The sequence below is a fragment of the Methanofastidiosum sp. genome, assembly GCA_013178285.1.
Classification (GTDB): Archaea; Methanobacteriota_B; Thermococci; order Methanofastidiosales; family Methanofastidiosaceae; genus Methanofastidiosum.
This window is the reverse complement of the sequence record JABLXD010000028.1, coordinates 1-41,349: the sequence shown is the minus strand read 5'-3', so window position 1 is coordinate 41,349 and position 41,349 is coordinate 1. Positions and strand designations below refer to the sequence as shown.

The 41,349-nt window shown below is 33.1% G+C and carries 47 protein-coding genes; 20 read left to right on the top strand and 27 right to left on the bottom strand.

Annotation, left to right across the window (positions count from 1 at the left end; all coding sequences use genetic code 11):
• On the bottom strand, positions 1–862 hold an 862-nt coding region (locus HPY60_08760), incomplete at its 3' end, for a methionine adenosyltransferase (protein ID NPV51268.1).
• A gap of 149 nt (positions 863–1,011) precedes the next feature.
• Between HPY60_08760 and HPY60_08755 the strand changes: the two genes are divergently transcribed.
• Complete coding sequence (locus HPY60_08755; GenBank protein ID NPV51267.1) at positions 1,012–3,255, top strand: CDC48 family AAA ATPase; 2,244 nt, start codon at positions 1,012–1,014, stop codon at positions 3,253–3,255.
• On the opposite strand, the gene HPY60_08750 is transcribed toward HPY60_08755, so the two are convergent.
• Positions 3,256–4,329, bottom strand: coding sequence for a polyprenyl synthetase family protein (locus tag HPY60_08750; GenBank protein ID NPV51266.1), 1,074 nt, complete (start codon positions 4,327–4,329; stop codon positions 3,256–3,258).
• 107 nt (positions 4,330–4,436) lie between these two features.
• Here HPY60_08750 and HPY60_08745 point away from each other — a divergent pair, with 107 nt between their 5' ends.
• Positions 4,437–5,471 carry a M42 family metallopeptidase gene (locus tag HPY60_08745; protein ID NPV51265.1) on the top strand — a complete coding sequence of 345 codons (1,035 nt, stop codon included), beginning with the start codon at positions 4,437–4,439 and terminating at the stop codon, positions 5,469–5,471.
• Between the two features lie 2 nt (positions 5,472–5,473).
• Here the strand turns inward: HPY60_08745 and HPY60_08740 are convergent, their stop codons facing one another.
• The 5 genes from HPY60_08740 to HPY60_08720 form a co-directional block, all read right to left on the bottom strand.
• A complete protein-coding gene (locus HPY60_08740) occupies positions 5,474–6,217 on the bottom strand; it encodes an ABC transporter permease (GenBank protein ID NPV51264.1) in 744 nt (247 codons plus the stop codon).
• 1 nt (position 6,218) lies between these two features.
• Complete coding sequence (locus HPY60_08735; protein ID NPV51263.1) at positions 6,219–7,187, bottom strand: ATP-binding cassette domain-containing protein; 969 nt, start codon at positions 7,185–7,187, stop codon at positions 6,219–6,221.
• A gap of 94 nt (positions 7,188–7,281) precedes the next feature.
• Positions 7,282–7,659: a MarR family transcriptional regulator gene (locus HPY60_08730; GenBank protein NPV51262.1), complete on the bottom strand. Its 378-nt coding sequence runs from the start codon at positions 7,657–7,659 to the stop codon at positions 7,282–7,284.
• Between the two features lie 88 nt (positions 7,660–7,747).
• Positions 7,748–8,422, bottom strand: a complete 675-nt coding sequence (gene tpiA / locus HPY60_08725) for a triose-phosphate isomerase (GenBank protein NPV51261.1) — start codon at positions 8,420–8,422, stop codon at positions 7,748–7,750.
• Between the two features lie 52 nt (positions 8,423–8,474).
• On the bottom strand, positions 8,475–9,152 hold the full coding sequence (locus HPY60_08720) for a DUF554 domain-containing protein (GenBank protein NPV51260.1): 678 nt from the start codon (positions 9,150–9,152) through the stop codon (positions 8,475–8,477).
• A gap of 247 nt (positions 9,153–9,399) precedes the next feature.
• Between HPY60_08720 and tfe the strand changes: the two genes are divergently transcribed.
• The 5 genes from tfe (at position 9,400) to pssA (ending at position 12,423) form a co-directional block, all read left to right on the top strand.
• Positions 9,400–9,900 (top strand): transcription factor E, encoded by a 501-nt coding sequence (tfe, locus tag HPY60_08715; GenBank protein NPV51259.1) that lies wholly within the window; start codon positions 9,400–9,402, stop codon positions 9,898–9,900.
• An 11-nt stretch (positions 9,901–9,911) separates the two neighbouring features.
• On the top strand, positions 9,912–10,418 hold the full coding sequence (locus HPY60_08710; protein NPV51258.1) for a TIGR00295 family protein: 507 nt from the start codon (positions 9,912–9,914) through the stop codon (positions 10,416–10,418).
• Between the two features lie 88 nt (positions 10,419–10,506).
• A complete protein-coding gene (locus tag HPY60_08705; GenBank protein ID NPV51257.1) occupies positions 10,507–11,214 on the top strand; it encodes an SIMPL domain-containing protein in 708 nt (235 codons plus the stop codon).
• Positions 11,215–11,314: 100 nt separating this feature from the next.
• Positions 11,315–11,758, top strand: a complete 444-nt coding sequence (locus HPY60_08700) for an Lrp/AsnC family transcriptional regulator (GenBank protein ID NPV51256.1) — start codon at positions 11,315–11,317, stop codon at positions 11,756–11,758.
• An 8-nt stretch (positions 11,759–11,766) separates the two neighbouring features.
• Positions 11,767–12,423: a CDP-diacylglycerol--serine O-phosphatidyltransferase gene (gene pssA / locus HPY60_08695; protein NPV51255.1), complete on the top strand. Its 657-nt coding sequence runs from the start codon at positions 11,767–11,769 to the stop codon at positions 12,421–12,423.
• On the opposite strand, the gene HPY60_08690 is transcribed toward pssA, so the two are convergent.
• Genes HPY60_08690 through HPY60_08660 form a run of 7 tightly spaced genes read right to left on the bottom strand, consistent with a single transcriptional unit; the run spans position 12,404 to position 16,637 of the window.
• Positions 12,404–13,453 (bottom strand): mRNA surveillance protein pelota, encoded by a 1,050-nt coding sequence (locus tag HPY60_08690; protein NPV51254.1) that lies wholly within the window; start codon positions 13,451–13,453, stop codon positions 12,404–12,406. The genes pssA and HPY60_08690 overlap by 20 nt on opposite strands.
• A complete protein-coding gene (locus tag HPY60_08685) occupies positions 13,454–13,819 on the bottom strand; it encodes a hypothetical protein (GenBank protein ID NPV51253.1) in 366 nt (121 codons plus the stop codon).
• A 24-nt stretch (positions 13,820–13,843) separates the two neighbouring features.
• Positions 13,844–15,034, bottom strand: coding sequence for a hypothetical protein (locus tag HPY60_08680; protein NPV51252.1), 1,191 nt, complete (start codon positions 15,032–15,034; stop codon positions 13,844–13,846).
• A 23-nt stretch (positions 15,035–15,057) separates the two neighbouring features.
• On the bottom strand, positions 15,058–15,357 hold the full coding sequence (locus HPY60_08675) for a hypothetical protein (GenBank protein NPV51251.1): 300 nt from the start codon (positions 15,355–15,357) through the stop codon (positions 15,058–15,060).
• Between the two features lie 44 nt (positions 15,358–15,401).
• Positions 15,402–15,644: a hypothetical protein gene (locus tag HPY60_08670; protein NPV51250.1), complete on the bottom strand. Its 243-nt coding sequence runs from the start codon at positions 15,642–15,644 to the stop codon at positions 15,402–15,404.
• 39 nt (positions 15,645–15,683) lie between these two features.
• On the bottom strand, positions 15,684–16,241 hold the full coding sequence (locus HPY60_08665; protein NPV51249.1) for an acetate uptake transporter: 558 nt from the start codon (positions 16,239–16,241) through the stop codon (positions 15,684–15,686).
• A 39-nt stretch (positions 16,242–16,280) separates the two neighbouring features.
• A complete protein-coding gene (locus HPY60_08660) occupies positions 16,281–16,637 on the bottom strand; it encodes a response regulator (GenBank protein NPV51248.1) in 357 nt (118 codons plus the stop codon).
• A gap of 94 nt (positions 16,638–16,731) precedes the next feature.
• Between HPY60_08660 and HPY60_08655 the strand changes: the two genes are divergently transcribed.
• Positions 16,732–17,385 (top strand): PHP domain-containing protein, encoded by a 654-nt coding sequence (locus HPY60_08655; protein ID NPV51247.1) that lies wholly within the window; start codon positions 16,732–16,734, stop codon positions 17,383–17,385.
• Here HPY60_08655 and HPY60_08650 read toward each other — a convergent pair.
• A complete protein-coding gene (locus HPY60_08650) occupies positions 17,370–18,272 on the bottom strand; it encodes a UbiA family prenyltransferase (protein ID NPV51246.1) in 903 nt (300 codons plus the stop codon). The two genes, HPY60_08655 and HPY60_08650, sit on opposite strands and share 16 nt — an antisense overlap.
• Before the next feature lie 81 nt (positions 18,273–18,353).
• Entirely contained in the window at positions 18,354–18,614 is a 261-nt protein-coding gene (locus tag HPY60_08645; GenBank protein ID NPV51245.1) for a hypothetical protein, read from the bottom strand.
• Between the two features lie 183 nt (positions 18,615–18,797).
• Between HPY60_08645 and HPY60_08640 the strand changes: the two genes are divergently transcribed.
• The gene (locus HPY60_08640; GenBank protein NPV51244.1) at positions 18,798–20,129 is read left to right on the top strand and encodes a hypothetical protein; all 1,332 of its coding nucleotides are present in this window, start codon (positions 18,798–18,800) and stop codon (positions 20,127–20,129) included.
• Here the strand turns inward: HPY60_08640 and HPY60_08635 are convergent, their stop codons facing one another.
• Positions 20,130–20,711, bottom strand: coding sequence for a hypothetical protein (locus HPY60_08635; GenBank protein NPV51243.1), 582 nt, complete (start codon positions 20,709–20,711; stop codon positions 20,130–20,132).
• Positions 20,712–20,794: 83 nt separating this feature from the next.
• On the opposite strand from HPY60_08635, the gene HPY60_08630 reads away from it, so the two are divergent.
• The 3 genes from HPY60_08630 to HPY60_08620 all read left to right on the top strand — a co-directional run bounded on the left by HPY60_08630 (position 20,795) and on the right by HPY60_08620 (position 26,167).
• Complete coding sequence (locus tag HPY60_08630) at positions 20,795–23,344, top strand: cation-translocating P-type ATPase (GenBank protein NPV51242.1); 2,550 nt, start codon at positions 20,795–20,797, stop codon at positions 23,342–23,344.
• 145 nt (positions 23,345–23,489) lie between these two features.
• Positions 23,490–24,374 carry a hypothetical protein gene (locus HPY60_08625; GenBank protein ID NPV51241.1) on the top strand — a complete coding sequence of 295 codons (885 nt, stop codon included), beginning with the start codon at positions 23,490–23,492 and terminating at the stop codon, positions 24,372–24,374.
• The gene (locus HPY60_08620) at positions 24,371–26,167 is read left to right on the top strand and encodes an AMP-binding protein (GenBank protein ID NPV51240.1); all 1,797 of its coding nucleotides are present in this window, start codon (positions 24,371–24,373) and stop codon (positions 26,165–26,167) included. The genes HPY60_08625 and HPY60_08620 overlap by 4 nt, the downstream gene beginning before the upstream one ends.
• A gap of 1 nt (position 26,168) precedes the next feature.
• On the opposite strand, the gene HPY60_08615 is transcribed toward HPY60_08620, so the two are convergent.
• Positions 26,169–26,513, bottom strand: coding sequence for a hypothetical protein (locus HPY60_08615; protein ID NPV51239.1), 345 nt, complete (start codon positions 26,511–26,513; stop codon positions 26,169–26,171).
• Between the two features lie 103 nt (positions 26,514–26,616).
• Between HPY60_08615 and msrB the strand changes: the two genes are divergently transcribed.
• From msrB to HPY60_08600, 3 genes are read left to right on the top strand one after another with little or no spacing between them, the layout of a single operon-like run.
• Positions 26,617–27,015 carry a peptide-methionine (R)-S-oxide reductase MsrB gene (msrB, locus tag HPY60_08610; GenBank protein ID NPV51238.1) on the top strand — a complete coding sequence of 133 codons (399 nt, stop codon included), beginning with the start codon at positions 26,617–26,619 and terminating at the stop codon, positions 27,013–27,015.
• 8 nt (positions 27,016–27,023) lie between these two features.
• Entirely contained in the window at positions 27,024–27,377 is a 354-nt protein-coding gene (locus HPY60_08605) for a hypothetical protein (protein NPV51237.1), read from the top strand.
• Between the two features lie 5 nt (positions 27,378–27,382).
• The gene (locus HPY60_08600; GenBank protein ID NPV51236.1) at positions 27,383–27,784 is read left to right on the top strand and encodes a hypothetical protein; all 402 of its coding nucleotides are present in this window, start codon (positions 27,383–27,385) and stop codon (positions 27,782–27,784) included.
• Between the two features lie 4 nt (positions 27,785–27,788).
• Here the strand turns inward: HPY60_08600 and HPY60_08595 are convergent, their stop codons facing one another.
• Both HPY60_08595 and HPY60_08590 read right to left on the bottom strand, forming a co-directional pair.
• The gene (locus HPY60_08595) at positions 27,789–28,547 is read right to left on the bottom strand and encodes a rhodanese-like domain-containing protein (GenBank protein ID NPV51235.1); all 759 of its coding nucleotides are present in this window, start codon (positions 28,545–28,547) and stop codon (positions 27,789–27,791) included.
• Positions 28,548–28,551: 4 nt separating this feature from the next.
• Positions 28,552–28,992, bottom strand: coding sequence for a hypothetical protein (locus HPY60_08590; GenBank protein ID NPV51234.1), 441 nt, complete (start codon positions 28,990–28,992; stop codon positions 28,552–28,554).
• 119 nt (positions 28,993–29,111) lie between these two features.
• On the opposite strand from HPY60_08590, the gene HPY60_08585 reads away from it, so the two are divergent.
• The 4 genes from HPY60_08585 (at position 29,112) to HPY60_08570 (ending at position 33,959) form a co-directional block, all read left to right on the top strand.
• Positions 29,112–29,672: a hypothetical protein gene (locus HPY60_08585; protein NPV51233.1), complete on the top strand. Its 561-nt coding sequence runs from the start codon at positions 29,112–29,114 to the stop codon at positions 29,670–29,672.
• Between the two features lie 110 nt (positions 29,673–29,782).
• On the top strand, positions 29,783–31,294 hold the full coding sequence (locus tag HPY60_08580) for an MFS transporter (protein NPV51232.1): 1,512 nt from the start codon (positions 29,783–29,785) through the stop codon (positions 31,292–31,294).
• 43 nt (positions 31,295–31,337) lie between these two features.
• Positions 31,338–32,627 carry a phosphomannomutase/phosphoglucomutase gene (locus HPY60_08575; protein NPV51231.1) on the top strand — a complete coding sequence of 430 codons (1,290 nt, stop codon included), beginning with the start codon at positions 31,338–31,340 and terminating at the stop codon, positions 32,625–32,627.
• A gap of 9 nt (positions 32,628–32,636) precedes the next feature.
• A complete protein-coding gene (locus HPY60_08570; GenBank protein ID NPV51230.1) occupies positions 32,637–33,959 on the top strand; it encodes a glycosyltransferase in 1,323 nt (440 codons plus the stop codon).
• A gap of 27 nt (positions 33,960–33,986) precedes the next feature.
• Here HPY60_08570 and HPY60_08565 read toward each other — a convergent pair whose 3' ends face one another.
• Both HPY60_08565 and HPY60_08560 read right to left on the bottom strand, forming a co-directional pair.
• On the bottom strand, positions 33,987–35,021 hold the full coding sequence (locus HPY60_08565; protein ID NPV51229.1) for a mechanosensitive ion channel: 1,035 nt from the start codon (positions 35,019–35,021) through the stop codon (positions 33,987–33,989).
• Complete coding sequence (locus HPY60_08560) at positions 35,018–35,281, bottom strand: hypothetical protein (GenBank protein ID NPV51228.1); 264 nt, start codon at positions 35,279–35,281, stop codon at positions 35,018–35,020. The genes HPY60_08565 and HPY60_08560 overlap by 4 nt, the downstream gene beginning before the upstream one ends.
• Positions 35,282–35,441: 160 nt before the next feature.
• Here HPY60_08560 and HPY60_08555 point away from each other — a divergent pair, with 160 nt between their 5' ends.
• Positions 35,442–36,422, top strand: coding sequence for an NDP-sugar synthase (locus HPY60_08555; GenBank protein NPV51227.1), 981 nt, complete (start codon positions 35,442–35,444; stop codon positions 36,420–36,422).
• Here HPY60_08555 and HPY60_08550 read toward each other — a convergent pair.
• The 5 genes from HPY60_08550 to HPY60_08530 form a co-directional block, all read right to left on the bottom strand.
• Positions 36,419–38,152: an aldehyde:ferredoxin oxidoreductase gene (locus HPY60_08550; protein NPV51226.1), complete on the bottom strand. Its 1,734-nt coding sequence runs from the start codon at positions 38,150–38,152 to the stop codon at positions 36,419–36,421. The genes HPY60_08555 and HPY60_08550 overlap by 4 nt on opposite strands.
• Positions 38,149–38,505 carry a 4Fe-4S binding protein gene (locus HPY60_08545; protein NPV51225.1) on the bottom strand — a complete coding sequence of 119 codons (357 nt, stop codon included), beginning with the start codon at positions 38,503–38,505 and terminating at the stop codon, positions 38,149–38,151. Before HPY60_08545 ends, HPY60_08550 begins: the two co-directional genes overlap by 4 nt.
• Positions 38,506–38,563: 58 nt before the next feature.
• On the bottom strand, positions 38,564–39,892 hold the full coding sequence (locus HPY60_08540; GenBank protein NPV51224.1) for a hypothetical protein: 1,329 nt from the start codon (positions 39,890–39,892) through the stop codon (positions 38,564–38,566).
• Positions 39,893–39,900: 8 nt separating this feature from the next.
• On the bottom strand, positions 39,901–40,869 hold the full coding sequence (locus HPY60_08535; GenBank protein ID NPV51223.1) for a carbohydrate kinase family protein: 969 nt from the start codon (positions 40,867–40,869) through the stop codon (positions 39,901–39,903).
• Between the two features lie 4 nt (positions 40,870–40,873).
• Positions 40,874–41,349, bottom strand: a 476-nt coding sequence (locus HPY60_08530) for a fructose-bisphosphate aldolase (protein NPV51222.1), incomplete at its 5' end; no start/stop codon positions are given.

The following is a 41,349-nucleotide window of genomic DNA, read 5'->3' as shown; positions in this document are numbered from 1 at the left end:
TAGGCTTGTAAGGTGTGATAAGCCCATTTGCTCTGTTTCCTCTCCCTACTGAACCATCATCACCATTTTCCATTGATGATCCTGTTACTGTAAGGAATGCGCTTCCTCTTTCAACATCATCAGCTGTGTTAATATAGTAATCAACATCGCAACTTCCAAACTTATCTTGAAGAACTTCTTTTATCTGGTCTTTGAATGTTATATATTCTTTAATATTTTCAACGTATTTGTCAACTGTTGCCAATGCAATTGTTATTTTTGTATTATCTTTAATTCTTGCACCCATTACTTTAATATCTCTTCCTATTGCTGGATACTGTTTGTTCATTTTATCAGAGTTGAGGTATGTCTCTACGTCATAGACTAACTGCTCAACTTTAGTAAATGGATAAAAAGAAACACCAAAAGAAGTATCGTTTGACAATGGAATTGAATTTTTTCTACCAAAAACATCTCTTAAATCAGCAGAACCTTCTCCCATGAAGGATTCAATGCCAACTTTCATTTGCCCTCTAAAAAGTTCATGGATATATTTCTCCGTAGCCTCCTTTGCTACTTCATGAATTGGTACTATTTCGTCACCAACTTTTTGAGTGGCCCTACCTGAAAGTATAATAACTGGATCTTCTATTATTTCTCCGCCGGTAAACTTTGAAATTGCCTGTCCACCAACAACTTCTACTTGGTCCGTATTGTGGTGCATTATTGTCCCAAATTTTTTAATATAATACTTCGATAATTCATTGCTTACTTTTTGAGCGATTCCATCTGCAACAGAATCAGGGTGTCCAACACCTTTTCTTTCTACAAGTTCAAATTCGCCTTGTTTAATAACTTTTGGAGAAATGTATATATTCTTCATAATAACCACTATAACATTTGTAAAATTTCAACTTTCGGTAAATTTATAAAACTATCGGGTTCTAACGAAAAAGAATTATAGAATAATATTTTTAACTTAATACCAATACATTTTTAATAGTTTAAGTTTAATCTAAAAAGAGGGATTGTGTGGAACTAGGTGAATCCGAAATAGTCAAACTTAAAGTCGCAAGTGCTAGTCAGCAAGATGTAGGTAGAGGAATAGTTAGAATCGATAAAAGATACCAAGACATGATTGGCATTAAAAGGGGAGACATCATCGAAATTTATGGAAAAAGAAAGACTGCAGCAATAGTAGTTGATGCATATCCGGATGATAAAGATCTTGCTATTATCAGAATGGATGGATTAATCAGAAGGAATGCTAAAGCAAGTATGGGGGAATATGTTGAAGTCAATAAAGTTGATGCCAAAGAAGCAGGAAGAGTTGTTCTAGCCCCAACACAAAAGGGAGTGCAAATGGTTATCCCCGGGAATATTCTCCAAAGAAATATTCTGGGAAGGGCCTTGGTAAAAGGCGACATAATAAGCGTAAATAGCCAATCGAGAATGAAAGAAACTGGAGACCCCCTTTTTGATAAAATGATCGGCAACCTTCTTGAGATGACTCCATTCTCTTTAGGTGAGATGAGATTTATTGTTGTTTCAACTAGTCCACAGGGAATAGTAAGGGTATCAAGTGGTACTGAGATTGAAGTTAGAACCCAATACAGTGAAAGTGAAGAAAATGAAATAGCAGGCATAACTTATGAAGATGTCGGAGGTCTTAAAGATAAGATTCAAATTGTTAGGGAAATAATTGAATTACCTCTAAAACACCCCGAAATCTTTGACAGATTGGGGATAACACCCCCTAAAGGGGTATTGTTATATGGCCCCCCTGGTACGGGAAAAACTTTGATTGCAAAAGCTGTATCCTCAGAATCCCATGCACATTTTAAATCTATAAATGGCCCAGAAATCATGAGTAAGTTTTATGGGCAATCTGAAGAAAATCTTAGAAACATGTTCAAAGATGCAGAGGCAAATGCCCCAGCAATTATTTTTATAGATGAAATTGATGCCATAGCCCCTAAAAGAAGCGAAGTTACTGGTGAAGTTGAGAGGAGAGTTGTTGCGCAGTTACTTGCTCTTATGGACGGATTAAAATCTAGAGAGAAAATTATTGTCATTGCAGCAACAAATAGGATAAATGCAATCGATGAGGCTCTTAGAAGACCCGGCAGGTTTGACAGAGAGATTGAAATTGGCGTCCCGGATAAGAGTGGACGAAAGGAAGTTCTTCAAATACATACAAGGGCAATGCCTTTAACTGATGATGTAGATTTAAATGAACTTGCTTCTAAGACACACGGATTTGTAGGTGCGGATCTTGAAGCATTGTGTAAAGAAGCCGCAATGGCTTCACTTAGGAGATTATTGCCTGATTTGAATCTAGGTGAAACTAGAGTTTCGGAAGAACTTTTAGAAAAAATCAAAGTAACTAAAGATGATTTTGATAATGCCCTTAAGAAGATAGAACCATCTGCAATGAGGGAAGTAATGATAGTTACCCCAAATGTAAGATGGGATAGTGTTGGAGGTCTTGACGAAATTAAAAGAGAATTGATGGAAGCGATAGAATGGCCAATTAAACAGCCAGAAGCTTTTACAGGGATGGGCATAAGACCCCCTAAAGGAATTTTTCTTTACGGACCCCCAGGTTGCGGAAAAACATTATTGGCAAAAGCTGTTGCAGGAGAATCTGAAGCCAACTTTATTTCCATAAAGGGGCCGGAAATCCTAAGTAAGTGGGTTGGGGAAAGTGAGAAAGCTTTGAGGGAGATATTTAGAAAGGCAAGACAAGCAGCCCCAACAGTCATCTTTTTTGATGAAATAGATGCAATTGCCCCAAGAAGGGGTGGGGAAGAAGGAACAAGAGTTTCTGAAAGGCTAGTGAATCAACTTTTAACAGAGCTCGATGGATTAGAAGAGCTGAGCCAAGTAGTTGTAATAGGTGCTACAAATAGGCCCGATATGGTAGACCCTGGATTATTGAGGCCAGGTAGATTTGATAAAATTATATTAGTTCACGCACCTGATATCAAGGCCAGAAGAAAGATATTTGAAATCCACACAAAGAAAATGCCATTAGATAAAGATGTAAACCTGGATGAACTTGCAAAACTTACTGAAGATTATTCTGGTGCCGATATAGAAGCCATTTGTAGGGAAGCCGCAATGACTGCATTAAGAGAGGATATAAATTCTAAAATAGTTACAAAAGAACAGTTCATTGCTTCACTAAAGCAAATATCTGCAAGTTTACCTGAAGAAGTAAGGAGAGAATACGATAAAAGAAAATATGAAAAATTAGGCCATATATATGGCTAATTAAATCTTTCTTTTTATTAGAAACTCAGAGAAAGCCTTTAAGTAGAGTTTGGCTTCACTTTCTTCGAGATCCCTTTCTATTTCTTTCCAAGATTCAAGAACGATTTTATTTGCAGTTTCTCTAGATATCTCAATAGATCCTGTTTCTTTGATTAAATTAATAGCCTCTTCAATAATTTTCTTTTCTTTGGTGTGTGAATTCAAAATTTTGACTAATCTATCCCTTTTTGTTTTTTCTAAAGATAGCAAAGAATAAATTACCGCAAGACTTCTTTTGCCCTCGCTTATATCATTGCCATATGATTTACCAAAAGCCTCTCTTTCTTTTTCAGTTGTAGTTAAATCTAACAGATCATCTTGAATTTGGAATGCAATCCCAATGCTTTCTGCAAATCTTCCAAATCTATCCTCAGTTTCTTCATCTTTTTCTGATAAAGCTACAGCCATCCTGGCCGCCATTCTAGCTAGTGTACCAGTCTTAAACGCAGTCATTTGGAGATATTCTCCAACTTTTGGCTCTTTTTTCAGTAATCCTTTGTGCCATGTTATATCCAAAGCTTGTCCATAGTGAAGATTTCTCATTTCTTCTAGATAAATAGAATAGACCCTCTGAAGTATATCAATTTCTATCTTTCCTTTGTGTTCGTCGACAACTTGAAGGGGTAAGAAATACATTGCATTGCCACAGTTAATCGCTATATCCTCTCCGTACACTTTGTGAAGTGCAGGTTTTCCTCTCCTTAAATCTGCACCATCCTCGATATCATCGATAATTATTGTTCCATTATGTGCAATTTCAGGTATAACTAAAAAATCACTTATCTTCTTCATATCTGCGCCAAGTGCTTCAGATATTAAAAGGAAAAGAACAGGCCTCCACCTTTTTCCCCCATAACTAAGAAATTCCCAGAGGGGTTGGGATATGCCATAATTCAAAGCTTTAAAATCAACTTCATATCTCGATTTTGATTTAAAGTTATTAAGTCCCATTTCCTTAGGGACATATCTCTCTATAGTTTTTTCAATAAAGTTCTTCTTGCTCTCAATGAATTTAATAATATCAATATCAGACATGAACAAAATAATAATATACCTTTTATATCTTTAATGTAAATGCTATATCTAGAGGTAAGGATATTTTTATATCTAAAGCAATAAAGAAACTTCCATAGGTGAGAAATTTGAAAGAGTTATTGAAGAAACTATCAGAAGCACCGGGTGTTTCAGGTCATGAAAGTAAAATAAAGAAGATAATTAATAATGAAGTAAAAGACTATGTTGATGAGATAAAAGAAGATTCAATGGGAAATTTAATCACGATTAAGAAAGGTTCAGACAAGTTTAAAGTCATGATTGCAGCCCACATGGATGAAATAGGTTTTATGGTGAAATATATTGACGATAAAGGATTTATCTCTTTTGAAACAATAGGCGGATTTGATCCAAGAAGCCTTGGCTCTCAAAGGGTCATAATCCATTCTTCAAAGGGCGACTTTATTGGAGTAATAGGAATAAAACCTCCCCACATAACGCCCCAGGAAGAAAAAGATAGGGCATTAAAAGTAGAAGATTTAAGGATAGATCTTGGATTAAACACAAAAGAAGAAGTCGAAAAACTTGGTATAAAACCGGGGGATTCAGTTACTAGGGACATCTCATTTGCAAAACTTGGAAAAGAGAACATTGTAAGTTGCAAATCTTTTGACAATAGAGCAGGGTGTACAGTTCTAATTGAAATCTTGAAAAAAATTAAAAATCCCGATTATTCATTGTATGGAGTATTTACAACTCAAGAAGAAGTTGGGTTAAGGGGGGCTAAAACAGCTGCTTATGGGATTGATATTGATTTTGCGATTATAATTGACTCAACTGTCGGAGGGCCAATACCTAAAACTGAATCAGATAAAGTTACAATCAGCCTTGGAAAAGGCCCATCTATAGATCTCATGGACAGAGGCTTCATATTGAGTGAAAAGGTAAAAGAAATCTTGTTAGAAGCGGCAAATGAATCCGGGGTACAATACCAAACCCATATTTCAAGTGGAAGTACAGATGGGGCGGCTGTACATATAACAAAAGATGGGATACCAACTGCAGTAATTTCAATTCCCTCAAAATATATCCATTCAACTGTCGAAATAGTAGATTTAAATGATTTAGAAAGCACATTGAAGTTAGTAATGAAATCTATAGAAATAGCAAAAAATAAATTATAAATTTATTTTCCTTTTGAGAAAAGATACACTGAGACTGTTGTAGAGATAACTGAGACTAGCATAAGAACCGTCAAATCTAAAAACGCGCCCCTTTCTGTGACTCCAGTCATTACCCACCTCATTATGTCTACTCCATAAGAAAGTGGGTTGATATTAACTATCACGGATAGCCAAGAAGGCAGATTAGATATTGGAAAAATTGCTCCACTTAAAAGAAACATTGGCATTATAATGAAGTTAATTATTAAATTAAATCCTTCAAATGATTCCATTCTTGCAGCGATGATAATCCCAAGGCCCGATATAGTAAATGCTATGAAGAACATCAGCGGTGCTATCATTAAAAATTTAGTCAAAGTCAATTTTATTCCAAGAATTGGTGAGAAAATCAGAATTATCAAACCTTGTATAGTGCTCCTTGAAGCACCACCGATTGACTTTCCAATAGCAATTGATGTCCTGCTAATTGGTGCTACAAGCATTTCTTTTAGAAATCCAAACTGACGATCCCATATAATAGAGATTGCAGAAAACATCGATGAAAATAGAATTGTCATTACTAATATCCCTGGAAACATAAACTGTATATACTGTAAATCCCCAACTTTTCCGAATGCAGCACCTAATCCTGTTCCAAATAGTAAAAGCCAAATCAGTGGCTGAGCTATTGAAGAAACTAATCTAGACCGGTCTCGAATAAATTTTTTAATTTCTCTAAGCCATATGATATAGATCGCATTTAACATGTTATCGCCTTCCATGTGAAACTCTCATTCTGCTTATTCCATCTACAGTTTCTTCTCTTATCTGGCGCCCAGTTAATTTCAAAAAAACGTCATTTAGAGTGGGTTTTCTAACATTAATCGACGTGATTTCATAATTTCTTAAAGCTCTAAATAACTTTGGAACAAAGTTTTCCCCATTTTCTGCGTAAAGGTAAATTGTATCGTCTTTAATCTCTGGATGAATAGAAAAACATGTTTGAATAGCTTCTTTTGCACCTTCATTGTCAGATGTTTTTAGGGTTATCAAGTCACCTTTAAGACTTTTTTTCAAATTGTCTGGGGTATCCAAGGCGATTATTTTGCCGCGATCAATGATTGCTATTCTATTACAGTTCTCAGCTTCTTCCATATAATGAGTGGTCAAAAAAATTGTTATGCCTTTTTTTTCCTGTAATTCCCTAATATGTTCCCATATTTTATTTCTAGTTTGAGGATCAAGCCCGATAGTAGGCTCATCAAGGAAAAGGACTTTAGGATGGTGAAGCAAACCTCTAGCTATTTCGAGCCTTCTTTTCATTCCTCCGGAATAATTTTTTGTAAGTTCATCTTTTTTTTCGTAAAGATCAACCATTTCAAGTAAATCAATCATTCTCTGTTCTCTTGTATCCTTGGGAACATTGTAAGCCATACCATGAAATCTAAGATTTTCTTCACCTGTTAAATCTCCATCTAAAGATGGATCTTGGAATACAATTCCTATGGAATGTCTGACATTGTCTCTGTCATTTGCAACATTGTATCCCGATATTTTGGCATATCCTGATGTGGGTTCAAGAAGGGTACAAAGGATACTTATTGTTGTAGTTTTTCCTGCACCATTAGGCCCCAAAAAGCCAAATATCTCCCCTTCACTCACTTCAAAGGAGATGTTATCCACGGCTATTTTATCACCAAATTTTCTTGAAAGATCTTTAATTTCAATAATACTCATCCAATAAGCCCCCCATAGTGAAAGTTGTATTTACAACTAATTTATAAAAGTATCGTTGGATTTTTTATAGTACTTCAAGAGTTTTTAGTTTTCATTACTTGTCGCCTTTAACTTCTTTGATAAGATTCTGCGCTATTCTTGTTAGAAGCTTTTCAAGTATTTCTTTTTCTTCGTTAGTTAGACCATCAAGCATAATTTTGTCCAATGATGAAAAAATAGTTTTGCGATTATGTATTAATTCTTTTCCTTTCAAAGTAGTATAAACACGATACATTCTTTTATCTTCAACATTTTTTTCTTTTGAAATATATCCGCCTTTTAATAGTTTTTGAAGAGTTCGGGTAGTAGTTGTTTTATCTAGTCTTAACTCTTTAGACAGATCTTCCTGACATATACCTTGATTTTCATAGATACACATCAAAAAATGGAACGGCCCCCTACCTATCTCCGTATCTTTTAGTTCTTCTTTCATATATAGGTGGGAATACCGCATAATCTCTGAAAACCGTTTCCCAATGTTATTTTTTTTCGCGTTAAATCCCCCTAATATTATATAATAATTATTTTATGGCACCTTTAGCAAGATCTTCTAGAACTTCAAGAGGATTTTTTGCTTTGGTAACTCCCGAAGCTAAGAGGACACCTTCTGCACCTAGCTCAATAGCTTTTTTAACATCCTTTCCGTTTTTTACACCGGCTCCGCATAATACTTTAACTTTTGGAGAAATGTCTCTAATTGCCTTGACAGTGTTTTTGACAATATCTGGGTCTGCATCTGTTACAGATATGTCCCCTCCAATCAATTCTGGAGGTTCTACTGCTATAAAAGTTGGATTAAACATTGCAACGGCCTTGCTAACAGCAATGTTATTGGTGCATACAACAGATATCAGCCCCAATTCATTGCATTTATTCACAATTGATTCAATATCTGCTATCCTTAGTCTATTTTCCGAATGATTGATAAGAGTCCCTACGGCCTTAGAGACTTTAATGCTTTCAAGGGTAGTTTTTCCAGTTCCACTTCCAGGTTTTATATTGTCTGCGTGTTGTGAAAATACTTGTATTGATACTTTTTCAGAAATATACGACAAATCAACAAGTTGTGGAGCAATGGCTATATTAACGCCCGTTTTATTTGATACATTTTGACATATTCTTGCAAGTTCTAATCCTTTTGGCCCAGATATTTCATTGTAAATCTTAAAATTAATCAGAATAACTGGTGTTTTCATTTTATCACAATTAACTAAGTTAAGGGTCTGTTTTTATTCTTTTGCATGTTGTTCATACAAGAAAATAACTTAATATAACAACAACTAAAAGGCTCGGGAGCATGTTAACTACTCTAAATTTCTTTATCTCTGCAATGTTCATTCCAAGGCCTAAGAGTAATATTCCTCCAACCGCACTGAGTTCAACAATAAGTGCATCACTTAGATAGTTACTAACGTAATTTGCAAATAAAGTAATGCCTCCTTGATAGATTAAAAGAGGGATAGTAGAAAATAATACTCCAATTCCTAAAGCAGAAGCTAATGCAATTGATGCAACTCCATCTAATACTGATTTTGCAAATAATAAATTTGGAGCATTTCCGAGACCTTCTTCTATTGATCCAAGAATTGCCATCGGACCAATACAATATATCAATGTGGCCGTAATAAATCCTTCAGAAAACTTGTCACTGGAATTTTTAAGTTTATTTTTTAATTTTTCAGTTAAGCTCTCGAGATATTTTTCTATATCTAGGAGTTCTCCGATAACTGAGCCAATAATAAGGCTAAAAGCAACTATCAGAAAATTATTTGTTTTAATCGCCATCGTAATACCAAGTGTAATCGTAAATAATCCTATGACCTGGAATATAATTTTATTAACTTTTTCTGGGAATCGTGATTTGATTAGAATGCCTAAGATACTACCTAAAATAATCGCAATTACATTGACTATAGTCCCTAGCATGAAAAATCAATAAAAATATAGCTTAAAAATCTATCTAATCTCTTTTTGTTACTCTATTTTAAATAAAAATAACATATAAACATCTATAAATCATATTCAAAAAATTATCAATACTAAACTTATAGTCTTGCCGAAAAGTTTAAATACATCTCTTTTTCTCGTAATCAAAAGTCGAAATAGGGGCAAACATTTATATAAAAAAAAAACATAATTAATTATTGCTTTAAATTTTAATCGAAGGGATTTCATGGAATTAGACCAAAGATTGCTATTTGATTTTCTTGAAGAGTTACTTGGTGAAGAAGGTGTTGAAGTTGCTAACATTATTTATGAAAAAGAAGCAACTGATGAGGAAATCTCTAAATTAACTCATTTAAGAATTAATAATGTAAGAAGGGCGTTATATAAGCTGTATGACAACAGACTGGCAACGTACAGAAGAATTAAAGACAAAGAAACTGGTTGGTATATCTATTACTGGAAAATGGACCTTTCTAAAGCGCCAGAGGTAATAGAGAAAAGAGAAAAAGACTATGCTGAGCATCTCGAAGAGTTGTTGCAATATGAACAAGATAATATGTTTTTCGCCTGCAAAAACAACTGTTCTAAAGTTCCTTTCGATGTTGCAGAACAGCTTAATTTCAAATGTAATATCTGTGGGGAAAAATTAGATTTCTTTGATAACTCCGAGATGGTAAAAGAACTTGAAGAAGCATTAGAAAAATTCAAAAAAGTCGAAGATAGTTAAAGATTATCATGATATCTAAAGAAGAAGCAACATCCCTATTAAGATCTGAAGGCTGTTCTGAAAAAATAATAAAACATTGTACAAATGTTTCTATATATGCTAGAGAGATTGCAGAGAAAGCTTCTATTGATTATAATGTTGATTTAGATCTAGTAGAAATTGGTGGACTTTTACACGATATAGGCAGGTCAAAGACAAATGGAATTCATCATGGAATCGTGGGAGCAAATATCTTAAGAGATAAGGGCATAGATGAAAAACTTGCTTTGATATGCGAGAGGCACATTGGATCTGGAATTGACAAATATGATTCAGATAGATATGGATTGCCGCCAAGGAGATATACCCCGGAAACAATAGAAGAAAAGATAGTTTGTCATGCAGATAATTTTTTTATTAATGGAGAGAAAGTATCTTTTGATAAAGTATATGAAAGATTCATAAAAGAGCTTGGAGAAGACCATTCTTCAATTAAAAGATTATTATTACTCCAAAAAGATCTTGAGAAATATCTTTAATTTCAATTAGATATAACTTCAAAATATATTAAACCTTATCATAATCCTTATATAGTTTCTTAAGACTTATTGATTGGAGGCGATATACATGGAACATGATAAAATCTATGGTATCGTAGCAATTATCCTAGCACTAGGGTTGGTGACTGTTGCAGTATTAAAGCCCTTGCCACAAGGGCAATATGATCAGTTGCAAGTAACTGGAACTGCAGTATTAAAAGAAGCGCCAGATCAAGCTACAATATATGTATATATAGAAACAAGAAATGATACAGCACTGCTATCTCAGCAGGAAGCATCAAGAATATTGGCTCAAGTTATACAGGCTTTAGAGAAAGAAGGCATACCGTCTGATAAAATCCAGACCGATTCCTTTAGTATCTATCCAGAGTACTATTATCCAGCAGACAAAGAACCTACTTTGTTAGGTTACAAGGCAGTATATGGATTAAAAGTAATATCTACGGATATATCCAAAGTTGGAAATGTTGTAGATGCGTCCATCAAGGCAGGTGCTAACAGAATTAACAACATTGAATTCGGGTTAAGCGATGCAAAAATGGAAGACGTAAAAGTAAAGGTAATCAAAGAAGCAGTAAAAGTAGCCCAAGTTAAAGCAAATGCAATGGCCGAAGCAGGTAACTTTAGACTTGGAAAGATTACATATATGAACGAGTCTTCATATAATGTAGTTCCATATAACAGAGTTTTCGAAGCAAGCATGAAAAGTGGAACAGTTGTGCCACCCGAAGATGTAGAGATAAGTGCTACAGTTTCACTAACCTATAAGATTTGATTTTTAATTTATTTATTATTTTATTATCTATTTTTTATTTTACTTCTTTTTTTAGTAAAAGCTTTTATATTAATTCTTAGTAATAAATCTGGTGGAGTTTATGGATGAACTAGACAAAAAGATTATATCTGAACTCAATAAAGATTCAAGGCTTTCCTTCAGAGAATTATCAAAAAATCTTAACATTGCGGTGGGGACAATTTCACATAGAGTAAAAAAAATGGAAGAAGATGGGATAATTAAAGGATATATACCCGTTGTTGATCCATCAAAAGCAGGATATGACTTTATCGCAGTTATTAATGTCACGATAAAGAGGGGAAAATTACAAGATGTTGCATCCCTTCTGGATAAATTCAATAATATTGTATCTATTTATAATGTAACAGGAAATTATGATGCAGTTATCATAGCCCGATTCAAGAATAGGGGCCAACTAAATAATTTTGTCAAAGAACTCCAAACTTTTGATAATGTTGATAAAACAAACACTTCACTTGTATTAAACACTATTAAAGAAGACATCCGTGTGAAATTCGATTAAATGATATCATGAACAAAAAAGGTATAATTAATTTTGTTTCTTTGCCAGATATTTTTTCTATTGCAAATGGGACTTTAGGGGTAATTGCATTATATTTTATTCTTATTGGGAATATCTCTATTGCTGCTAGAATAGTTTTTCTGTGTATTTTTTTTGACAGTTTTGATGGTTTTCTGGCTAGGAGGAAAAATAATTCTGCTGATTTTGGTAAAACTCTTGATTCATTGTCCGATATTATTTCTTTTGGTGTCGTTCCTTCATTAATATTCATTAATTATGGCGATAATTCTATAATTGCTTTATTATTAGGAGTCATATATGTTATATTTGGATTATTAAGGCTTTCAAGGTTCAACGCAATTGATTCAAGTGAGTACTACGGGCTCCCCATAACTATCGGAGCAATATTTGTTATTCTACTTTTTTTATCAGAAATACATTTTTACTTATTTTCTGTATTATTACTCTTCACATCTTTTCTTTTTATATCAAGCCTAAAGATACAAAGACCTTCTAAAAACGGGAAATCTTTAGTTTTATCTAGTCTCATATTTGTCATCATTTCTCTAATACCGCACCCATATATAATAATAGTTTCAAGAGCCTTAATAATATTTTTTTCTTCTATTTTTTTAGGATATATCCTTAAATCCCATCAATCCTAAATCTTAAAATTGCCCCTATCCCGCCAATACCTTCCAGTTTTTTACCTGCGTCGTGTTCACTTGAAATCACGTGTATAGTAGCCCTTTGTTCCCTTGATTTCTCAGTTATTTCTTCAAATTCAGTTTTTCTAAGAAATTGATCAACTATAAGAAGTTCATTTATTGCCCCATACTCCAAAGCCTTATCAATTGCATTAAGGCCATAAACCCCTTCATTCTTTATTATTGCTTCAAATAATCTTTCAACGGCATTTGTTTCTAGGGATACTCTAAGGTCTTTTTGGGCTTTTTCTAGAATGCCTCTTTTGATGCATTCATATATCCCCGCTCTGCCACCTGTAGATACATTTTCAGGTATTAGATTGTTTAGCATCTCAGATTTGAATTCTTTCACAAAATTAATGAATTCATCTTTGTAAAATCCTGGACCTGCAATGATTACAGTCTTTAAATTATATTTTTGCATCATCTCTAAAATTTTAGAAGAGGTCTCTGCAAAAAATTCTCTTTTGTCTTTGTCTCTCGAGGATGTTTCGTGTTTTCCTGCAATGCTCTTAGAAACTGATACTGGGAAATCTACCCCATATTGTGCAATTATTCCAAAATCTGCATCGCCTTCTTCTATGCAAACAATCAAAATTTTAGGTGTTAAAGTATCTTTTATGGCCCTTTCTATACGCTCTAATTGGTAGTTTTTCCATTTCTTCGTGATAGTAATTGTTGAATCCTCTTCAATATTAAAGGTGTGGTAGCTCCCTGCCTCTTCTCCTTGAGTTATTACCCCTGTTACTCTAAGCCTCATTACATCTTTTGAGAACTCAATTTTTTCTACCTTTATCTCTAATTTTACCGGAATTCTTTCAAGTTTTTCACTTCTTATTTTGTCTCCTTTCTTCATCTCTTTTCGATAGGTTTTACCGAATAACAAGTCACCGCTTTCTATAATGTGGGACAAATGCCAAAGGTCATCGGCATTATCCACTCTTAGCTTCAATATTCCTTTGTCTAGTTCTCTATGTATTATTTTCATTTAATCTCGTTCTACAGTAATAGTTTCTCCATCCTTTACAAGATCTAGATTTTCTAAAGAACCCTCAATTTTACCAAAAATATTGACTGCACTTGCAGGTCTAATTTCTTTTTCTAAAGATGCAGGAGTTTTTCCAAAGAATATGCAAAAGGCATCCCCTTGTGGCCAAAATGCAAGATCCCCTTTATTTACAATTTCCTTGGGATTTTCATAGTCAACGTGCACAGGGATAGAAAAATAGATTTCTCCGCCCCATCTAAATCCCCTTGCTTTAAGTGGAAGTGATTCATAAATTGCCTTTGAAGTTTCTGATTCATCTAATACTGCCTTAAATTCAAATTTATCTGTTTTAATTCTTATTTGCATAAAGGATAATTATAGAAAGAAGATTTAAAATTTTCCTTTTTTAAATTTGGATTTCTCAAATTTTTTCTTTGGCCTATTATCAAATTTTTTTGTAGGCTGTTTTTCTTTCTTAGGTGGTGCATTCGGATATTTCTTTTCAATTTCTTTAATCCTTTTTAGAAGATCACTTCTTAGTAAGTCTCCAACATAGTCTCCACCTTCGTTATCAACTCTAGCTGCTATAGCAATTTTTGCCGCAAGTGTCCTAGCAATCTTTCCTTTTTGCCACCATGGAGCTTTGCCAATTTCTGGGAATTGCAAGATTATACCGTACTTAGGAGGGTCAGCACCCGTCTTTATATGTCTAAATAGGGCTTTTTCTGCACCCATCAACTGAATAGTAGAAGACGGTTTAACTGATAAGTTTTTTAGACCTCCGGCGTGAGATATTAATTTTGCAGCAATGATTGGTGTTGCAACAGAAGAAGTATTTGGGGCAATTTCATTTACAAGATTTGTAATATAGTTCTCTAAAGATTCTTTCTTAGTGTAAAGTATCTCTATTAAATTTGCAATTTCTTTAATTTGAGACATATCTTCGCCGGATAATTCGACACCTAGAGATCTATCAATTGTGTCATTTGTGATATTTGATTCATAAGATAATAAATTCTTCTTTTCTTGGTAATATGACTTATTCCCTATCTTAAGAATAAATTCAATGAAATGCTTGTTATCTGGGATAGCAGAAACTGATTCTGGGAAGTGTATTGAGTACCATTCTCTAATTCTTTCAAGAAATAGATTAATTGTTTCATCAAATTCATTAAGCGAATAAACTGCATGAATTATCAGTTTATCTTTTTCTCCTAACAAATTTGTGACCTTTATCCTTGCTAACTCCTGAAGAACTGACTTTTGTTTTTTTCGATATTCCTCTTCATGTATTTGCGCCTTTTCTAGAATTTTGGCATAATTCTCCCTAAATAAAATCCCTCCATCGTTAGGAAAAATAAATTGAAATTTTGTCTTATCCTTTAATTCATACTCGGAAGAGAAAGATAAATCCGGGTTTCTTTCCATTATTTTTTTTAATTCAAAAGGAACTTTCCCCTTTTCTAGTTTCATGATTGATTTAACTGAAGGTTTTATGCCTTTAGAAAAAGGTTCAAAGTCATTAATTATTCCCTTATTGTCAAGAAGATAAATGCCATTTAAATTAACACAAATATACATGTAGTCACTGTATCAAAGATATATCATTTTTTTAAATGTTTTTTGGATAATTGCATTCTTGATGGTTTAAAAACACCGAAAACAGCTAAAATAAGGTATAGGTAGACACCTATAAGAAGTCCTGGAACAAAAGATTTAATTTGGCCAATTAGAATGGCATTAGGAATTATATATCTATCAAATAATATAATCAAGATATTTATGCCAAAAAATGTGAGTATTATGAACCAAACTAGTTCATTTGGTTTATCAAATCTATTTAAGATAAAACGACCAAAAAGCAATCCTATTATTAATGAAGGGATTAATATAAAATAATCCATAAAATAAAATAGATATTATAATAATAAAAGTTTCTATTAAATCTTTATCCTGCTCCAGAACATCCGTCATCGCCTGAAGAATACTCTGCCTTTCCACCTACTAGTGAAGAAGTAGAATATTTTCCACAGCATTCTTCAATTAATTTTTCTGATTTTAATTCATTTCCACAAGCTTTAACTTCTTCAATGCTAGCCTTGGTGATATCAGATATTTTTTCAGGAGATATCTCTCCTCGTTGGTATATTATTGTAAGTATTTTTGATTTGAGTTCAGAATTGCATCCCATGTTATCCCTATAAAAAAATAGAAAAAATAATATATAAATTTATTGACCAATTGGAAGAACTTCTCTTCCATATGTTTCATTTATTACTTCTGCTGCAGATAGATATAATGCAGACAATGCTGTAAATATACCCTCATATCCTGCAATTATGTGTACAGTATGATTAAACTGCCCAATTGCTAAAAGGAAGAAAAGTATTGTCAAGGTTATAAATACCACTTGCAGTGCTTTAGGCTTTTTTAGAGTTGCAACAGTCATGTAAGCCGTGAAAAGACCCCATGCTCCAAGGAAAATTGCAAGTCCTGCCTTTGGTACAGGTGCAAGTATTCCTGCAAATTGAAGTAGGAACATAAGTGCAAGCCCAAGCCAGAATGCACCATATGAAGTAAATGCTGTAGCACCAAAAGTGTTACCTTTTTTCATCTCCCACATACCTGCATAAACCTGACATGCGCCACCATAAAATATGCCCATCGGTAAAACCATTCCTATACTTTCAGCAGGAATTATTTCTGCATTGACAAAATTTAGAATAAGTGTGGTTAATCCAAATGCAGCAAGCCCTAGTGGGCCCGGATTGGCTATTTTTTCTGACATAGTAACCACTCTTAGAAAAAAGTAGGTTACTTAAAAGTGTTACTGTTTATTCTGGAGAACATCTTCTATTACTTTATGGATCTGTTTAACAAGAAATGGTTTTTGAATAACTGTAGCCGCTCCTGCATCAAGTGCTTCTTTAAATCTCTCTCTATATGCAGATACTCCTATGACAGCAACATTTGGATTTTTTGACTTAGCATGTTTAGTAACTTCAACTCCTGAAACATCAGGAAGCCTTATATCAACAATAATAACTTCAGGGTTTTCCCTATCAAAAATATTAATGGCCTCTCTACCACTATCAGTGGTAAAAACTATGTAATCTTTACTTAGAATCAAGTCGTATAGTTCAAGAAGTTCAACTTCGTCTTCAACAACAAGCACTTTAAGCATTATATTAATAGCCATTTAATTGTTTAAAACTCTTTCTGAATAATTTTTCATTAGTATAAGTTAATTTTTTAAGCATTTGAAAATTCGATTAGTCATGGAAAAAATTAAACTTGATTTTCATATGCATTCCCACTATTCACCAGATGGCAATATGAGTCCTTTAACTATTCTTGAAACTGCCATTTCGAAGGGGCTTGATGTAATTTCAGTTACAGACCACAATTCGACCAAAGGCGGAATTGAAACTAGAGATCTCGCTGAAAAGAAAGATATGCCTATAAAAGTCATTGTGGGTCAAGAAGTAAATACAGTTTCAGGAGAAATCATTATCTTAAATCTTGAGGAAGAAATCCCAAGAGATATGACTTTAGAAGAAACTATTTCTTATGGGAGTAAAGGATTTATCATTGCGCCACATCCTTTTGATAAATTTAGAAAAGGTATCGGGGAAGACTTAGATCCAATAAAAGAAAAAATTAACGCCATTGAAATATTTAATAGTAGAACCTTATTGGCTAGTCACAATAAACTTGCCGAAATCTATTCTAAAACAAACAATATTCCAGGAATAGCTGGTTCAGACTCCCATTTTTTAGAAGAATTAGGATCTTCTTATTTTATGATAGAATCAAAAAAGACAACAAACTCTATTTTCAAAACCATAAATGAAGGAAAAATATCAATTTATGGAAGACAAACTGGGATTAAGCCTCATTTGAAGACAAGCATGATTCATCTGTTCAAGTAGGCATGCTTTAGTATTTCTTTGATTTGAGTGGAATATCCTAAAAGCGTATCGTTTGTTGCTGTAACGGTTGGAACTGAAAGTAAAAGGAATGACAATAAGATGATTATAAGCCCTGCATACATAAAAGCAAAGTTTACTTTTGTTCCAAGATAGTCCTTTGATAAGGTGTAAAATAATATTGTGGGTACAGACATTCCCAGTATTAATAGAAATACCACGGGAAAAGCATACATAAAAAATGAAATTAGTAGAAATAAGAACATTACTAGTGAAAGGGGATATACTCTCTTTTTATTTTCTCTGATTATTGTTTTAGCATTTGTAGTATTATTCTTATAATACAAGAAAAGAAGTGCGTATCCTACCGATAATGAAACCACGAAAGGATATGGGAACCCTTCTAGATTATTTGTAAAAAGAAACCAGCCACTTGAGAATTTCAGTATCTGTATTAATGTAATAACTATCAGGGAAGAGTTTTTGTGACTTTTAAGCCTTATAGCTGGATAGGAATATAGAAGATTCAATGCTATTATCGCTACAAAAATAACAAAGAAATTAGTTCCAGATAAAAATGAGAATAGAGTTCCCAAAATAGATAAAATTATGATAAGATATTTTGCCGTTTGTACTGAAATACTCCCATTAGCTATAGCCTTCCAGGATATCTTCATCTGATTCTTTCTATCCTCTTCGTAGTCAGTGAGGTCATTAAATAGGTATATTGCTCCTAGGCCCATAGATAATCCTGAAGCGGCGACCACTATTTTCAATATGTTATAATCACCAGTTAAACTAGTATATATTACAACTCCAAAGAGAAATTGAAGAATATTTTTTGGGGCATTGAGGGTAGCGGAATTGTAAACAATTGCCCTAAATTTCATAGTATTACTCAATTTAAGTTTATTTATAAATATTCCTACTAGAGACTATATAGTAATTTAAAAAAAATATATAGAAAAAAGTCAACACATGCACAAAAGAGGTGGCAGACTACAGTTATGCTCTATGAGTGAAGTTAACATGACTTTTGAGTTCTCATACCACTCTGGGTCGTCTTGCCTTCTACGTGATAGGAATCTCTCAGTACTTTTATCAACGAGGAAGATCCTATCCTTTTCCTTTTTCTCCCAAACTTCAATCTCTCCTTTAACAGAGCACATTGTACCCAAATAATTACACGATTTAATAATAAATCCATAGGCCTGATCAAATTCGTTTGCCATGAATAGCCATGAATTGGACTAATTAAAAGGCTAGAGGGAGTATGGGGTAGGGCTTCTGAATGCATAAAACTGAATATACTCGTTGTTTTTAAATATAAAGAGTTCTAACGGCCTTAATTAACTAATAAGTATTCATATGCCGCACATTAACCATATAAATAGATCCTCTACTTCTTTTGAATAATGCACATCCCAATGTCTAGGAATAGGTACATTCTAATTTTAATCATTGTATCAGTTATTTCTCTTGCTTATTATGTTCCACATCACGGGCTTATCTATGATGGAGGATTATATGCTTCTTTAGGATACTCACTTATTAGCGGAAATGGATATTTTTTTAACGGATATCCAGGTGATGTACCTCCAATTTTGCCTATGTTTCTTGCATTGTTCATAGGTATTTTTGGGGAAAATGGAATATTTCTAGTAGTCCCTTTATTTTCCATAGCCCATGTGATTTTATGTTATCTTATTTTGGAAAAAAGAGTTTCTACAGAATTTAGTTTTCTAGGAGCATTATATATTCTTTTTACCCCCATTATTTTTTATGATTCGATTAATGTAATTCGTGAAATACCTTTGTTAACTTTTGTGATGGCAGCTTATCTAGTCTTTTTATGGAAAGACGATTCTTATAAGAAACATGTAATAATAGGTGCTTTAATTGCTTTATCTTTCTTAACAAAATCAGTTGGATTTGTTTATACTTTTCCCATACTCGTCTATTATGTAATCAAGATGAATAAGAAAGTTGCTGTTAATTTCTTAACATCTGTGTTAATAGTCCTCCCGTGGGCAATTTGGTCATATTCTCATTTTCAAACACCTTTCGTATCACATTCAGCTTATCTTTTACCAGAAATGGGCTCTAATTTTACTGTATTTTTTACAAGAACCCTGCCTATATTCATTTTGGGATCTTTTATACCAATCTTACCCATCTCAATTTTAGGATTTAAAAAATCGGAAAAGACATTTCTATTTTTTGGATTCCTTGTTTTTTTATCTGCTTTTTTATGGCCAGTTCAAGAAGCACGGTATTTACTTGCAGGATATTTCTTATTGGTGTATTTGGCATTATTGTACCTAAAGGACAAAAAAAGAAATCTTGCTATGGCATTTATGATAATTGCAGTGTTATTTCAGGTTGGTGCAACTGTATCAATACTAGAAACTAGTGTTGTTTCATATGGGCTACTAGATGAAGCTGGGCATTGGCTTAGAGACAACACAGATGTGGATTCTAAAGTTATGGCCCAATCATTTAGGCAGATTAATTATTTTTCACACAGACAAACTTATCAAATACCTCAAGATCCTAAATTATTTAAAAAAACTCTTGAGCGTAACAAAATCGAGTACGTTGTGATTGATAGTTATGAGAAAACAACGCCCAAATATGCTAGAGAATTTTTCAATGAATTAGGCCCGGTTGTTACATTCAAAGATAATTTAGGAACTGTGAGCATTTACAAGTCACCTTATTATAATTCTAGCATACTTGACAAATGATTATCTCCAGAATATTTTGTGTAAAATGTATGAAATAAAATTTGAAAGTAGTAAACTAGCTTTTTCAAATATCTTCTCAAAGAATAGAATTGCATCCATGAATAGGCAGAAGCTAAACATGTTAAATTTGCATAAAGATCCGGTCACTTCAGTTTTTGTCATGCCGGTAAATACCATAAAATAACCTATTAAAAGAATTGTAACAAATGCAAGAGAGTAACTTATTATTATATTACTCTGGACTAAAGATATATATCCACTACCTATAAAAATCTCTAAATCGACTATAGCATTTATTGCAATTATTAATATCGTTAAGCCGCCTAAAGCATAAAATAAAGGAGATAGGTATTTTAGTCGTGGGCTAATGTCTTTCATTATCGACCCAACTAATACTGTCACAAGAAGAAATGTAAGAAGGATAAAATTATTGTTTAAAAATCCTATAAGTTTGTGGAATATTAAATAAGAAACTAAGACGGATATGAGATTCAAAAAAGCCAATATTATAAATATTAAGAACACACCACTCATTTTAGTAAGTATCGATTTTCTTAAGACGTCCATATCTTTATTTTTCATGCAAGTTCTACTTTAATTTTTGAAATTATTAAGTTTAATGATTTAATGTAAAGTTTATAAGAGAATACTTTAATCAATAATAAATGGATAATTTCGAAGTTACAAAATTAAAAGGATTATCTGAAGAGGAAGTAAATCAAAGAATAAAAGAAGAAGGTTACAATGAACTTCCTTCAAAAAAGAAAAAGACTGGTTTGCGTATAGCTTTTGAGGTAATACGCGAACCAATGTTTTTACTTCTTGTTGCATGTGGTACGATATATTTTATTCTCGGAGATATCCAAGAAGGTATTATGCTTCTTTTCTTTGTTTTTGTTATAATTGGAATTACTTTTTATCAAGAAAGAAAGACTGAAAGAGCTTTAGAAGCTTTGAGAGACTTGTCAAGCCCACGTGCCTCAGTAATAAGAGACGGAGAACAAAAACGTATTGCAGGGAGAGAAGTAGTGAGAGGAGATATACTAATTCTCTCCGAAGGAGATCGTGTTCCTGCAGATGCAATACTTTTGGATTGTAGTAATTTTTTTACAGATGAATCATTATTAACTGGTGAATCAGTGCCAGTTAGAAAGTCCAAATGTAAAGAAATATCTCAAATGATATCTCCCGGTGGAGACGGATTGCCTTTCATTTATTCGGGCACACTAGTTGTCAAAGGACAAGGTGTAGCACAAGTTCAAGCCACAGGAATTAAAACTGAAATGGGAAAGATTGGTAAAGCATTACAATCGTTAGATCAAGAGGGAACTCGTTTACAAAAAGAAACAAAAAATATTATAAAATATTTTTCTACCTCTGGATTTTTACTTTGTTTGATAATTATTGTTTTTTATGGATTATCGCGGGGCAACTGGTTAGAAGGATTTCTTGCTGGCATTACTCTTGCTATGGCCATACTGCCCGAAGAGTTTCCTGTAGTATTGACTGTGTTTTTAGCGCTTGGGGCATGGAGAATATCTCAAAATAGGGTTCTCACAAGAAGAGTTCCCGCAGTAGAAACTCTTGGCTCTGCAACAGTACTTTGTGTGGATAAGACCGGCACTTTAACACAAAATCGTATGACCGTTAACAAAATACTAGTTGGCGAGAACATATATGAAGTAAATTATGAATCAAAAAAATCCATACCTGAGGATTTTCATGAAATAGTTGAGTTTAGCATTCTAGCTAGCCAAAAGGAGCCTTTTGACCCAATGGAAAAGGCTTTCAAAGAATTAGGAAATCACTATCTTTCTGATACTGAACATATTCATAACGATTGGAAATTAATGCGGGAGTATCCCTTATCTGAAAATTTGTTGGCAATGTCACATGTGTGGAAATCTCCAGATGGAAAAGATTATGTAATATCCTCCAAAGGAGCTCCAGAAGCAATTATTGATTTATGTCATCTTGAAGAATCCAAAAAGAAACAAATTTTGTCAGATGTAGACAAACTTGCTAAAGATGGCCTAAGAGTATTAGGAGTTGCAAGATCAGCATTTAAAGAAATTGATCTACCAACTAAACAACACGATTTCAAATTTGAATTCTTGGGACTAATAGGCCTAATGGATCCCATAAGATCTTCTGTTCCTAATGCAGTCAAAGAATGTTATGGCGCCGGCATTAAAATCATAATGATAACTGGTGATTATCCAAGTACTGCTCAAAATATTGGGAAACAAATTGGATTAAAGGACCCAGAAAAGATTATCACAGGGCAAGAACTTGATAAAATGACTGATGAAGAGTTACAAAAGATAATTAAGGGGATTAATATTTTTGCTAGAGTAGTTCCAGAACAAAAATTGAGGATAGTCAACGCACTGAAATTTAATGGCGAAGTTGTGGCTATGACGGGAGATGGAGTTAACGATGCACCTGCCCTTAAATCTTCAAATATTGGGATAGCAATGGGAGGAAGAGGGACAGACGTTGCTAGAGAATCTGCAGATCTTGTGTTACTCGATGATGACTTCTCTTCAATAGTTAAATCAGTTAGAATGGGTAGAAGAATCTTTGATAATTTAAAGAAAGCCATGGCATATATTTTGGCTATACATGTTCCTATAGCGGGGATGTCACTTATACCGGTTCTTCTTAAAATGCCACTAGTTCTATTGCCTGTTCATATAGTATTCCTTGAGTTAATAATAGATCCTGCCTGCTCAGTTGTCTTTGAAGCTGAGCCTGAAGAGGCAAATGTTATGAACAGACCTCCAAGAGGTACAAAAGAGAATATTTTTGGCAAATCGACAGCTTTATTGAGTTTCTTGCAAGGTTTCAGCGTCTTAATTATAGTGTTAGTTACATATATTATCGTGCTGAGCAGAGGTCAAGGTGAAATGGAAGCTCGTGCATTTACATTTACAACTTTAATAGTTGCTAATTTAGCATTAATTTTTACTAACAGATCTTGGACAAGAACAATATTAAAGACTTTGAAATCTCCAAATTCGGCCCTCTGGTATGTTACTTTTGGAGCATTACTATTCTTAGGTATGGTGCTCTACATTCCATTTCTTAGGGAGTTATTTCTTTTATCAGTACTCCACATAAATGATCTTTTAATATGCCTTGTTTTGGGAATTATCAGCATAATGTGGTTTGAGATACTAAAATTAATTAAATTAAAATTAAATTCAAACTAATAGATTGGGATATTCTATGCCCTCATATGGGCATGTCTTTTTGAATAATAAGTAAGCCTTCTTTTTACCTCGGAATTTAAAACGGAAAACATTATAAATAAAAACGTCAAATGTCTAATATTGTATCAACATTTGGTGATAATATATGGCCTTTGGCGATAGATGCGACGGTAAGCAGATAAGAACATTACCCAATTATAAGAGGATTTATCCATTTGTAATGAAAACGAGAACTGAATCGGCAATTTATGCAGATTTTGATTTTGAAGTTGAGAAAACTTTGGAATATATGGAAAAAGTTAATGAGGGGTTAAGTGAAAAGAAAGTTAAGTTTTTTCATATTTTTATTGCTTCTTTAGTTAGGACAGTAGCTATGAGGCCACAATTGAATAGATTTGTTATGGGCAGACGAATATTCCAAAGAAACGAAATACAAATCTCGATGATTGTCAAGAAAAAATTGGACGAGGACGCAGGGTATTCGAATATTAAAGTTACTTTTGAACCAAGAGATACTTTGGACACAGTGATACAACGAATGGCTAAAGCTCTAGAATATGGCAGAGGAGATGAAAAAAAGCACGAAGAAAAAGAAATAGACCTTCTTATTAAGTTCCCTGATTTTATCTTAAGATTTATAGTCTGGGTATGGAGAGGTCTTGATTATTATGGAATTTTACCGGCGTCTATAGTCAAAGATGACCCAATGTATGCGAGTGTGTATGTTTCTAATCTTGGTAGTTTAGGGCTAGATTCTGTATTCCATCATCTGTTTGAATATGGAAATACATCAAATTTTATGGTACTGGGCAAGATTCATAAAGCCCCAGTTATTGATGATGAAGGTGAATTAAAAGTTAAAGAGGTAGTTAGAATAGGCTGTACTTTAGATGATCGTATAAGTGAAGGAATATATTTTGTTAAAGCTATTGAGCTTTTTACTAAATTTATGCAGAATCCTGAACTACTAGAAAAGCCACCTTCTGAAGAAGATATTAAGGATTATTTGATAGAAACGGAGGGAAAATGATGTATGAAAAAAAGCCGTGGTTAAAGTATTACGAATCTTATATCCCTGAATCAATCGATTATCCTAAAAAAACAATGTATGAGGCTATTTACGATGCCTCTATGAAATATCCAGACAGGATAGCTTATGACTTTTTAGACCTTACTTCAACATATAGAGAATTTTTAGCCGATATAGATCGCTTTGCCAATGCTCTTTACGCCCTTGGCCTTAGAAAGGGCGATAGGATTACTATATGTATGCCTAACTGTCCACAGGCGATTATTTGTTTTTATGCCGCGAACAAAATTGGCGGCATAACGAGCATGATTCACCCACTTTCCCCCCCAAAAGAAGTAAAATTTTACCTTAATTTAAGCAAAAGCAAATATGCTATAACACTTGATGCATTTTATGGTAATTTTATAGATATATTAGAGTCTACATCAGTTGAAAAACTAATACTCGCAAAAATAACAGACTATCTCCCAACCCTAAAAAAGATTGGATTTAAACTAACATCTGGAAGAAAAATAAAAAAAGTCCCATTCGATCCGAGAGTCTCTTGGTGGGAAGATCTAATGGAAAATGAGTACTCTCAAATAGAAAAAATAAAAATGGATCCTGATGAACTTGCAGTTATTCTCTATAGTGGTGGAACTACGGGAGTTCCTAAAGGGATTGAACTTTCAAGTCATAATCTAAACTGTCTCGCTATGCAAGCCACTGCACAGGGGCCATTGGTAGAAGGTGATTCAGTTCTTTCAATTCTCCCAATATTTCATGGATTCGGCCTAGGGGTTTGTGTGCATACCTTTTTGATTGATGGCGGCAAATGTATTTTAGTTCCTAAGTTTTCTGCAGAAACTGTTTTAAATCTAATAAAAACTAAAAAGCCCACATATATGGCAGGTGTTCCAACTCTTTATGCTGCACTTGCTAGAAATCCTAAGATATCCAAGGTCGATTTTAGCTGTATAAAGGGGGCATTCTGTGGTGGAGATCATCTCCCTCATGATATTAAATTAGAATTTGAAAATGCAGCTTCAAAATCCGGGGGAAATGTTGTTTTAAGAGAAGGTTACGGATTAACTGAATCTGTAACGGGTGTTACTATTATGCCTAAAAATAGTTATAGGCAGGGAAGTGTAGGAATACCTCTATCGGACATTATTATCAAGATAGTAAAACTAGACACATTTGAAGAAGCTCTTCCGGGAGAAGAAGGCGAAATATGTGTCAGCGGCCCTACACTGATGAGAGGATACCTTGACCATCCTGAAGAAACGGAGAAAACTGTTAAAGTTCATCCCGATGGAAAAAGATGGCTTCACACTGGAGATGCAGGTCATATGGATCCTGATGGATTTATCTATTTTAAGCAAAGACTTAAACGAATCATAATATCCTCTGGAATGAATGTTTATCCATCGCAGATTGAAGATGTTTTGGACAGTCATCCTCTAGTCGCATTATCTTGCGCTATTGGAATTCCCCATCCTCACAAAATGAAAAGTGTCAAAGCATTTATTTCTTTGAAAGATCCATCTAAAGCAAGCAAAGAGCTAGCAAAAGAACTTATGGATTATTGTCAAGAGCACTTGATAAAATGGAGCTGTCCAGAAGAAATTGAGTTTAGAAAAGAATTACCATTGACTCTAATAGGAAAAGTAGCATATGGGGTCTTAGAAAAAGAAGAACTAGAAAAGAGAAAGAATCGTGAAATGGACAAAATTCAAAATAAAGAAGGATTCCCAGAGACTACTATGGACATATCTTGTTCATCAAGTCTAGGTGCTCCGGATAATCCTTAAATTATTTATTTTTTTCATATTTAGTTGCAACAAAATCGATAATAATTCCATAAACTATCCCGGCGAAAAAACTTGGAACATCCCTAAATTCACTTGATAGAAATATGGCACTTGATACTATTATCCCCAGTATGAAGCCTCTAATTACAGTATTGATAGGGCCTTTAGTTAATCTTATTTCCCCTGAAAGGCCGATTAGTAGCCCCATAACTACCCTGTTATACCACATAGCTAATAAGAAAATATAATTACCATATCCTATTCTGCTTCCAACTCCAATAATACAGAATACACCCAAGATAGCCCCAGTAATAATGGCTACCAATAACCTTTTTTTATTCAACATTTTTATCATATCCCACATAGACTATAGTAGTTTTTTTAATATCCAAACAATTAATAGTAAATAACTATATAAATTTTAATATTTAAACAATTCTAGGATTATTATGAAAGAAAAGATAAACCCCACCGAAGAGGAATGGAAGAAAAAACTTACCCCTGAAGAGTACCATATTCTGAGAGAAAAGGGAACAGAAAGACCATTTAGTGGCAAGTTACTAGACAATAAAAAGAAAGGAAAATATGTTTGTGCTGGATGCGGGAATGAGCTTTTTGATTCAGAGGACAAATTTGATTCTGGTACTGGATGGCCAAGTTTCTCTGAGCCATCCGAAAAAGATAATGTAGAAGAGCACGATGATTTATCATATGGAATGGTCAGAACAGAAGTATTATGTAGTAAATGCGGTGGCCATTTGGGCCATGTTTTCGATGATGGTCCAAAACCAACTGGTAAAAGATACTGTATGAATTCCGCATCACTTAAATTTGAAGAGAAAAAATAGGTGGGGCTTTGAGTTGGAACAAATCTCCACCGGAACTTATTGAACTATTTGCATATTTAAACGAGCCTTTCGAGTGTGAAAGAAAGAAGATGTTTGGATATCCAGTTTGTTATGTAAATGGAAATATGTTTACTGGACTATATGAAGATAAGATAATTATTAGATTATCAAATGAAGAAAAGGAGGAAGCTTTATCAAAGAAAGAACTTTTTGGACCATTTGAGTCAATGGGAAAGACAATGAAGCAGTATGTCACTATTATAGATCCACTAACTAAAGACAGAAGTTTCATTGCTTCTTGGCTTAATAAATCGTTTGAATATACAAAGTCATTGCCTCCTAAAGAAAAAAAGAAGGGGTGAATTAGTTGGAATTTAAGTTTAAAACATTAAAGCAGAAGGTAGTTATTCCAGCAGAACCGGAACAGATATATGAAGCGATTATTGATGGAAAAAAACATTCTGAATTTACGGGAAGCAAAGCTACTTCTGATTCTAAAATTGGTGGGAAGTTCACTGCATGGGATGGATATATTTTTGGCAAACATTTAGAGTTAGAGAAAGGAAAAAAAATAGTTCAAGAATGGTCAACAACTGAATGGCCAAAAGGTTATCCTCCATCTATATTTGAATTAAAATTTAAGAAAGTGCAGGGCGGCACTGAAATAGAGATGGTTCATTCTAAAGTGCCCGAAGAGCAGGCTTCTGACTATGACCAAGGTTGGATAGATTACTACTGGACACCTTTGAAAGAATACTTCAAAAAATAAAAAATTAACTATTAATATATACTGAATAGGGGTCTGTCAATGCATATACGTTTGCAAATCCCTTGTTTGCTAAAAACTGTGCGTTTGTTATTGCTGCTTGACTAGTGCTACAATATACTATTATTTTTCTATCTCGAGGTATGCTCGAAAGAACAGAGCCTAATTCAATTCCAGTAATATTGACTGCACCAGAGATATGCCCTGCCCTATATTCATCGGAATTTCTAACATCTATTATAAAAAGGGGTTCTCCACTAGCAATCAACTGCTTTAACTGGGAGGAATTAATCAAAGTATATGGAACTGCTGGGCTTCCAGTATCTTCTGCAATCCTGTCAATCAAGGTAACAAGGTTACTCTGAACAGCAAAGTATGTATTCTCCCTATCACTTCCTGCAATGACAAATACTTCTTGTCTCGATATCCACTGATCCCTTTTTTCGTAGAATATCTGGTATCCCTTAATATTTCTTAAATTATAACTTTCATTTGGTGGCAAAATCTGTAAAGATAATGCTCCAGTATGGTCTGGTGCATCTGGTCCGCCTAGTATTATAACGTAAGGGTAGGTATTATATCCTGGATCAGTTCTTCCAAAATAAACAACATTCATGCCTCGACTTTGTAGGATAGATATTATGTTACTATTTATATTGTAGTCAATGGAATTCGAGACAAGAGCTACATTTTTTTGTGCTGAAACAGAGTTAAATGAAGCTATAACAAAAAATAATATGGCTAAAGAAATCAATATTTTTTTCATTTAATCACCCAAGCTCTTCCATAAGTTCTTTTGCCAGATCTTTCAACTGTTCTTTTGAATATTCTTCTGCAGGACCTTTAAGTTCTTTTACTCTAATCTTTATACTTTGGGCTGCCATATTCATGCCTTTTTCATTCAAAATTTGCTCCATTGTTTCAGTAGCACTTGACTTATCCGGTGCCATACATGTTGTGATAACGGAATACCTTTTTCCATCTTTATTTTCTATTTTTTTCAAAAATCCCTTCATCTTGCCACTAACGTTTGCAAGATGTGTCGGCGCACTAAAAATATATAAATCGGCATCTGGCACAGAATCAGGTTTGATTTCTTTAACTGAATAAATATCAACATCATTTCCCTTATCTTGGATGATTGAACCTAGGTACTCCATACATGTTTTTCCCGTACCAAATTTTGAATCATAAAGAATACATACTTTCATTATACTACCTCATGCCATTAATATTAACTTCAATCTATAAAAAACTTTGGTAAAAATTAGATATAGTTAATAAATCAAAAAAATTTATATATAATTACTATTAATTTCCAGAGGATATAATGGAAATTACGTCTTCTAAAGAAAAATTCATTTCATCACTCGAAAAGGGGGACATAATACTGAGCAGAAATGAAAAAAGTCCAATTGAATCTATCATATGTAAGGCCGTTCCAGATGCTAGATGGCCACACTGCAGATTGTATATGGGATATGAAAAGAGCGTTGAATCGACTGTTGGTGGGGTCCAGGTAAAAGAAGTAAAGGATTATCTTGATACAGATGACTTAATGATAGTGAGGCCCCCAGATTACATTGACAAAGATAAACTTGTTAAGGACTGCATGATGTACCTTGGATTGGGATACAGCTACATTCAATTTCTCAGGACGGGGAATCTATTTTTAATTAAAAGACTGATCAAGAAAGATTTGAGGAAATACTTTAGGATTGACATCGACAAAAATGTTGTTTGTTGCGAGCTTATTGCATATGGATTATTGGAACAAGGCTATAAATATGAAGTTACCCCAAACTTCTGTTTTCCTGACCAATTTGAGGATGACTCAAGAATGAAAATTATTTTGAAATATGTCCCTGAAATTTATTCTAATATCAAATAATTGTTTTCTTAACATAGGTAGTTATATAAAGTTAGCTTCAAAGTTAATTAAGTGAATAAATAGAATAATTGGAATTTCATTCTTATAATTATAATTAGGCGTGAGGTATAATGAACTCTTATGATCAAAATACTGGCCTGAAATATATACTTCGTGACGGGGTAACAAGCCAGATAATGATAACTTTGACAAGTGGAACTTTTCTCACAGCATTTGCATTAAGTCTTGGGGCATCAAATTTACTAATAGGAATTATGGCATCAATTCCTGCTATAGCAAATCTTATCCAAATACCTTCTGTTTATATAGTTGAGAAATATAGGGACAGAAGAAAAATCTCAATGTTTTCTTCCGCATTCAGCAGATCCTTTATTTTATTAATAGCTTTGTTGCCATGCTTAGTCAATTTTAATTTAGGCATTATTTTGTTCGTCTTGTTTTTAATATTCCAATCAATATTTTCATCTATAGGTGGGTGCAGCTGGAACTCTTGGATGAGAGATCTAATACCTATAGAAGTATTAGGCTCATTTTTTTCAAAGAGGATGAGACTCGCAACATTGTCAACTATTCCAATAGCGCTTATAGCAGGCTTTTTCATTGATTTTTGGAGTACTTCTTATCCTGATTTAAGCATATTTAGCTATTCTATAATATTCTTTTTTGGATATTTATCTGGGATAATCGGAGTGTATTATATTTCTAAGATACCTGAGCCAGGTATGTCATTGAAAGCAGAAAGCAATATCCTAATGCTATTTTCTCAGCCTCTAAGAGATAAAAATTATAGAAATCTAATAAAATTTTTGGGATCATGGAATTTTGCAGTCAACTTGGCCGCACCATTCTTTACCGTTTATATGTTAAAAAGATTGGAACTAAATATGTCCACTATCATAATTCTGATGGTGTTAGGGCAGTTAATGACATTTTTCTTTTTGCATTTTTGGGGAAGAATATCTGATAAATTCAGCAATAAATCTGTACTGCAAGTTTGTGGGCCTCTTTTTATTTTAAGCATACTTGGTTGGACCTTTACAACATTGCCAGAAAAATATTTCCTAACAATGCCATTATTGGTATTAGTTCATGCCACTATGGGCATATCTGCAGCTGGAGTGTCATTAGCTTCTGGAAATATAACCTTGAAATTGGCGCCAGAAGGTAATTCTACTGCATATCTTGCACTTTCAAGCATAATAAATTCAATAACTGCAGCTATAGCCCCTATAATTGGTGGCTTGTTTGCCGATTTTTTTGAAAAAAGAGAATTAGCATTGACTCTTGAATGGATATCGCCTGAAAACGCACTATTATTTGAAACGTTTAATCTAAAATCCTGGGATTTCTTTTTTTTCTTGGCCTTTTTAATTGGACTGTATTCACTACACAGTTTAGCAGTTGTAAAAGAAGGTGAAGAAACAAGAAAAAAAATTATTTTCAATGAATTATTTTTAGAAGCGAGACATGGCATTAGGGGATTTTCCAATATAGGTGGCGGATTAAGGTATATGATTCAATTCCCATTTTCAACAATGTTATTAGTTAGAAATAACGATTTTTTAAAAAGAAGGCTCATGAAAAAAATTAGATTAAAAAATATCTATAGGTATAAAGAATAATCAAAAAACTAATAAAGCCTAAATCCTATTATAATAAGGTATAATGATTTTTAAATTATATGATATACGGGGCCATTACCCCGACGAAATCGATGAAAAATTTGCATATAGTCTGGGTAGAACTTTTGGAAAATTGTATAAAAATATTTTATTTGGCATTGATTCCAGAATAAGTTCTGAAAAATTTAAAGACCCTTTTGTAACGGGAGTTATTAATGAAGGCTCAAAAATTAGCTATGCAGGGATGATTTCAACTCCCTTAATGTATTTTTTAACAAAAAAGAATTTTGACATTGGCGTCATAGCAACTGCATCACACAATCCTAAAGAATTTGGAGGTTTCAAAGTATGTGGAATTGATGGATTGCCACTTTCACCTATTAATCAAATTAAACCTATATTTAAGGAATACGAACTATCTGAAATATTTGAAAATGCTGAAGATTATAAAATTGACTTTGAAACTGAATATACAAATTATTATTTAAAAAAATTTGAAAATGCTAAGGACTATAAAATCGTCGTTGATTTTTCAAGCGGTGCATCTGTAGTTGAAAGAAAAATATTAGATATTATTTTTAAAAATAAAAGTTTTCTTTCCTTTGTTCCAGATGGCAATTTCCCAGACCATGTACCAAACACTATGACTCCTGATTGTTTAGAAAATATAATCAATAAAGTATTAGAAGAAAAAGCAGATATTGGGATAATATTTGATGGGGATGGTGACAGAATTGGGATAATAGACGAGAAAGGTCATCCCATAAGAGGAGATATTCTAACTGCTATAATTGCAGAGCAACTGCTTTCTGAATCAAAGGGAAATATAATTTACGATCTGCGCTGTAGTAATATTGTTCCTGAAACAATTATTAGTAAGGGCGGAACACCCATTAAATCAAGAGTAGGCCATTATTTCATAAAGAAATTAATGAAAGAAAAGGATGCAATATTTGCTGGAGAATTATCCAATCATTTTTATTTCATGGAAATTGGAGGATTTGAAGCACCTCTTTTAGCCCTTCTATATATCCTAAAAAGTATTGAAAATAATACCTTAAGTAATGTTGCAGATAAGTATAGCAAATATTACCAGAGTGGAGAATTGAACTTTGAAGTCCCCGATAAATACTCTAAGATGAACGAGATTTTAACAAATTTTAGTGAAGGGGCTGTAGAAAAAATAGATGGCATTTCTATTTATTACAAAGATTGGTGGCTCAACGTTCGACCATCAAATACTGAGTCCTTACTCAGAGTAAATATAGAATCTAACAATCAAGAGATATTATATGAAAGAATAAGAGATGTAAAAAAAATAATGAATCGGTGAATAGGTTTTATGGAAGAAATTGATAGTAATGAAACTGTATATAGTAAAAGAAAGAATATCACTAAATTAAAAGTTCCGGCCCTTAGAGAGTACTCCAAAGTGGTGGGGAAAGAGAAAATACATAAATTAAAGGAATTAGCTAAAGATCTAAATGGAATTAAAATATTGGAGGTAAATTCCACAGCTTTTGGTGGGGGGGTTGCAGAGATGCTAAAATCTTCTGTTCCCTTCTTAAATGAAATTGGGATAGAAGATGATTGGAAAGTCATGAAAGGAACAGATGAATTCTTTACTGTGACAAAATCAATTCATAATTTGTTGCAAGGAAAAAAACAGGATTTTACAAAAAACATGGAAGATATATATGTAGCTTGCACAGAGGCAAATGTAAAGAAAAATATAATAGACGAGCATTATGACGTAATTACTGTTCATGATCCCCAACCTTTAGGCTTGGCAAGTTATCTAAAAAAAGAAAAAGAAAAATGGCTATGGAGATGTCACATCGACCTAGATATCGATGTGTTTCTTAAAAATGAAAATTTAGAGAAGTTGATAACTAAGTGGGCAAGCTATTATGATTCGGCGATCTTTTCTAACGTCCAATATGTGGTATCAAGCTGGAATTTGCCAAAGTTTATAATCCCCCCATATATTGATCCCCTCTCAGAGAAAAACAAAGAGTTAAAACAGGATTATATTGACGAGATTATTGATAAATATAATATTCAAAAAAATAAACCCATAATTCTTCAAGTAAGTAGATTTGATAAGTGGAAAGATCCTGTGGGGCTTATTTCTATTTATAAAAACGTAAAGAAAATGGAAGATTGTCAACTTGTTTTAATTGGTAGTATGGCAAATGACGATCCTGAATCAATTTTAGTCTTAGAGGATGTTAAACAAAAAATAAAACATACAAAAGACGTTCATATACTTCTTAATCTTCCCGATATTGAGGTAAATGCAATACAAAGGGCTGCCACAGTTGTAGTCCAAAACTCAATAAAAGAGGGATTCGGTCTTACAGTTACCGAAGCATTATGGAAAGAAAAGGCTGTTGTTGGGCGACCAGTTGGAGGATTGACTCTTCAAATAGTTCCTAACAAAAATGGATTTTTATTATATGATACAGATAAAAGAATAGAAACTATAGTCATGCTCCTTCGAAATCCAGAAAAAAGAGAAACAATCGGAAAAAGAGCAAAGAAATTTGTTAAGCAAAGATTCTTAATGCCCGGTAGGGCATATGATTATCTCTTGGCCGTTGAGACAATGGAGTTTTTGCCCAAAGAGAGTATTGTTAGCTTTCATCCTTGGTATGAGCTCTAATCCATAAGCTAATATTTTCAAAACACATCATTTCAATTTCTCTGAAAATTCTAATCTTGTTTTTGGAAGGCTATCCGGGTAATGTTTTTGTATATATTCAATCATTTTTTCCCTAACATAACATCTTAAATCCCACAACTGAGGCGAATCTTTAGCACTGACTATCCCCCTAAGTTCCATAGTCTTTTCAGTAGTATCTGTAACTTGTAAAACGCCAACCTTTTTATCCCAAAGTTCTGAGGATTCAAGGATTTTATGGAACTCTTGTTTTATTTCCAAAATAGGTATTTTATAATCAACGTAAAAAAATACAGTTCCCCACACCTCTGCTGATGTCCTTGTCCAGTTCTGAAACGGATTATCTATAAAATATGATATAGGCAATATTAATCTCCTTTGATCCCATATGCATACTACTACATATGTTAATGTTATTTCTTCTACTCTGCCCCACTCCTTTTCGACTACAACTACATCATCTATTCTAATTGGCTGGGTAAATGCAATTTGAAATCCGGCCAATAGATTAGAAAATGATTTTTGTGCTGCAAATCCGATGACTACTCCTAAGACACCAACTGAAGTAATTAGCCCTACGCCTATATTTTTAAGACTATCAAAACTTACTAAGATCAAAGAGCAGCTAATTAGAATAATTATGAATATTAGCACAGATTTTATATATTGAATTTGTGTAACTATTTTTCTTTCTTTTATATTATCCTTCTTTGAGATATTAAATATTTGGTAAAGATAATCATTTAAGACGTTTACTAAAGAGATAGAAAGCCAAGCAAAATTGAAAATAACAAGAATTTTTATAATAGAAGAAACAGCATCAATTTTCATAATTTCACTATCAAGATAATTATTTAAAATGACAAATATGACAAAGAAAGAAAAAAATATCAAAGGTTTCTTTGATTTAAAGAAATTAATATATTTTTTTGCCCTATCAACCTTTTTTAGGATATAAAAGAGAATATTAATTATAAAAATACTTAAAATAATACTGATTAACAATATCAATATCCGTAAAATCCAAAGATTATCCAAGATCATTTTGATTGATTAATATTCGGAATTAATTTGCCTCCTAGAAAGGTAATTAATCTAATAATCGTTACTATGATTAGAGTAAACCAAATAATTAATATAATTTCAGCCACAAGGTTTAATGGCATTGCTATGGATTCAAATAAACTAAGACTAATCATATTCTTAAATATCAAATATCCTGAAATTAATAAGATATGAAATATGGCTAAGTTTCTAAATGATAATTTTGGAAATGTAGGGACTACTCCTTTAGGATTTTCCATCCAATGATATTTGTAAAAGATATTTAAAAGCTTTTTTGTCAAATTTGAAACTAAAATGAGCTATATTTGACAAAATAAGTAAAAATTATTCTTATTATAGAATTTAAAACATTAATTTTATTTATTCTAAAATTATATATTAATCATGAAAATAGTAATAATGGCCGGGGGATATGCAACAAGATTATGGCCAATAACTAGAAAAAGGTCAAAATCATTATTGCCTATAGGAAAAGAAACGATAATTGATCATGTTTACTCAAAAATTGCTAAATTCAATCTTCCAGTAATCGTATCAACAAATCAAATTTTTGAAGAAGATTTTAAGAAATGGGCAAAGAACAAGGGTATTCAAGTAATTGCAGAAAAAACGACAAAAGAAGAAGAGAAATTAGGCGCAGTTAAAGCATTAGGGCAACTTTATGAAATTCTAAATGATGACATCTTTCTTATTGCAGGAGACAATTTATTTACATTTGGTTTAGAGCAATTTTATGAATATTTTAAGAAAAATAAAAAACCATTAACTGCATTGTATGATGTAAAGGCAGAATATCTTGCTAAAAGGTATGGGATAGCTGAACTTGAGGAGGATAAAATAGTAAAATTCCATGAAAAATCGGATAATCCACCTTCTACCCTTGCTGGAATGGGGATATACATACTTCCAAGAAAATCTCTAAATATTTTATTAGAGTATATTGAAAAAGGAAGAAATGTCGATAATCTAGGAGATTACATTAGCTATTTAGCTGAAAAGGATGAAATATATGCGTTTCCCTGTCATGAAGGATTATGGCATGACATAGGAAAACCAGATTCTTATTTAGAATCACTTAGTATTTATATGAAGAATTATATTGGAAATATAGAAATAGATGAAAATTCAAAAATTATTGAGCCTGTTGTTATTAAAGATAATTCCAAAATAATAAACAATTCAATTATAGGTCCAAACGTATACATAGGCGAAAATTGCACGATAGATAATTCCAAAATTAGTAATTCCGTTATTTTTGACAATAGTTCAATATTAAATTCCCAGATAAATAAATCTATACTTGACAGTCATTGCTCAATCAATGACAATAAACTTAAAGATTCAGTGTTAGGCGAATATTCAAAAATAAATGAACATTAGACTTTACCCATTTTTTTAGAATAATAATCTAAAGCCTGAGTAATATAATCTTTGCTTATTTTTCCTTTAGAGGATTCAGTTTGAAATATTCTATCTGGAATATTTAATGAGTTTATATTGAAGCCCATCTTTTGTTTAAGCCTTAATTTTTCTAAATAGATCTTCTTTCCTAGATCTTCTAGTGTTTCTTTATCTATTGATACCCCAAGCGGTTTAAAAGCTTCACAAACTATTTCTGGCGTATATACATTTCTTGCAAAAAAACATACGACTAGGCTTGAGAGTACCTGTCTCCACATCTCTTCTTCGACAAGTTCATCCACTAATTCTTCTATATCAAATTCTTTGCCCTTCTGGTCCAAAGAGTATCCTGCATTGTCTAGGTGACTATGCCTCAGTCCAATTAGATCCCCTATATGGCATGCCGGGCCTGTATGGTATCCTGGCATTTCATTTTTACCAAAAGCAAGTGCATAATCTTTCCCCCCATATACATCTGAAGCTTTTCTAACACCTTCGGCAAGATTTTTGTAAAAATCAGTTGGTTGTTTGACTAAATATTCTATGCCATTAAGGTATTTTTGATAATTTCCGAATTCAAAATCAATCAGAGTATCCTTGGTGGAAATTAAACCTTCTTTTAAAGCTTCTGTTGCCCAAGCCAAGCATACCCCAGTGCTCATTGCATCTATGGCATAAGATTCAACTTTATGTATAAGTTTTAATATTCCATCTGCAGACCCCACCCCTAGCATGGATCCCAAGGCATATATTAATTCATAGTCATATGATATCATTAAAGTTTTAAAGAAATAATTTTTATTTTCGTAAGGTTCTCTTAAAGAGGCTATATGTATGCACGCCGTTGGGCAGTGATTACAAGCTATCCTTCTACCCAAATATTTCTCACCTATATTTTCTCCACTTATATTATCCCCATTCTCAAATTTATTTGAAGTAAGATTCCTTGTGGGCAATCCCCCTATTTGATTTAGAGTAAGTATATTTGCAGATGTTCCGATAAGGTGGTATTTTTTCATAGCTTCAGATTCTGTTGCTATTTTGAAGATTTTGTTATAAGTATCCCTGTAAATATTGGCATTTTCGGGAATTTTACTGCTTTTACCTCTAATCATAACTGCTTTAAGATTCTTTGATCCAAAAATAGCACCTAATCCTAATCTTCCAAAATGCCTATAAGTTTCAGTAGTAACTGAAGCGTATCTAACTAGTTTTTCACCGGCCCCTCCGATAGCCATAACAGTTCTAGTACCTTTTCCTTCTTCCCTTTCTGCAATTATTCTTCCCGTTATCCTAGAATCTTCAATTCCCCAAATAACTCTAGCGTCTCTAAAGAGTACATTTCCATCTTCAATTACTAGATATACTGGATTTTTACTAATTCCTTTTATTACAATTGCTCCATAACCTGCATGCGCAATACTTGTTGCAGTTCTTCCCCCCGCATGGCTTTCTCCCCATTCTCCAGTTAGGGGACTTTTAAAAAGTGCGACAGTCTTTGTAGCTAAAGGGTAAGCAGGTGTAAAGGGCCCAATACTAAAAATAATCACATTATCTTCACTTAAGGGGTCTGCCTCTAATTTTAGTTCTTCCTTAAGCAACTGAGTACCCACGCCAACTCCACCAATCCAATCATTAAATAATTCTTTTCTATCCTGTATAGCAAAACTATTTTTCGATAAATCAATTTTTAAGACCCGACTGTTCAATCATTCACCTCCGCAAATGTAAGTACTTCGTGCGGACAAAATTGTACACAATAACCACAATGAATACAAACTGCTGGCTTACCATTACTCTTTTCGAAAATAGCCCCAATAGAACAGGCATTCATACAATTGTGACATGCTATACATCTGTCCTCAACAAACATGACCCCTCCTCCTTTTTTCGGAATCAATGCTTCATTTGGACATACTTCAGCACAAGGCGGATTTTTACACGCTCTACAAAAAATAATAGTGGCTCCTCTTTCAAAACCACTTAAACTTATAGCCAAAATAGCTGAGGAGTCTATCCCAATTTCAGGTTTTTTTGGATTCTTTCTAGCACATGCAAACATACAAAGACTGCATCCAACACATTTCTCAATATCTTTGATTTGTAATTGTTTGAATCTATCAATCCCCCTTTTTTCTTTCCAGAATCTTTCTCGTTTCAGTTTTGTATTCCTCAACGTTTGGCTGATTGAATGGATTAATATCCATTAAATACCCTAGATATACCATTTCAATCATCTTATACTGAAGAAATTGTCCCATTGCATATTCAGATTTGTTATTAATTCGAACTTCCATGAATGGTCTTTTGTGATTTCTGAATGTTTTGGTAACGCCTTTGTATACCGCAGTCATTAAAGTCTGTAACTTTTTTTCTTGTATTCCCTTAACTAATTTAGAATAAATTCTTTCTTTTGGAACCCTCAAAATATTTCTATTATGTTTTATTTTGACAAAAGTAGTAAATTTATCGTCTGGTCCCGCCAAATACAATTGTGTCATTGAGTGAAGGTCTGTTGATCCTATAGATACTATCGGGGTTATACCTGTAAAAACATGTTCTCTTTTGAGATTATATTCCTTCCCAAGGCTTTCTGCCATTAATTGTTTGTACCATCTGCCTATTGATTCCATTCCTGGACTAAATAAGAACAGATTATGTATATTCCTCCCTCGTTTATAGTGGATATATATCAAAGATGCACTTTTTGCCGCAGGATTTAACTCTAAATTCTTGTTTATACTTTTTCGAATTATATCCTTTGCACCATAAAGCAATAGATCAATATTAATCCCTATTAATCCAAGAGGAAATAATCCTACAGCAGAAAAAACTGAGTACCTACCTACAACTTTTCTTGGTATTTCTAATAATGTAAAATTTTCTTCTAAAGCTAATTCCCATAACTTAGAATCTTTATCAGAAGTAACAACTATATAGTCCTGGAAATTTTTTTTATATTTTTTAAGAAGATTCACAATTATCTCAGAATTTGCGATAGTTTCTGTAGTACTACCTGATTTACTGATTACATTTATAATTATGTTTTCTCCTTTTTGTAAAATCGGCTCTATAACTTGTATAATACTGCTCATAATATCTGAATCAACTGTATCTGCATATAATATCTTAATATCTGGATTTAGTTCATTGTATAGTTTTCCAAGTATAGCTTCTTGAATAGCCGTTGTACCAAGATTGCTCCCTCCAATACCTATAACGATTAAATATTTAGGATTTAATTTTTTTTTCTCGTATATTATTTTTTTTATATTATTAAGAGATTCTTCGTCATAAGGAAGATTAATGAAGGATCTATAATCCTCATAATTCTTGTTTTTAACGACATTGTTTAAAACATCAATCTCATCCATCATATTTTTTTCTACTAAGTTTAGATCTATTGGTAATACCATACTATCTTTAAAATCAAATTTTAGTTCATTCATTTTAACACTTATTTTATTTTAATAATTTTATGAGGATATTCATTAATTTTAGAATTAATTTCCTCTAAATTCAAAAATTTATTTTTTGCGCCCAGGTATTGGATTACAGACTCGGCTTCAGTTGCCCCATATTCTAAGGCAATTTTGATATTCATAGTTTTCATAAAACCAGTAAGAAATCCAGCACCAAAACTATCTCCCGCCCCAGTAGTTTCTTTTACATTTACCTCGTTTGGTACAATCATGTACCCTTCTTTCTTTGTGAATGCATATGCCCCATGGGATCCATCCGTTATTACTGCCATACTTGGCCCATATGTAAGTAAACTATCGGCCATAAGCCTTGGATCAGTATGGCCAGTAATCAGTTTAGCCTCTTCAAAATTTACACAAATTATATTAGAATTGTTAAGTATTTCTTCAAACTTTTCTATTCCTTTTCTTATTAAATAAGAACTAGGATTATACATTATCCCAATATTATTTTCTTTTGCATATTTTGATATTTTTATCTGGGTTTCTAAGGAGTCCCCAAGCATTGTACAGAGATAAAACCATTTGGAGTTTAATTTTGATAAGTTAATTTCATTAAATCTAAGTTTGTCATTTTTATCTTTTAGAGTAAGGATTGTCCTGTCCCTTCCTTTCGCATCCAAAATTACAGAATAATCTGATGGGCCTTCTTCTTGTATTAATAAAGAGGTATCACATTGAATAGAGTTTAGATATTTAAATATTTTATCTGCGTTGTGATCATCACCTATTTTTCCCAATAATGCTACTTTTAATCCAAATGTTGAAAATGCTCCAGCAGTATTTGTTCCGCCCCCTCCAATTTCAAAATTCATTGATTTAACAAGGATCTTGCTCCCATAGGGTACGGATAATTGCCCATCTTTAGTTAGTCTAAATAGATCCTTCCCCGTGTCTACAAATAGGTCTATAGTACAACTACCCATGGTAATAACGTCATACATTTTTTCACCGTGGGTATTCCTTCATGATGTCTCTAATTTTCTCATTGATTTTCCAGGAATCTTCTCTACTTCTTTGCCAAATATTTCTTCCAAAAATTACTCCTGTAGCACCAGCTTCCATGGAAAGTTTAACTTTATTTAAAAGATCTTCATCCCCAAGCTTTGATCCCCCAGATACAAGGACCATCGTATTGCCTGCAGATTTTACTACTTTTTTAATAGCTTCTCCTGGGGACAAATCTAATTGATTATATGGTTCCGGATACAAATCCCTTTTTGAATTGTCGATTACAGGAAAATTAATCTTTATAATATCTGCGCCCAATTCACACCCTACACGTGCAGCGTAGTCTACAGCGTACAGAGATTCTTTTCCTCCCTTTTCTTCTATGGCTTTTCCCCTAGGATAAGACCAAACTATTATTGGCATTCCATATCTATCTGCTTCTCTTTTTACTTTCCTAAATTGGGCAATATCTT

Excerpts from the sequence above, each read along its gene's own strand:
- HPY60_08590 (NPV51234.1), bottom strand. The coding sequence starts at position 28,992 with ATGAAAGTATGTATTCTTTATGATTCAAAATTTGGTACGGGAAAAACA.
- HPY60_08560 (NPV51228.1), bottom strand. The coding sequence starts at position 35,281 with ATGGAAAATCCTAAAGGAGTAGTCCCTACATTTCCAAAATTATCATTT.
- HPY60_08735 (NPV51263.1), bottom strand. The coding sequence starts at position 7,187 with ATGAGTATTATTGAAATTAAAGATCTTTCAAGAAAATTTGGTGATAAA.
- HPY60_08570 (NPV51230.1), top strand. The coding sequence starts at position 32,637 with ATGGAAGAAATTGATAGTAATGAAACTGTATATAGTAAAAGAAAGAAT.
- HPY60_08565 (NPV51229.1), bottom strand. The coding sequence starts at position 35,021 with ATGATCTTGGATAATCTTTGGATTTTACGGATATTGATATTGTTAATC.
- HPY60_08690 (NPV51254.1), bottom strand. The coding sequence starts at position 13,453 with ATGAAAATAATACATAGAGAACTAGACAAAGGAATATTGAAGCTAAGA.
- HPY60_08620 (NPV51240.1), top strand. The coding sequence starts at position 24,371 with ATGATGTATGAAAAAAAGCCGTGGTTAAAGTATTACGAATCTTATATC.
- HPY60_08700 (NPV51256.1), top strand. The coding sequence starts at position 11,315 with ATGGATGAACTAGACAAAAAGATTATATCTGAACTCAATAAAGATTCA.
- tpiA (NPV51261.1), bottom strand. The coding sequence starts at position 8,422 with ATGAAAACACCAGTTATTCTGATTAATTTTAAGATTTACAATGAAATA.
- HPY60_08615 (NPV51239.1), bottom strand. The coding sequence starts at position 26,513 with ATGTTGAATAAAAAAAGGTTATTGGTAGCCATTATTACTGGGGCTATC.
- HPY60_08575 (NPV51231.1), top strand. The coding sequence starts at position 31,338 with ATGATTTTTAAATTATATGATATACGGGGCCATTACCCCGACGAAATC.
- HPY60_08655 (NPV51247.1), top strand. The coding sequence starts at position 16,732 with ATGGAAAAAATTAAACTTGATTTTCATATGCATTCCCACTATTCACCA.
- HPY60_08730 (NPV51262.1), bottom strand. The coding sequence starts at position 7,659 with ATGAAAGAAGAACTAAAAGATACGGAGATAGGTAGGGGGCCGTTCCAT.
- pssA (NPV51255.1), top strand. The coding sequence starts at position 11,767 with ATGAACAAAAAAGGTATAATTAATTTTGTTTCTTTGCCAGATATTTTT.
- HPY60_08585 (NPV51233.1), top strand. The coding sequence starts at position 29,112 with ATGGAAATTACGTCTTCTAAAGAAAAATTCATTTCATCACTCGAAAAG.
- HPY60_08625 (NPV51241.1), top strand. The coding sequence starts at position 23,490 with ATGGCCTTTGGCGATAGATGCGACGGTAAGCAGATAAGAACATTACCC.
- HPY60_08750 (NPV51266.1), bottom strand. The coding sequence starts at position 4,329 with ATGTCTGATATTGATATTATTAAATTCATTGAGAGCAAGAAGAACTTT.
- HPY60_08660 (NPV51248.1), bottom strand. The coding sequence starts at position 16,637 with ATGCTTAAAGTGCTTGTTGTTGAAGACGAAGTTGAACTTCTTGAACTA.
- HPY60_08595 (NPV51235.1), bottom strand. The coding sequence starts at position 28,547 with ATGAAAAAAATATTGATTTCTTTAGCCATATTATTTTTTGTTATAGCT.
- HPY60_08635 (NPV51243.1), bottom strand. The coding sequence starts at position 20,711 with ATGAAAAATAAAGATATGGACGTCTTAAGAAAATCGATACTTACTAAA.
- HPY60_08665 (NPV51249.1), bottom strand. The coding sequence starts at position 16,241 with ATGTCAGAAAAAATAGCCAATCCGGGCCCACTAGGGCTTGCTGCATTT.
- HPY60_08680 (NPV51252.1), bottom strand. The coding sequence starts at position 15,034 with ATGTATATTTGTGTTAATTTAAATGGCATTTATCTTCTTGACAATAAG.
- HPY60_08670 (NPV51250.1), bottom strand. The coding sequence starts at position 15,644 with ATGGGATGCAATTCTGAACTCAAATCAAAAATACTTACAATAATATAC.
- HPY60_08720 (NPV51260.1), bottom strand. The coding sequence starts at position 9,152 with ATGCTAGGGACTATAGTCAATGTAATTGCGATTATTTTAGGTAGTATC.
- HPY60_08645 (NPV51245.1), bottom strand. The coding sequence starts at position 18,614 with ATGGCAAACGAATTTGATCAGGCCTATGGATTTATTATTAAATCGTGT.
- msrB (NPV51238.1), top strand. The coding sequence starts at position 26,617 with ATGAAAGAAAAGATAAACCCCACCGAAGAGGAATGGAAGAAAAAACTT.
- HPY60_08705 (NPV51257.1), top strand. The coding sequence starts at position 10,507 with ATGGAACATGATAAAATCTATGGTATCGTAGCAATTATCCTAGCACTA.
- HPY60_08640 (NPV51244.1), top strand. The coding sequence starts at position 18,798 with ATGCACATCCCAATGTCTAGGAATAGGTACATTCTAATTTTAATCATT.
- tfe (NPV51259.1), top strand. The coding sequence starts at position 9,400 with ATGGAATTAGACCAAAGATTGCTATTTGATTTTCTTGAAGAGTTACTT.
- HPY60_08675 (NPV51251.1), bottom strand. The coding sequence starts at position 15,357 with ATGGATTATTTTATATTAATCCCTTCATTAATAATAGGATTGCTTTTT.
- HPY60_08630 (NPV51242.1), top strand. The coding sequence starts at position 20,795 with ATGGATAATTTCGAAGTTACAAAATTAAAAGGATTATCTGAAGAGGAA.
- HPY60_08740 (NPV51264.1), bottom strand. The coding sequence starts at position 6,217 with ATGTTAAATGCGATCTATATCATATGGCTTAGAGAAATTAAAAAATTT.
- HPY60_08650 (NPV51246.1), bottom strand. The coding sequence starts at position 18,272 with ATGAAATTTAGGGCAATTGTTTACAATTCCGCTACCCTCAATGCCCCA.
- HPY60_08535 (NPV51223.1), bottom strand. The coding sequence starts at position 40,869 with ATGTATGACGTTATTACCATGGGTAGTTGTACTATAGACCTATTTGTA.
- HPY60_08540 (NPV51224.1), bottom strand. The coding sequence starts at position 39,892 with ATGAATGAACTAAAATTTGATTTTAAAGATAGTATGGTATTACCAATA.
- HPY60_08685 (NPV51253.1), bottom strand. The coding sequence starts at position 13,819 with ATGCAAATAAGAATTAAAACAGATAAATTTGAATTTAAGGCAGTATTA.
- HPY60_08580 (NPV51232.1), top strand. The coding sequence starts at position 29,783 with ATGAACTCTTATGATCAAAATACTGGCCTGAAATATATACTTCGTGAC.
- HPY60_08555 (NPV51227.1), top strand. The coding sequence starts at position 35,442 with ATGGCCGGGGGATATGCAACAAGATTATGGCCAATAACTAGAAAAAGG.
- HPY60_08545 (NPV51225.1), bottom strand. The coding sequence starts at position 38,505 with ATGTTTGCATGTGCTAGAAAGAATCCAAAAAAACCTGAAATTGGGATA.